Annotated in this window: 51 protein-coding genes and 3 pseudogenes (2 of these 54 only partly in view); 32 read left to right on the top strand and 22 right to left on the bottom strand. The window is 64.7% G+C overall.

The features are described from left to right. From D1F64_RS20890 to D1F64_RS24915, 5 genes and pseudogenes are all read left to right on the top strand, one after another. Positions 1–199, top strand: a pseudogene (locus D1F64_RS20890) (FAD-dependent oxidoreductase); it begins 957 nt to the left of the window's first position. 182 nt (positions 200–381) lie between these two features. After that, positions 382–1,017 (top strand): glutathione S-transferase, encoded by a 636-nt coding sequence (locus tag D1F64_RS20885; RefSeq protein ID WP_117413997.1) that lies wholly within the window; start codon positions 382–384, stop codon positions 1,015–1,017. Positions 1,018–1,137: 120 nt separating this feature from the next. Next, positions 1,138–1,758, top strand: a complete 621-nt coding sequence (locus D1F64_RS20880; protein WP_117413996.1) for a glutathione S-transferase — start codon at positions 1,138–1,140, stop codon at positions 1,756–1,758. Positions 1,759–1,796: 38 nt separating this feature from the next. Further along, positions 1,797–2,237, top strand: a complete 441-nt coding sequence (locus D1F64_RS20875) for a cupin domain-containing protein (RefSeq protein WP_248304533.1) — start codon at positions 1,797–1,799, stop codon at positions 2,235–2,237. Next, the gene (locus D1F64_RS24915; protein WP_248304532.1) at positions 2,234–2,464 is read left to right on the top strand and encodes a hypothetical protein; all 231 of its coding nucleotides are present in this window, start codon (positions 2,234–2,236) and stop codon (positions 2,462–2,464) included. The genes D1F64_RS20875 and D1F64_RS24915 overlap by 4 nt, the downstream gene beginning before the upstream one ends. A 233-nt stretch (positions 2,465–2,697) precedes the next feature. Here D1F64_RS24915 and D1F64_RS20870 read toward each other — a convergent pair whose 3' ends face one another. Both D1F64_RS20870 and D1F64_RS20865 read right to left on the bottom strand, forming a co-directional pair. Next, positions 2,698–4,911 (bottom strand): PAS domain S-box protein, encoded by a 2,214-nt coding sequence (locus D1F64_RS20870; protein ID WP_117413995.1) that lies wholly within the window; start codon positions 4,909–4,911, stop codon positions 2,698–2,700. Positions 4,912–5,074: 163 nt separating this feature from the next. Then, a complete protein-coding gene (locus tag D1F64_RS20865) occupies positions 5,075–5,818 on the bottom strand; it encodes a transporter substrate-binding domain-containing protein (RefSeq protein ID WP_162901689.1) in 744 nt (247 codons plus the stop codon). A gap of 295 nt (positions 5,819–6,113) precedes the next feature. Here D1F64_RS20865 and D1F64_RS20860 point away from each other — a divergent pair, with 295 nt between their 5' ends. Then, complete coding sequence (locus D1F64_RS20860) at positions 6,114–7,106, top strand: TAXI family TRAP transporter solute-binding subunit (protein ID WP_162901688.1); 993 nt, start codon at positions 6,114–6,116, stop codon at positions 7,104–7,106. A 37-nt stretch (positions 7,107–7,143) separates the two neighbouring features. Here D1F64_RS20860 and D1F64_RS20855 read toward each other — a convergent pair whose 3' ends face one another. The 11 genes from D1F64_RS20855 to D1F64_RS20805 all read right to left on the bottom strand — a co-directional run bounded on the left by D1F64_RS20855 (position 7,144) and on the right by D1F64_RS20805 (position 19,587). After that, positions 7,144–9,495 carry a TRAP transporter fused permease subunit gene (locus tag D1F64_RS20855; protein ID WP_117413992.1) on the bottom strand — a complete coding sequence of 784 codons (2,352 nt, stop codon included), beginning with the start codon at positions 9,493–9,495 and terminating at the stop codon, positions 7,144–7,146. A 135-nt stretch (positions 9,496–9,630) separates the two neighbouring features. Next, complete coding sequence (locus D1F64_RS20850; protein ID WP_205470563.1) at positions 9,631–10,689, bottom strand: TAXI family TRAP transporter solute-binding subunit; 1,059 nt, start codon at positions 10,687–10,689, stop codon at positions 9,631–9,633. A gap of 57 nt (positions 10,690–10,746) precedes the next feature. Next, entirely contained in the window at positions 10,747–12,435 is a 1,689-nt protein-coding gene (locus tag D1F64_RS20845; RefSeq protein ID WP_117413991.1) for a sulfatase-like hydrolase/transferase, read from the bottom strand. Positions 12,436–12,651: 216 nt separating this feature from the next. After that, positions 12,652–13,566: a LysR substrate-binding domain-containing protein gene (locus D1F64_RS20840; RefSeq protein ID WP_205470562.1), complete on the bottom strand. Its 915-nt coding sequence runs from the start codon at positions 13,564–13,566 to the stop codon at positions 12,652–12,654. Between the two features lie 67 nt (positions 13,567–13,633). Further along, positions 13,634–14,158 (bottom strand): NADPH-dependent FMN reductase, encoded by a 525-nt coding sequence (locus D1F64_RS20835; protein WP_117413990.1) that lies wholly within the window; start codon positions 14,156–14,158, stop codon positions 13,634–13,636. 36 nt (positions 14,159–14,194) lie between these two features. After that, complete coding sequence (locus tag D1F64_RS20830) at positions 14,195–15,508, bottom strand: TRAP transporter large permease (RefSeq protein WP_117413989.1); 1,314 nt, start codon at positions 15,506–15,508, stop codon at positions 14,195–14,197. Continuing rightward, positions 15,505–16,074 carry a TRAP transporter small permease gene (locus D1F64_RS20825; RefSeq protein ID WP_117413988.1) on the bottom strand — a complete coding sequence of 190 codons (570 nt, stop codon included), beginning with the start codon at positions 16,072–16,074 and terminating at the stop codon, positions 15,505–15,507. The genes D1F64_RS20830 and D1F64_RS20825 overlap by 4 nt, the downstream gene beginning before the upstream one ends. 11 nt (positions 16,075–16,085) lie before the next feature. Beyond that, complete coding sequence (locus D1F64_RS20820; RefSeq protein ID WP_117413987.1) at positions 16,086–17,159, bottom strand: C4-dicarboxylate TRAP transporter substrate-binding protein; 1,074 nt, start codon at positions 17,157–17,159, stop codon at positions 16,086–16,088. A 22-nt stretch (positions 17,160–17,181) separates the two neighbouring features. Then, a complete protein-coding gene (locus tag D1F64_RS20815; RefSeq protein ID WP_117413986.1) occupies positions 17,182–17,586 on the bottom strand; it encodes a YciI family protein in 405 nt (134 codons plus the stop codon). Positions 17,587–17,618: 32 nt separating this feature from the next. After that, complete coding sequence (locus tag D1F64_RS20810; RefSeq protein ID WP_117413985.1) at positions 17,619–18,764, bottom strand: CoA transferase; 1,146 nt, start codon at positions 18,762–18,764, stop codon at positions 17,619–17,621. A gap of 10 nt (positions 18,765–18,774) precedes the next feature. After that, on the bottom strand, positions 18,775–19,587 hold the full coding sequence (locus D1F64_RS20805) for a citryl-CoA lyase (protein WP_117413984.1): 813 nt from the start codon (positions 19,585–19,587) through the stop codon (positions 18,775–18,777). A 314-nt stretch (positions 19,588–19,901) separates the two neighbouring features. On the opposite strand from D1F64_RS20805, the gene D1F64_RS20800 reads away from it, so the two are divergent. The 4 genes from D1F64_RS20800 (at position 19,902) to D1F64_RS20785 (ending at position 23,523) form a co-directional block, all read left to right on the top strand. Beyond that, entirely contained in the window at positions 19,902–20,672 is a 771-nt protein-coding gene (locus D1F64_RS20800) for an IclR family transcriptional regulator C-terminal domain-containing protein (protein ID WP_248304531.1), read from the top strand. Positions 20,673–20,786: 114 nt separating this feature from the next. Then, positions 20,787–22,214 carry an amidohydrolase family protein gene (locus D1F64_RS20795; protein ID WP_248304530.1) on the top strand — a complete coding sequence of 476 codons (1,428 nt, stop codon included), beginning with the start codon at positions 20,787–20,789 and terminating at the stop codon, positions 22,212–22,214. A gap of 80 nt (positions 22,215–22,294) precedes the next feature. Continuing rightward, the gene (locus tag D1F64_RS20790; RefSeq protein WP_117413982.1) at positions 22,295–23,155 is read left to right on the top strand and encodes an extradiol ring-cleavage dioxygenase; all 861 of its coding nucleotides are present in this window, start codon (positions 22,295–22,297) and stop codon (positions 23,153–23,155) included. Continuing rightward, positions 23,152–23,523, top strand: a complete 372-nt coding sequence (locus D1F64_RS20785) for a hypothetical protein (RefSeq protein ID WP_117413981.1) — start codon at positions 23,152–23,154, stop codon at positions 23,521–23,523. The genes D1F64_RS20790 and D1F64_RS20785 overlap by 4 nt, the downstream gene beginning before the upstream one ends. Positions 23,524–23,712: 189 nt before the next feature. Here D1F64_RS20785 and D1F64_RS20780 read toward each other — a convergent pair whose 3' ends face one another. The 3 genes and pseudogenes from D1F64_RS20780 to D1F64_RS20770 form a co-directional block, all read right to left on the bottom strand. Further along, a complete protein-coding gene (locus tag D1F64_RS20780; RefSeq protein ID WP_117414758.1) occupies positions 23,713–24,423 on the bottom strand; it encodes a ribonuclease activity regulator RraA in 711 nt (236 codons plus the stop codon). 67 nt (positions 24,424–24,490) lie between these two features. After that, positions 24,491–26,197 (bottom strand): annotated as a pseudogene (gene araD, locus D1F64_RS20775) (L-arabinonate dehydratase); the annotation flags it as partial. Positions 26,198–26,284: 87 nt separating this feature from the next. Continuing rightward, positions 26,285–27,181 (bottom strand): SMP-30/gluconolactonase/LRE family protein, encoded by an 897-nt coding sequence (locus D1F64_RS20770; protein WP_117413980.1) that lies wholly within the window; start codon positions 27,179–27,181, stop codon positions 26,285–26,287. Positions 27,182–27,409: 228 nt separating this feature from the next. Here D1F64_RS20770 and D1F64_RS20765 point away from each other — a divergent pair, with 228 nt between their 5' ends. Genes D1F64_RS20765 through D1F64_RS20750 form a run of 4 tightly spaced genes read left to right on the top strand, consistent with a single transcriptional unit; the run spans position 27,410 to position 30,902 of the window. Next, positions 27,410–28,345 carry a C4-dicarboxylate TRAP transporter substrate-binding protein gene (locus tag D1F64_RS20765; protein ID WP_205470561.1) on the top strand — a complete coding sequence of 312 codons (936 nt, stop codon included), beginning with the start codon at positions 27,410–27,412 and terminating at the stop codon, positions 28,343–28,345. Between the two features lie 43 nt (positions 28,346–28,388). Further along, complete coding sequence (locus tag D1F64_RS20760; RefSeq protein WP_117413979.1) at positions 28,389–28,847, top strand: TRAP transporter small permease subunit; 459 nt, start codon at positions 28,389–28,391, stop codon at positions 28,845–28,847. Next, entirely contained in the window at positions 28,847–30,127 is a 1,281-nt protein-coding gene (locus D1F64_RS20755; RefSeq protein WP_117413978.1) for a TRAP transporter large permease, read from the top strand. Before D1F64_RS20760 ends, D1F64_RS20755 begins: the two co-directional genes overlap by 1 nt. A 46-nt stretch (positions 30,128–30,173) precedes the next feature. Beyond that, on the top strand, positions 30,174–30,902 hold the full coding sequence (locus D1F64_RS20750) for a GntR family transcriptional regulator (protein WP_205470560.1): 729 nt from the start codon (positions 30,174–30,176) through the stop codon (positions 30,900–30,902). Between the two features lie 54 nt (positions 30,903–30,956). Here D1F64_RS20750 and D1F64_RS24910 read toward each other — a convergent pair whose 3' ends face one another. From D1F64_RS24910 to D1F64_RS20740, 3 genes and pseudogenes are all read right to left on the bottom strand, one after another. Further along, the gene (locus D1F64_RS24910; protein WP_205470559.1) at positions 30,957–31,373 is read right to left on the bottom strand and encodes a putative nucleotidyltransferase substrate binding domain-containing protein; all 417 of its coding nucleotides are present in this window, start codon (positions 31,371–31,373) and stop codon (positions 30,957–30,959) included. Between the two features lie 195 nt (positions 31,374–31,568). Then, positions 31,569–33,004 (bottom strand): annotated as a pseudogene (locus tag D1F64_RS20745) (DUF294 nucleotidyltransferase-like domain-containing protein); the annotation flags it as partial. Between the two features lie 113 nt (positions 33,005–33,117). Beyond that, positions 33,118–33,744, bottom strand: a complete 627-nt coding sequence (locus tag D1F64_RS20740) for an esterase (RefSeq protein WP_117413977.1) — start codon at positions 33,742–33,744, stop codon at positions 33,118–33,120. Positions 33,745–34,013: 269 nt separating this feature from the next. On the opposite strand from D1F64_RS20740, the gene D1F64_RS20735 reads away from it, so the two are divergent. The 5 genes from D1F64_RS20735 (at position 34,014) to D1F64_RS20715 (ending at position 39,542) form a co-directional block, all read left to right on the top strand. Then, positions 34,014–34,280 carry a DUF4212 domain-containing protein gene (locus D1F64_RS20735; protein WP_248304529.1) on the top strand — a complete coding sequence of 89 codons (267 nt, stop codon included), beginning with the start codon at positions 34,014–34,016 and terminating at the stop codon, positions 34,278–34,280. A 12-nt stretch (positions 34,281–34,292) separates the two neighbouring features. Beyond that, positions 34,293–36,143 (top strand): sodium:solute symporter family protein, encoded by a 1,851-nt coding sequence (locus tag D1F64_RS20730; protein WP_117413975.1) that lies wholly within the window; start codon positions 34,293–34,295, stop codon positions 36,141–36,143. A gap of 67 nt (positions 36,144–36,210) precedes the next feature. Continuing rightward, positions 36,211–36,612, top strand: coding sequence for a hypothetical protein (locus D1F64_RS20725; RefSeq protein WP_117413974.1), 402 nt, complete (start codon positions 36,211–36,213; stop codon positions 36,610–36,612). Positions 36,613–36,893: 281 nt separating this feature from the next. Further along, positions 36,894–38,654: an FAD-dependent monooxygenase gene (locus tag D1F64_RS20720; RefSeq protein WP_117414755.1), complete on the top strand. Its 1,761-nt coding sequence runs from the start codon at positions 36,894–36,896 to the stop codon at positions 38,652–38,654. Between the two features lie 3 nt (positions 38,655–38,657). After that, complete coding sequence (locus tag D1F64_RS20715) at positions 38,658–39,542, top strand: intradiol ring-cleavage dioxygenase (RefSeq protein ID WP_117413973.1); 885 nt, start codon at positions 38,658–38,660, stop codon at positions 39,540–39,542. A gap of 162 nt (positions 39,543–39,704) precedes the next feature. Here D1F64_RS20715 and D1F64_RS20710 read toward each other — a convergent pair whose 3' ends face one another. Then, positions 39,705–40,463, bottom strand: coding sequence for a DeoR/GlpR family DNA-binding transcription regulator (locus tag D1F64_RS20710; RefSeq protein ID WP_117413972.1), 759 nt, complete (start codon positions 40,461–40,463; stop codon positions 39,705–39,707). Positions 40,464–40,759: 296 nt separating this feature from the next. Between D1F64_RS20710 and glpD the strand changes: the two genes are divergently transcribed. From glpD to glpK, 8 genes are all read left to right on the top strand, one after another. Continuing rightward, positions 40,760–42,313, top strand: coding sequence for a glycerol-3-phosphate dehydrogenase (gene glpD, locus D1F64_RS20705; protein WP_248304528.1), 1,554 nt, complete (start codon positions 40,760–40,762; stop codon positions 42,311–42,313). 105 nt (positions 42,314–42,418) lie between these two features. Further along, positions 42,419–43,501, top strand: coding sequence for an ABC transporter ATP-binding protein (locus D1F64_RS20700; protein ID WP_117413970.1), 1,083 nt, complete (start codon positions 42,419–42,421; stop codon positions 43,499–43,501). 7 nt (positions 43,502–43,508) lie between these two features. After that, entirely contained in the window at positions 43,509–44,606 is a 1,098-nt protein-coding gene (locus D1F64_RS20695) for an ABC transporter ATP-binding protein (RefSeq protein ID WP_117413969.1), read from the top strand. Positions 44,607–44,609: 3 nt separating this feature from the next. Continuing rightward, positions 44,610–45,479, top strand: a complete 870-nt coding sequence (locus tag D1F64_RS20690) for a sugar ABC transporter permease (RefSeq protein ID WP_117413968.1) — start codon at positions 44,610–44,612, stop codon at positions 45,477–45,479. A 59-nt stretch (positions 45,480–45,538) separates the two neighbouring features. After that, entirely contained in the window at positions 45,539–46,429 is an 891-nt protein-coding gene (locus tag D1F64_RS20685) for a carbohydrate ABC transporter permease (RefSeq protein ID WP_346432333.1), read from the top strand. 11 nt (positions 46,430–46,440) lie between these two features. Beyond that, positions 46,441–46,722 carry a DUF2160 domain-containing protein gene (locus tag D1F64_RS20680; RefSeq protein ID WP_117413967.1) on the top strand — a complete coding sequence of 94 codons (282 nt, stop codon included), beginning with the start codon at positions 46,441–46,443 and terminating at the stop codon, positions 46,720–46,722. 66 nt (positions 46,723–46,788) lie between these two features. Then, complete coding sequence (locus D1F64_RS20675; RefSeq protein ID WP_117413966.1) at positions 46,789–48,522, top strand: ABC transporter substrate-binding protein; 1,734 nt, start codon at positions 46,789–46,791, stop codon at positions 48,520–48,522. Positions 48,523–48,640: 118 nt separating this feature from the next. Then, the gene (glpK, locus tag D1F64_RS20670; RefSeq protein ID WP_117413965.1) at positions 48,641–50,140 is read left to right on the top strand and encodes a glycerol kinase GlpK; all 1,500 of its coding nucleotides are present in this window, start codon (positions 48,641–48,643) and stop codon (positions 50,138–50,140) included. Positions 50,141–50,161: 21 nt separating this feature from the next. Here the strand turns inward: glpK and D1F64_RS20665 are convergent, their stop codons facing one another. Beyond that, positions 50,162–50,779: a GntR family transcriptional regulator gene (locus D1F64_RS20665; RefSeq protein WP_117413964.1), complete on the bottom strand. Its 618-nt coding sequence runs from the start codon at positions 50,777–50,779 to the stop codon at positions 50,162–50,164. A gap of 178 nt (positions 50,780–50,957) precedes the next feature. On the opposite strand from D1F64_RS20665, the gene D1F64_RS20660 reads away from it, so the two are divergent. Further along, positions 50,958–51,908, top strand: coding sequence for a D-2-hydroxyacid dehydrogenase family protein (locus D1F64_RS20660; protein WP_117414753.1), 951 nt, complete (start codon positions 50,958–50,960; stop codon positions 51,906–51,908). Continuing rightward, a complete protein-coding gene (locus D1F64_RS20655) occupies positions 51,905–52,675 on the top strand; it encodes a sulfite exporter TauE/SafE family protein (protein ID WP_117413963.1) in 771 nt (256 codons plus the stop codon). The genes D1F64_RS20660 and D1F64_RS20655 overlap by 4 nt, the downstream gene beginning before the upstream one ends. A gap of 15 nt (positions 52,676–52,690) precedes the next feature. Here the strand turns inward: D1F64_RS20655 and D1F64_RS20650 are convergent, their stop codons facing one another. Next, the gene (locus D1F64_RS20650; protein WP_117413962.1) at positions 52,691–53,608 is read right to left on the bottom strand and encodes a LysR family transcriptional regulator; all 918 of its coding nucleotides are present in this window, start codon (positions 53,606–53,608) and stop codon (positions 52,691–52,693) included. 364 nt (positions 53,609–53,972) lie between these two features. On the opposite strand from D1F64_RS20650, the gene D1F64_RS20645 reads away from it, so the two are divergent. The 3 genes from D1F64_RS20645 to tkt all read left to right on the top strand — a co-directional run. Beyond that, positions 53,973–54,968, top strand: a complete 996-nt coding sequence (locus D1F64_RS20645) for a class 1 fructose-bisphosphatase (protein WP_248304814.1) — start codon at positions 53,973–53,975, stop codon at positions 54,966–54,968. A gap of 26 nt (positions 54,969–54,994) precedes the next feature. Next, positions 54,995–55,918, top strand: a complete 924-nt coding sequence (locus D1F64_RS20640) for a phosphoribulokinase (protein ID WP_117413960.1) — start codon at positions 54,995–54,997, stop codon at positions 55,916–55,918. An 86-nt stretch (positions 55,919–56,004) separates the two neighbouring features. Continuing rightward, positions 56,005–57,438: the 5' portion of a transketolase gene (tkt, locus tag D1F64_RS20635; protein ID WP_117414752.1), read on the top strand. The gene runs 531 nt beyond the window's last position; only the first 1,434 of its 1,965 coding nucleotides appear in the window; it begins with the start codon at positions 56,005–56,007; its stop codon lies off the right edge, out of view.

The following is a 57,438-nucleotide window of genomic DNA, read 5'->3' as shown; positions in this document are numbered from 1 at the left end:
ACGATCGGCTGGCCGACGTCCATCGGGTTGCGACGAAACAGCCGTGGGTCGGGGCGAGTGGCGAGGGCGCATCTCGCTGGCCGGCAGCGAAACCAGCGAGACCGAACCGGGCTACCTCGCCGGCGCGATTGACGCCGCGCGCCGCGCCGCGAGCGAGACGACAGCAAGAATCAAATCCGCCGAATCCAGGAGACAATGAGGTGTTGAACGGAATGACCGCATTAGTGACCGGCGGTAATACCGGGATTGAACTTGCCACCGCCACGCGCCTGCACGCCGACGGATCGCGCATCGCTCGCGGCATCAAGTGAACTGCAGCGCAGGGGTACTGAACCATAAACCGCTGCCACACACCCAGAATCAGGTCGCGAAAGCTAACTCATGCTAACATTCTACGATTCCAAAGGTTTACCCAACCCAGACCGCGTGCGCATTGCGCTCGAAGAAAAGCGCGTGATGGATCAGGTGATCGTGAAACAGGTCGACCTGTGGAAGGGCGAACACCGCACCGAGGCGTTCAAGGCGCTCAACCCCAGCGTGACCATCCCGCTGATCGTCCTGGATGACGGCACCGCGATCTCCGAGACGACCGCGATTACCGAATATATTGATCACACCTATCCCGGCATCAGCCTGACTGGGCGGACACCGAAAGAGCGCGCGGTCATCCACATGATGCAACGTCGCGGCGAGCAACAGATCGTCGATGCCATCGGCGCCTATTTCCACCACGCGACACCCGGTTTTGGTCCGGAGATCGAGCTGAACCAGAACAAGGCCTGGGGTGAAGCCCATCTGGCGAAGACGCTGGAGGGGATGCGCTATTTCAACGACGTTCTGGAACAGCAACCCTTCATAGCCGGTGACGGCTTTTCCATGGCCGACATAACGGTCTTCACCGGCCTCGAATTCTCCGAGACTTATCCGAAGGTCATGGTCCCGGTGGAGTGCACAGCGCTTCTCGCCTGGCGTGCCCGCATCGGCGCGCGTCAGTCCTGTCAGGGCCTGACCCGCTGACAGTCTGCCCTACGGCAGCGGGCCTCACGGGATTGTGACCATGCTTGCGGGAAATGCCATGGACGATAAATCTATCTACTGATAGATAGTTTGTATCAAGATCAACGAAAGTGCACTGCCATGAAGATTTACGATGCCGAAGGTTTCCCAAATCCCGCTCGCGTCCGCATTGCGCTGGCCGAGAAAGGCGCGACGGACAAGGTGCAATTCATTCCCGTCGACGTGATGGGGGGCGAGCATCGCACGGATGCATTCAGGGCCAAGAACCCCGATGCTGTCGTGCCTTGCCTCGAACTCGACGATGGTATGCATATCTCGCAGTGCGATGCGATCATCGAATATATCGACGGTTCCTTTGACGGTCCCTCCCTGACCGGCAAGGCGCCAAAGGACCGCGCGCGCATCGCGATGATGAACCTGCGGGCCGAAAACGGTCTGCTGAACGCCGTGGGCGCTTACTTCCACCACGCGACGCCCGGCCTGGGGCCGGATCTGGAAACCGACCAATGCGTCGAATGGGGCAACCGTCAAAAGAGGGTCGCGGGCGACACGATGGCCTATCTGGACAAGGTTCTGGAGAAGGACGAGTTTCTGGCCGGCGAAGCGTTTTCCGTCGCGGACATCACCGCCTTTGCAGGCTTGGCCTTTGCCGATTTTGCCAAGGTCGATATTCCCGAAAGCCTGACACATCTCAGAGCCTGGCGAGATCGGATCGCTGAGCGTCCCTCGGTTGCGGACTGAGCCCTTCCCCTCAATCGAACAAGAAGCGGAGCAAAATCATGGATCTCAATTCCGACTTTTCGCAGCGCGTCGTTGTCCACACGGACCAGCTGGACTGGCAGCCTTCGCCGATAAAGGGCGTCGATCGGCGCATGCTCGACCGCATCGGCGACGAGGTGGCGCGCGCCACTACGATTGTGCGCTATGCGCCCGGCAGCCGGTTTTCGGCTCACACACACACAGGCGGAGAGGAATTCATCGTGTTGGACGGTGTGTTTCAGGATGAGTATGGCGACTTTCCTGCTGGCACCTACGTGCGCAACCCGCCCACCACTAGCCACACTCCTGGTTCCGATGAGGGCTGCACGATCTTTGTGAAGCTCTGGCAATTTGACCTTGAGGATCGCACACAGTTCCACAAATCCATGGCCGATGAGCTGCCTGCCCCGTCGACGGGGTCGCCACTGCGACCCTGCATCGGGATAGTCGCGAGCATGTGACCTACAGCCACCTCGAAGCGCGAGCGATCCTGACATCTCAGGATCCGGGCGGAATCGAGCTTCTTGTTATCGGGGGGAGCGTGAGGGAGAGCGGCGTCACGATCGAAAAGAACGGCTGGCTGCGCCTGCCGGAAGGCGAAACGCTGTCGCTCACGGCGGGGCCCGAGGGTGCCAAGATCTGGATGAAGACGGGTCACCTTCCCTCCGCCGCGGCCCCCAAGGTCTAGAGCGTTTCCTCGCGGATCGAACCGGTTTGGACCAACAGAATTGATTCAATCTAACAAGGAAACGCTCCAGTTTATGGACAAGCCATGGGCGCTGGATGTTTAGTCCCGGAGTGTGACGGATTATCAGTGTGCCGCCACACGCAGGAGAGATTATGGGCCAGCTGCTTCATGGATGCGCGCAACCGGTGTCGCAGTCCGCCCATTCCCGGGCTGGTGGTGACATGCTCCTCGTGTCAGTCAAGCGCGAGGCGCAGCGAGCGCGATAAATGATCGAGGCTGAAGGGTTTGTTCAGCAAGGTCATTTTCGTCAGAGGCGCGATCTCCAGGTTGATGTGCTCGGCGCTGTAGCCGGACATCAGGACCACCTTCAGCTCTGGATGGCTGTGTGCCAGATCGGCGGCGAACGCGGCGCCGCTGACGCCACCGGGCAGCATGACGTCGGAAAGCACGAGGTCGATCTGGGAGCCGCGTGACAGCACGCGGCCGGCCTCGGCCACGTCGCCGACGCTGATGACGCGATAGTGCAGACGTTCCAGCATGACGCGCACCATGGTGCGCACGTCCGGATCGTCCTCGATCAGCAGGATATGCTCATTTCTGCCAATCTCACGATGCATGGTGCCAAGGGCCGCGGCCGGCACGGCGGCGGCTTCGGCGCGTGGCAGGTAGATGCTGACTGTGGTTCCCACGCCCAGCGCGCTTTCGATGGTCATGCCGCCGCCGGATTGGTTGGCGAAGCCATAGACCATCGAGAGTCCCAGGCCACTGCCCTCGCCAACGCTCTTGGTGGTGAAAAACGGCTCCATGGCGTGTTCCATGACGTAGGGCGGCATGCCATTGCCGGTATCGCTCACGGACAGGACCGCATAGTCGCCCGCCGGCATATTCGGATGCTGGGGCGCGTTGTCCGTGTCCAGATGCAGATTGCGGCAGGCAATGGTCAGCAACCCGCCCGTGGGCATGGCATCGCGGGAGTTGATCGCCAGGTTCAGCAGGGTGTTTTCAACCTGTCCCGGATCCGCCTTCGCCGTCCACAGCGCGTCCTCGCTCATCACCTTGATACTGATGGTCTCCCCAAGGCTTCGTTGCAGCAGGTCAAGCAGTCCGTCGGCCAGGTGAGCGAGGTTCACCGCCTGGGGGTGGAGGGACTGCCGGCGGGAGAACGCCAGCAGCCGCTGGGTCAGTTCCGCGCCGCGGCGCGCGGCGCGCTGTATCGCCTGGGCCAGCGCGTTGTCGTCTCCCACGTCCTCGCACAACAGCTCGATATTGCCCTGAATGATGGCCAGGAGATTGTTGAAGTCATGGGCGATGCCACCGGTCAGCTGGCCCGTGGCCTCCATTTTCTGGGCCTGCAGCAATTGCTCCTGGGCGAGTTTCTGCTCCGAGATGTCGATGGCGACCGCCTGGACCGCCGGCGCGCCCTCCCACTCGATCCGCCGGTTTGCGTTCTGGAGCCAGACTTCCGAGCCGTCCCGCCGGATGCCCTTGAATTCGAATATGGGCAAGGGGCGCTCACGTGCGATTTCCTGATCGTAAAGAGTTTGCAGCCTCTGGCGGTCTTCGGTGGCGATCATGCTGTGGATCGACTCCAGTGCGAGGATCTCCGCGGGGCCCGTGTAGCCGAACATGTCGCACCAGGCCTGATTGACGTAGAGAGGCCGGAAATCGCGATGGATCAGCACGCCCTGGATCGAGCCTTCGATCAGGTCTCGGAAATGCTTCTCGCTGCGCACCACGGCCGCCTGGGCGCTGAAGCGCGCCTGTTCCTCGCGAACGATGGTTCTGCGCATCGTCTCGTAGGCTTGGATGACCTCACCGATCTCGTCGCGGGCGGACCAGGTGACCGGCGTCAGAGCATCGAGACCTCTGGAACTTCGAATCGCGAGAAGCAGATGCGTCAGCGGCCTGAATATGATGAAGCGGAAGGTGATCAGGGAGCCGAGAGACAGGCAGCCCACGAGAACGAGCACGAGCACGAATTCGATGAGAATCTCGGTCTCGAGCACACTCTGGATCTTCAGGTTGCTGAAACGGACCGTCAGGGTCCCGATGGTCTCGGTCGCTCCGTTGTTCTTGTACTCGACGGGCCTGGTGGCGTGGAACAGGATCTGCTCCGCGCCGAGATCGCTGTCGCCCACTTGCGCGAGGGTCTCCCCGTTCATGTTCGAGAGAACCGCCTGGCCGACATCGGGATCCAAGGTGAGCGTCCTCAATGTCCGCTCGACGCTTTCCAGATCATAGTTCCAAAGCGGTGACGACAGGGCCGTGGCGTAGAACCGGGTCAGCCGGTCGCCGCGCAGGGTCAGATCGGCGCGCAGTTTTTCGACGGTCAGCCAGCCAAAGACGCTTACCGTGGCAAGCGTCGCCAACAGGACGATCGGCAGGAGGATCAGAAGGAACTTGCTCGTGATGTTGGCGTGCCAGCGCCGGCCGCCGGCCTGATTCAATGGAGCGCTGTTCTCGTCAGTTGAGTCAGGAATTTCCACCCGTCGGTACCCTCAATAGGCCGGAAACGAGGTGACGTCGGCGTTTCGATACGTCTGATGTTGCATCCGGATGGCCGCCGCTTCGAGCGGCGCGGACAGAAATGGTTTGCGGATCACACCGGGTCTACTCCAGATAGGTAACCAGCAAACGTGCAAAAAACCCTTCCTGGTTCAATTGTTCCATGACGTCTTCGATCTTGGCCTTCTTCTTGATCAAATTCGATTTTCTGGAAATCGTTATAAATGACGGCGTTCCGGGAACCCGGAAGGAGGAGGCCGTGAAAGACCAGCCGAACTGGCGCAGCAGATACTTGCCCTGCCTTTCGGGAATAATCACCACATCGACCCTGCCTTGCCGTGCCGCGACAAAGGCGGAGCGGTAGGTGTCGAAGGTGATCTTCTGGATCGTGTCGTCGGAGTCGAATGGCTCGAAATAGCGTGCCGCCCGAAGGACGCCGACGCGCAAGCTCTTCAGGTCCTGATAGGACTCGACATCGCTGCCTCCATCGGGCGCAAAGAAGACCTTGGTCTCCGCGGGAAACGACGCGTCGAGATAGACCATGTACGCGGCGCGTTCAACGCTCCAGTTCGGCCCCAGCATGATGTCCGCGGCGCCGTTTTCCATCATCGCCAACGCCCTGGCGAAAGGAACATGGCGAAACTCAAGCGGAATGCCGGTACGCCGCTGGATCTCGAAAATCGTGTCGATATAGGCGCCCGCGTAGCCGGAATCGCCGCCCCAGTTCTCGATGATCCGGAACGGGGGCGCATCGTTCACCACGACCAGATAGGGCTCATCCGCGCGGGCTGGCGCAAGACCCGCCGGCAGCGCGGTCACGATCGCCGCCGCCAGAGCAAGTGTTGCCAACCCGCTGCGGCGCCTGGCACAGCGAGCGCCGGCCCGGAAAAAATTCCGCACGTTCTTAGCTCCTGCCGTCCAGCCCTTGAACCTGGTCCGGTCGCCGCGGCCGCCGGACAAGATCGTGTTTCAGAATCGTAACATAGAAATTTGAAAATATTGAATTATTCTGGTCTTGTTTTATTCGGGACGGTTTCGGTGCCAGACAGCATCCTGACCCGCAAGACCCAAGGAAATCAGCCGCGTATTTCTGAACAGTGCAATCAAAAAGGGCGATGGTCAAATGCACCTGCGTGACAGATTGATGCGTTGTTTCCCGGCGTGGCGGCGCATCTCCAGACGTCTTTATCCGGTTGTCCTGGCGCTGATGATCGGGCCGCTTCCGGCCGGCCCGCTCAAGGCCGATGACGCGATCCTGGTGCGCGGCGGATCGATCAGCGGTCTGTACTACCGTCTCGCAGGCGAGATTTGCGCGGTTTGGAATGACGCCGCGAGCACTGCCAGTTGCACGGCCCGGCCGGGGCTTGGCTCGGTCTTCAACATCAATGCCATTGGCCGCGGCCTGCAGATGTTCGCCTTCGCCCAGTCCGACCGGAGCTGGCAGGCCTGGTACGGCGAGGATGAGTGGCGCAATCTCGGCCCGGTCGGCAATCTGCGCAGTCTCTTTGGGGCGCATGACGAAACCGTGCTGCTGGTCGTGCGCAAGGACGCGGGCATCCGCCAGCCATCCGATCTGGTCGGCAAGCGGGTCAACATCGGCAATCCGGCGTCCGGCCAGCGCGGCAATGCCGAACTTGTCCTGAGCACATTCGGCATCGATGCCGACACCGATATCATGGCCGAGGCCCTGCAGCAAAGCGCTGCGGCGAAAGCCCTGATTGCGGGGGACATAGACGCGCTTTTCTACACGGTCGGAAACCCGTCGGAGGCGATTTCCGCTCCGGCCGATTCTGCCGATATCGATATTCTCGATCTCGATTCCGATGCGATCAGGGCAATGGTTGACACGCACCCCTACCTGTCCCTGCAGTCGGTTCCCGCCGGCACCTATCATGGCGTCGATCACAAGGTCACGACCTTTGGCCTGAAGGCGATGATGCTGACCAGCACGGAGGTTCCCGACGACCTGGCCTATCGGATGGTGAAGACCGTGTTTGACAATCTCGACCGCGTCAAAGCCGCGCATCCGGCCTTTCGGACGCTCAACGCTCCGGACATGGTGCGCGATCTCACGCCGCCCCTGCATGAGGGCGCGAAGCGCTACTACCGTGAACGGGGCTGGATCGGAGCGGAGTGAGCCAGGACCGTGTCGCGGTCCGTTGCACCGCGGAGGGTCAGGCTGCCGCGGATACCCTCGTGGCGCGCGCTGAAGACCAGTGCCAGCCCAGATAGGCTACGGTGAATGCCAGCGCCGGCAGGGCGAGCAGCGGATCGCGCATCAGGATCATCACGGCGAGGCCGAGGCGCAGAAGCGTTTCCCATTTGCTCATCGCGCGCATGTCGAAGCGCGCCAGCGCGCCGGTGATGAGGTAGAGCGCCACCACCAGCCGCGCAACGATGTACCCGAGCGCCGCCCAGTCGATGCCCGCGCCATAGCCTTCGATGAAGATCGCGGCGCCGCTCGCTGTGGGGTCCAGCTTCGCCGCGTCGATCAGCAGCAGCTCGGGATAGAATGCGAAGACAAACGGCAGGATGAACATCACCACGCCCGAGCGCACGGCGGAGAAGCCCGTCGCCATCGGATCCGCCCGGGTGAGCGAGGCGGCCGCAAACGCCGCGATCGCCACCGGCGGCGTGATCGCCGAGGCCACGGCGAAGAAGAAGATGAACATATGCGCGGTGAAGGTCGCGATCCCCAGCCCGACGATCATCGGCCCCATCAGCAGCGCGACATTGATGTAGGCCGGCACGGTGGGCATGCCCATGCCCAGCAGGATGGCCAGGATCATGGTCACCATCAGCGCCAGGAACAGAAACACGCCGCCGGATTGCAATTCGGGCGCGAAGCTGCGCAGCACGTTGAGCATGTCGCGGGCGATGAAGCCCGACAGGCCTGTGAAATTGAGGCTGAAGTCGATCACCGAGACGGCGAGGAACATCAGATAAAGCGTGCTGATCAGGATGCCGGCGGTGGCGAAGGCCCCGAGCAGCTTGCGCGGATTGGACCGGATGTCCTTGTCCAGGAAGAACAGGGCCGCGAGCAGCGCGGTCGCCCACCAGCCGGCGGATCCCGCGTCTCCGGCGGAATTCTGAACGAGCTGGAACAGCCACGGCAGGGTCTCGGTCCGGCAGGCGCCGTTCTGGATGATCGTCTCCACGCCGAGAAGCGCCGCGATCGGGCCGCAGCCGATGGCCTCCTTCGGCGTCACCAGCAGGAACAGGATCAGCAGGATTGGCGCGACGATCATGACCAGATGCAGCCAGTCCGCGCCGGTCAGCCGCATGTCGTCGGACACGTCGCCGACCGCCTGGATGCCCTGTTTGCGTGCCTGGAACACCACCGAGAGGAACAGGCAGCCGAAATAGGCGAGCGCCGGGATGACGGCGGCGATGATTACCTCGCGATAGGGCACCACGGTCATGGCCGAGAGCACGAAGGCGGCGACGCCCATCACCGGCGGCATGATCTGCCCGCCGCTCGACGCCGCGGCTTCCACGCCGCCGGCGAAAACCCGCGAGAATCCGCGCTTGAGCATCATCGGGATGGTCAGTACGCCGGTGGAGAGCACGTTGACGACCGGGCCGCCGGAGATCGTGCCGAACAGGGCCGAGGAGACGATGGCCGCATGCGCCGGCCCGCCGCGCAGGCGGCGGGTCCACAGGAAGGCGATCTTGATCAGCGAGCGGCCGCCGGCGGATATGCCGAACAGCGAGCCCAGCACGATATAGGGGAACACGGTGTTGAGCAGGATGCCCATGAAACGGCCGAGCAGGCCTTGCGCGTTGTTGACGAGGATGTCCTCGACGTTGGGGCGCCCGTCCAGCAGCAGCCTCGGTTCGCCGCCGAGCTTGGTGATCAGGTATTTGTTCATGCTCTCGTCGGCGCCGAAGACGTACCACACCAGCACGGTGAGCATGGCGTAGGCGGCGATCAGGATGGCGACGGCGACGAGCGGAAAGCCCCAGACCTTCACGTTGTAGCCGAGGAAAACCGCGATCGCGCCGCCGACCACCGCGAAGATCCAGACGCCGAGGGTGTTGATGCAGGCCGGGTCGTCGACGCTGGCGGGCGCGGGCAGGCCATAAAGCTCGGCGAACTCACGTTCCTCCTGCAGCGCCCGGGCGATCAGCGCCTGACGCTCGCCGGTGAACTGGTCGATCAGGCAGACGGAATCGATCTCGATCAGATAGGAGAGCGCGATGACGATGGCCATGGCCACCAGGGCGATGTCCATTCCGGCCGAGAGGATGCGGGCGCGCCGGCTCTTGCCCGCCGCATCGCGGTAAAACGAATGCTTGAGCGCCACGATCGTCATCATCAGCACGAAGGCGAGCGGATAGAGATATTCGTAGGAGAATTTTCGAACGACGAAATTGGGGTCGCCGGCCAGATCCTGGACAAAGCCGTCCAGGCCCGGGATCGACGGGATCGTGTTCAACAGGCCGATGATCACCAGAATGAGGCCGAGAAGGGTGGCCAGCCGCTCCGCCCTGTGCGGGCGCGTCGCTTCCAAAGGATCGTTCATCGTCCGGCCCGGCTCCATGCGGCGCGCCGGACCGCAGGCGCGGTCACGGGCGGCGTCGGCGTTCGAAGGTTCTGTGTTCGGTGGCGGTTTGTCTCCGCCAGCGGCCGGGCGGCCGAAGCTGCCCGGCGCAACGCGTCACTTCGCGCAGTCGGGGACCGTGTAGCCGGCCTCTTCCCAGGCAGCGACCGCGCCGGGATGGTATTTCATCGACAGCGGGCCGCAGAAACCCGACGCGTCGGGGTCGAGATTGCCGACGCCGATGTTCCTTGCATAAGGCGCCTTGGCCTTCAGGTCGTCGATATGCTTGATGTAGGCGGCGGTGATCGCCTTGGCCAATTCCGTGCTCATATCCTTGTGCACGATATCGGCAAACGCGGTGCCCATGCCGCGGAATATCCCGTCCTCGGAGATCAGGGTCACGCCCTGTCCCTCGCCGTAGCCCATGTCTTCGGCCTTGACCACGATCGGAATGTTGCCCGGGGCCTTGAGCAGCTTGCCGAACGCCTCGCCTTCGAAGATGTGCTTTGGCGTGGAGACGATGTTCACATTGCCGGCGGACAGCGCGATGATCACCCGCTCGGAGGGAAACGTCAGCGGTACCACGAAGGCGTCGGCGGAGCCGTCGACGAGGATGTTCGCGAGCTGCCCCCAGTTGGCCTGATAGCCCTTGTAGTCCTCGCCATCCTTGAAGCCCGCGGCCATCTGGATCGCCTGACGGGCGTTGACCAGCGCCGCGCCGCGCGGCGGACCGTTGAACACCGTCTTGCCCTTGATGTCCTCCCACTTGGTGATGTTGCTGCTCTCATGCGCGATGAGGCCGAAGGCGCCGGCGTTGTAGGGATAGAGCGCGCGCAGATTGGCGGCCAGTTTCGCGCCGTTCTCGCCCTGTTTGGAGAACGGCCCTCGGCCCTTTTCCAGCAGGAAGCGGAGGATCAGCGGCAGCGCCGCCACGTCCGTCTTGCCCTCGGCCACGTTGATGATCGAGTTGGTCAGCGTCTGGCCTTCCTGGACTTGCAGCGACGCGATGCCCTCCTCACTCAGCACATCGGCCATGTGGGTGATCGAAAGATGCGGCGAATTGCCCGCGCTGGATGTCTCGGCGGTCAGATTGGCCTGCGCGAAAGCGCCTGCCGAACTCAACGCCATGCCTGTGGCGCATGCGAGGGCGCCGAATACCCGTCTTGTCATAATCATCTGTTTTTCCTCCCTGCGGCGATCGCTGGATCGCCGATCCATTCTTGATGGCGGCGATTATTCGCCGGCCTTGGCGTCGTTCCCCCGACGGTCGGTGGCCTTGCGGCCGCGGTAGTGAACCGTGAGTTCCAGCGGCACGTCGTTTTCGTCGTAGACGCCGATCATGACGCCGCGCCGGCGCGTCTGTGTGCGCATTTCCTCCAGTTGGGCGGTCGAGCGGGTCGTGCGCTGTGACGGCCGCCGCGCCCAGGTGAAAAGCTTTTCGTACATCGCTGCGATGACGTCGGCATGGTCCTCGCGGTCGCCAAGATCCACGAGCTCGTCCGGATCGGCCTCCAGGTCGAACAGGATCGGGCGGAAGCCGCCCTCGCAGTGAACCAGCTTCCACTTGGTGTCCGCCACCATGAACATCACCGCCTCGCGGGCGTTCACGCCGAGCCGGTCGGCCAGCGGCGAGGCCGAGTAGTCGTATTCGCAGATCACGTAGTCGCGCAGCGGCCCGTCCTGTTTGCCGTGCAGGATCGGCATCAGCGAGCGGCCTTCGAGAATATGGTTCACCGACGCCGGATCGGTGCCTGCGACCTCCAGGAAGGTGGGCGCCAGGTCGATGCATTCCACCAGCTCATTGCAGACCGTGCCGCGGGTGGCGTCGGCCTCCGGCGAGGGATCGTAGATGATCAGCGGAACTTTGGTCGATGTGTCGTGGAAAAAGGTCTTCTCGCCCATCCAGTGGTCGCCGAGGAAATCGCCGTGATCGGATGTGACCACGATCATCGTGTCGTCCATCCGGCCGGTGTCCTCCAGCCATTGGAAGAGCACGCCCATCTGGTCGTCGCACTGTTTGATCAATCCCATGTAGGCGGGGATCACCGCGTCGCGGACCTCCTGGCGCGAGAAGGCTTCACCCACGGGATTGGTCATGAAGCCCTTCAGCACCGGATGGGCATCGGCGAACTCGGCGTCCGAGCGCACCACGGGCTTGATGTGCTGGCGGCCGTACATGTCGTGATAGGGCGCGGGCACAACATAGGGCCAGTGCGGCTTGATGTAGGACAGGTGGCAGCACCACGGCCTGTCGCCCTGCGCCGCGATGAACTCCATGCCGCGGCGGGTCATGTAGGGCGTCTCGGAATCGCTCTCCTCGATATTGGCGGGCTCGGTCGAGTTCTTGAGAAACCACCCCGAGAGCACATTGCCGGCCGCGTCGATCCCCGAGTTGGCATGGTCGTGCCAGGGGTTGTCGCTTTCGTAGCCTCGATCGCGCAGGTAGTCGTTGTATTTCAGCGCGCCGGCTGCGTCGTATACGCCGTCCGGACCCTCCGAACGCATGCCGTCGTCGCGCTCGAAAACGTCGAAGCCGCATTCGGCGACCCGCGCGCCGATGAGACTGTCGGGTTCCAGGCCCAGGCGTGCCATGCCATCCGCGTCGGCGCGCATGTGCGTCTTGCCGACCAGCCAGCAGTCCATGCCCGCTTTGCGCAGGTGGTCGCCCATGGTGATTTCGCCAACCTTGAGCGGAATGCCGTTCCACGAGGCGCCGTGGCTGTGCACATAGCGGCCGGTGTAGGTGGACATGCGCGAGGAGCCGCAGATCGGCGACTGGATGCGGGCGCGGTCGAAGCGAACGCCCTTTTGCGCCAGCTTGTCGATGTTCGGCGTATGCAGATGCGGGTGACCATAGCAACTGAGGTAGTCCCAGCGCAGTTGGTCGAACATGATGAACAGGACGTTCTTTGCCTTCCGCATGAATCCTCCAGGCCTCGGCGCGACCGGCCGGGCAGTAGCGTATGAACCATGGGAGGGTACGGACGATGCGCGCGTGCGCAGGCCCCGCGATTCCCGCGTGCGGCCGATACTGCGCAGTCTCCTCCCGGCAGGCTTTTGTCAGCCCATTGGAAAGAAGCCTAGCGCGGGCAGGGGTGTCCGGGAAATAGAGATACGGTTGGCGCTATAACAAAACTGCTATGCGTAGGCGCGGGCCTCATCACGCACCAGATCCGCCAGCTGGGCCGCCGCAGGCGACAGCTCGCGTCCGGCCACGAACGACAGGCCGACCGAGCCCATCAGCTCCTCGCCGTGGATGTCGAGCTGCACCAGTTGGCCCGACGCAAGTTCCTGCCGCACCGCGCCCATCGGAATGCAGGCGACGGCGTCATTGCTGGCGAGAAAGCTGCGGATGAACTCGAACGACACCGTCTCGATCTTGTTGGAAAACTCCACAAGCCCGCGGGCGAAGGTGAACCGGTCGAGCTCGCGCCTGATGATCGTGTCGGCCACGGGGATGATGACGAGCTGGCGGTCGATATCGTCGATGGTGAGGTTTCGCTCGCGCGTTATCGGATGGTCCCTGCGCGCGACGAACAGGAGCGGCTCCGAATAGAGCTGCTCGAAGCTGATGCCGGTCAGATGCTCCAGCGACATCAGCCTGCCGACGACGAAGTCGATCTTGCCGGTGCGCAGATGCTGTAGCATCTGGCGGGCGGTCGTCGAGTGCAGGCGCATGTCGATGCCCGGCGAGAGCGCCTTGAGCCGTGCGACCGCCGGGGGCAGGAGCGTGCGGGCGACGTTGGGCAGAATGCCGACGTTGACCGCCGGCGCGTTGGCGAAGCCACGCGCCTGCTGGATGCCGCGATCGATCTGCGACATGCCGGCGAGCGCGTGTCTGCGGAAGTTTTCCCCCGCAGGCGTCAGGATCAGGCCCTGGCCGGTGCGCTCGAACAGCGTTTGGCCGAGTTCGCTCTCCAGTTCACGCAATGTGCGCGACAGGGCCGGCTGCACCGTGTTGAGCGATGCGGCCGCCTTGGTGATCGAGCCGTGTTCGGCCACTTCGAGAAAGCAGCGGATGTGGCGCAGGCGGATGCGGGTGGTTGTCTTCATGCCCCTACATCAATCCCAACACGCCGGTTTGGTCAAACGGGATTGTCGGAAATCGCTATCCCTCCGCTCAGAAGGACGCGATGAAATTACCGATGTTCTCCTCGCAGAAGGCGAGGATGGTCTCATCCGTGAGCAGCCCGTCGGAGACTTTCGCGTTTGCCTGCGGGATGACGATTTCCGGGCCCACGAACAGTTTCGCGAGCATACCGTTGAGCACGTATTTCAGCTGCGCCTGGGCGCGGACCCCGCCCAGCGCGCCGCCGGAGACCGAGATCACCATGCACGGCTTGTGCGTCAGCGGCGCCGCAAAGGCGGGGCGCGAGGCCCAGTCGATGGCGTTCTTCAGTACGCCGGGAATGCCGAAATTGTATTCCGGCGTCACGAAGACCACGCCGTCGGCCGCAGCGATCTGGGCGTTGAGACGGGCGACGGCGGGATCATTCTCGATGTCCGCGTTGTAGTGCGGCAGGGCGCCGGGATCGGCGACGTCACATGCCACCTCCGGCGTCAGACGGTCGGCCAGCGCGCGCACGGTCGCGCGGGACGAGGATGCGGCGCGAAGGCTGCCGGGGATGAAGAGCAAGGTGGTCATGCGGTTTCAAGCTTCAGGTTTTGACCGGGCCGCGCGCTATAGGCGCGCGAGCCAGGTCGCGATGGGAGGGAAGGCGACGATGAGCGCGATACAGACGAACATCGCGAGCACGAAGGGAAACGCGCCGCGAAAGATCTCGCCGATCCGCAGGTCGGGATCGTTCATGGCTGACTTGATGATGTAGACCGACAGCCCGAAGGGCGGCGTCAGCAGGCCCACCTCGACGGCAACCACGGTCAGCACGCCGAACCAGATCAGGTCGAAACCGGCCGCACTCGCCACCGGCAGGGCGATCGGCAGCAGGATCAGCATGATCGAGATGGAATCGATCAGGCAGCCCAGGGCGATGACCAGCAGGAGGAACACCGCGAGGAAACCGTAGGATCCGATCGGGCCGGTGAGAAAGAATTCGGCCAGCGCGCGCGGCACGCCGGACAGCGCCAGCATTCGGCTGAAGAACGTCGCCGCCAGGATCAGGAAAAGCACCGAGACGGTGATCTGGCCGGCATCCACCAACAGGTTCCAGAACAGCCTCAGCGTCAGCGAGCGGCGCAGAAGCGCGATCACCAGGGCGCCGAGCGCGCCAGCGGCACCCGCTTCCGTCGGGTTGAGAAAGCCGCCGTAGAGGCCGCCGAGCACCACCAGCATCAGGCTGGCGATGGGCACGGACTTGCGCAGCATGTCCAGGCCCGAGACCTCCTGGTTTGCGCTGTGATCGGTGTCGGTCTCGAAGACGAAGTCCGGGCGCAGGCGGGCCAGCAGCAGGATCGTCACCGTGAAGGCCAGCGACAGCAGGATGCCCGGGCCGACCCCGGCGAGGAACATGCGGCCGACGGATTCCTCGGCCAGCACCGCGTAGACGATCATCAGCAGCGACGGCGGGATCAGCATGCCGAGCACCGAGGATCCGGCGACGACGCCGGTGGCGAATTTCTTGGTGTAGCCGTGCCGCGTCATCTCCGGAACGGCGACGCGGCTGAACACGGTCGCCGAGGCGATGGAAATGCCGGTGATCGACGCGAAGACCGCGTTGGCGAAGACCGTGGCGATGCCCAGACCCGCGGTAACGCGGCGCAGCAGGCGCTGGAACACGTCGAACGTATCCTTGCCCACCTGGGAGATCGTGACGAGCAGTCCCATCAGCACGAACAGCGGCACGACCGCGAAGAGATACTCGCGCAGGGAATCGTTGGCCACGGCGCCGAGCATCCGCAAGGAGACGGCCTCGCCGCGAATTCCGGCAACCGCCAGGTAGGAGACGAACAGCATGCCGATGCCGATGGGCATGCCGATGTAGATCAGCACGAGCAGCGCGACGATCGCGAGATATCCGATTTCGATCGGGCTCATGAGGAAACCTTGTGTGTCATCGCCGCCTTCAGATCCTGGAATGCGAGAACGAGAAACTGGACGGCCGCGACGCTCATGCCGAGCAGGATCAGCGCGCGGAAGGGCCATGTGGGCAGGGTGGCGATTCCAGTGACGCCGATGTATTCGCCCGCGGTCCAGTCCTTGCCGAGGATGCGAATGCTCGACCAGGCGATGCCGCCGATGATTCCGGCGCCGACCAGATTGAAGACCACAGACAACAGGGCTCCCGCGCGCGGGCGTGCCTGGCGAAAGCCGATGTAGAAGATTTCCGTGCGTGCGAGCCTGTCGGCCCGCACGGTGGTGGCGAGCTGCAGGGCGACGATCATGACCAGAAGCAGGGCGCCCAGCTCGGAGACGAGCGGCAGGGAGGATCCCAGGATGTTACGCGCGACGATGTCCGCGCAGATGATGAGCATGAGGACGCAAATGAGGCCGGTGCCGACGGCGGCCAGGCCATCGACGAGCCAGAGCCAGATGCGGTCGGCTGTGGAGGCGAGAAGCCCCCGCCTTGCGGGGGCCTCCGTCTTTTGCTGCTTCGATGGCATCGGTTCGGGGCCTACTTGTCCCAGTCACGCACCGGCTTTTCGCCGCGGGCGCGCAGGCCGTCCATGTAGGCGGAGAGGAAGGCGTTGGCCGGAGTACCCTGGCTCTCGAGTTCCGCCGCCCACTCGCCGGCGATGTTCGGCAGCTTGTTCACCCAGGCCGCGCGTTCTTCGGCGGGCATAGTGACGATCGTCACGGGCGGTTCCTGTTCCGCGCCGAGTTCGACCATCTTGTTGAGCGCGAATTCGTGCCGCTTCAGCAGATCCTCGCCATGGGCCTTGGTGTAGTATTCCCCAGCCCGGCTCATCGCGACCTGGACTTCGGCAGGCAGATCGTTCCAGACGTCGGCGTTGATGGCGACGGCACCTGAGAAGGCGACGCCGGCATCGAAGCGGTTGATGTAGGGCGCCACCTCATAGAGCTTGGTCGGCAGGGCACCGAGCGCAAGCGTCAGCACGCCGTCGGAGACGCCGGTCTGAATGTCGGTGTAGAAGGTGGTCAGCGCACCGTCGACGGCATTCGCCCCGGTGCCGCGCAGCCACGTGCCGAGTACGCCCGGCGCCGACAGCTTCATGCCGTCGATGTCGTCGATGCCCGTCAGCGGGGTCTTGGTGTAGATGTCGTACATGTCCGTGCCGGTGAGGCCGAGCACCTTGAGATTGTACTGCTCCCACTCGTCGCGGAACGCCTTGTTCTTCGCCATCAGCTCCCGCATCACCTCGAGCTGCACCGGCGGATTGGCGGTGGCGAACGGCGCGTAGCTCGACGCCTGGCTGAGCGGCAGCTTGGCGGCCTCGAGGAAGGAGAACACCCAGCCGATGTCGGTGATGCCTTCCTCGACCGACGTCAGCGTTGCGTTGGCCTTGTAGAGCTGGCCGCCGAAAGCCTCGTTCCATTCGATCTTGTAGTTGCCGGTCTCGGCAAGCAGTTCGTCCGTGCGCGCCATGAAGTGCGTCTTGATCATGCCGACCCACGGGATCACCGTCGGGTGGCTCGACGCCACGGTCAGATTGATTGTTTCCTGCGCCGAAAGCGCGGTGGGCATGGCGATCATGCCGGCGGTCAGAAGTCCGTATAGAATGCGCATTGGTTTCCTCCCTTGAAGTTTCTCAGGCAATCGAGAATGTCTGCGTCGAATAGTCGAGCTTGACCGTCACGGAGCCCTCGTTGACGAGCCAGGGCCGTACGTGAAAGCTGCGGGCGCCGGCCTTGTGCATCGGGTCCCGCTCCGCAATGGCGATGGCCGCGTCGCGCGACGCCGCACGCACGACCACCATTCCTTCTCCCTCCCAGCGCTGCTCGTCGTCGGTCCACATCGGACCTGCGGCGAACATCACACCCTCGCGCTCCAAGTCGACCTGAAACGCCAGATGCGCCTCGATGTTGGCGAAGACCGGCCCCAATCCGTTCACCGGTTTGGTGAAGATGGCGTAGAGCTGCTTTTGCAGCATCGCCCCGCTGGCGGCGAGAACGTCGGCGGCGGGAACCGCCGCAAGCGTGTCGTCTGGGTTCATTGGATTCCTCCCCAATTCCCGCCGTGCTGGTCTCAGCCGGCTTTGCGTTTCTTGAGCGCGGCGCGGATGTCCGCTCCGTGCTGGTCCAGCGTTGGCGGCGGCAGAATGTCGAAATCCGCCTCTCCATCGAAGCTGTAGGGCGCGCGCACGGTGGTGCTTTCGCCCATCTCCGGGTGCACTGTCGGCACCGCGATTCTCAGATGCTTGGCTTGCGGGTCTTCCAGAGCCTCGTTGGAATCGTAGGCCGGGGAATGCGGCACCTCGCATGCGAGGAGCTTGTCGCACCAGGCGTCGCGGGTTTCGGATTTGAAGATCGGCGTGAAAATCTCGATCAGATCGTCCTGATGCTGGATGCGCTCCAGACGCTCGGAGAACCGCGGGTCGCTGTTAAGCGCTTCCTGGCCGGTGGCCCGAAGCAGGCCTTCCCAGAATTTGGTCGGCGAGGACATGTGGATCGCGACCCACTTACCGTCGCTGCATTCGAAGGTGTAGCTCTGGGAGACGACCGGGCGTGACAGCGGGCCCATGATCTCTCCCACTGAGTAGTAGTGGGTGAAACTGTCGAGGTTGAAGTGGGTCATCGCCTCCAGCATGGAGATGTCGAGGCGTCGGCCCTTGCCGGTCTTGCCGCGCTCCAGAAGGGCGGCGAGAATTCCCATGGCCGCGTATTGGCCAGTCACCGAGTCCGCGATCGCCGGGCCTATGACGCGCGGATTGGTCGGCGGCGTGAGCAGCCGCAAATATCCGCTGGCGGCCTGGGCGACCGTGTCGAAGGCCGGCCGGTCGCGCGACGGGCCGCTTTGGCCGAAGCCGGAGATCGCGCAGTAGATCAGATCCGGCTTCACCTTGCGCAAATCGTCCTCGCCCACGCCGAGCTTCTCGGCAACGCCCGGCCGGAAGTTCTGGATGAACACGTCGGCTCCGGCGATCAGCTCATGCAGCACCGCGAGGTCGTCAGGATCCTTGGTGTCGAGCGCGATGGAGCGCTTGTTGCGGTTGTAGGTCTGATAATGCGGCGAATAGAGCCCGCCCTTGAACGCGCGGAACGGATCGCCCGTTCCCGGCCTTTCGACCTTGATCACGTCGGCGCCGAGGTCGGCGAGGTGCATGCCCGCCGCCGGCCCGGTGATGTAGGTGCCGAGTTCGATGACGCGGACGTCTTTCAGGATCTTGACCATGGCGCCGTCCTCAAGCCGGTTTGTGTTGTTTGGATGCGGCGGCCGGGCCGTCGTAGGAGATCGCGAGATCCGCCTTGTGCGACATGATGAAGCCGATGGACCGTGCGGATTCCTCGAACAGATGGGCCGACAGTCCGGCGGCGCGCGCCAGAAGCGGCACGGCCTTCATGGCCTCTGCCGGCCAGCCGGCATCAAGGATCGTCGCCGGAATGGCGCCTGAGACATTGATGGGCAGCGGGCGGTTGATGATGCCGGGTGCGTGTTTTGCGAGCAGGCGCAGGGTCTCGATGTGCTTGCCGCTGATGCCGAGCTCGTCGGCGATCTCAAGCAGACGGTCGGCGCGCGGGTCGCCGGCGCTGTGCTGCGGGTGTCCGAGACCGGGGACCTTCTTGCGCGCGGCCTTGAGCGCCTTCAGGCTTTCGATGGCCGCGGTCTCCAGGTCGGTGCCGTCGGCCTGCGCCTTGTCCAGGACCTCGACCAGATAGAGCCCCGCGGTCTCCGAGCTGCCGGCCACCACGCTGCCCATGCCGAGGAGGCCGGCGGCCATGGCGCCCTGCCAGGCGTCGGGGCCGGCGGCAAGCGTCATGCGGGCGGCCTGCACGCTGGGCACCAGGCCGTGTTCGGCGATGGCGACAAGGCAGGCATCCATCATCGCGCGCTGTTCCCGGCTCGGGCGCTCGCCCAGAACCAGAAGCCAGAAATAATCGGTGAAGTCGATCTTGCCGATCAGGTCATTGCACAGATCGTAGCCACGAACCGTGATGCTTTCGTCGTCCGATGTCGCGATGGCGGTATAGGCCTGCTCTTGCTTGCCAATTCGCATTATGATCCTCATTTTCGGTAGGCGAAAATATTTGCTCTTGCCGAAAATCTACTGGCCGCCTAATCTTCCGTCAAGTGGAATCCCCAATGGTGCCGGCGCAACCCGCGCCGTGGCGCCCAATTGCTGCTATTCGGAGGTGAGATGACTGCATTCCAACTGCGCCCGATCCATCAGATCCAGCGCGCGCCCCACGACGCTGCGGCTTGGCCGTGCGGCGCGGAATGCGGTGTTTGACGCCGGATGTGGTCGCGAGGGATGACGGACGTGCAGGACATGCAATTGGATCCGGAGGCGCCGGAGCGCCCGTTGAGTTCGTGGAGGCGCTTGCCAAGGGGCTGGCGATCCTGGAATCGTTTGATCCTTCTCACCCGGACATGACGCTCAGCGAGGTCGCCCGGCGTGTCGGCCTTTCGCCGGCCGCGGCGCGGCGCAGCCTGATCACGCTGCAGACGCTGGGATACGTCGGCCAGCGGCAGAAGCGGTTCCACCTGCGCCCCAAGATCATGACGCTGGGCTCAGCCTTCTATTTCACAGCCCGGATCGACGAGGTGCTGCAGCCCAACCTGCGGGAACTGGTCGAGCGTTTCGGCGACGCCTCCTCGGTGGGAACGCTCGACGGCGGCGATGTCATCTATATCGCGCATGTGTCATTGCAGCGCGCGCGCCGCGCGGCGGCGGTCGTCGGTGCGCGGTATCAGGCCTGCGCAACGTCGCTGGGCCGGGTGCTGCTGGCCGGGCTGAGCGACGCGGAGCTCGACCGCTATATCGCGACCGTGCAGCCCGAGCCGCTGACCTCCAAGACAATCACGGATCCGCAGGTACTTCGCCGCGAAATTCTCGCCGTTCGCGAAGCCGGATACGCGACCACGGTGGATCAGCTCGACTACGGAATCACCGCGCTCGCCGTACCCATCCGCGACCTGCAGGGACGGACCATCGCCGCGCTGAACACATCTGGATACACAGGGAAGGTTACGCCGGACTCGCTTGTCGCCGAACGTCTTCCCGAATTGCGCGAAGCCGCGTCGCATATTTCGCACGCGATCGCACGCTACCCGATCCTGAATTCGATTATCGGAACCTGACCCACCACCGTTACCGGAGGAAAAGCCATGTGCAGATTGTGCGATCCAAAGATCCATGAGGCGCCGTGCCCGAGCCGGCGCGATTTCTTCAAGGTCGGCGCCGTTGCAGGCGCCGTGGCAACAACGGGAATCGCCCTGCCAGGGGCCGCCGCCGCACAGGAGAGCGCTGCGAGCGCCCTGCCGGAGGGCCTTGGTGCGCCGGGCCGCCGGATCCTGATCAAGGGCGGTGTCGTGTTGTCGATGGATCCGGCCGTCGGCAATTTTGAGAGCGGTGACGTGCTTATCGACGGCGCGCGGATCGTCGAGGTCGGCGCCAATATCGACGCAAGCGACGCGGTGGTGGTTGACGCGTCCGGCAAGATCGTCATGCCCGGCTTCGTCGACACCCATCACCATCAATTCGAAACGGCCCTGCGGAGCCAATTGGCCGACGGTATCCTGATCAATGACGGCCGTCCGGCCAACGCACAGAACTATTACGACACGATCCTGCAGAAGTTCTCGATGGCCTACCGGCCCCAGGATGTCTACATCAACGAGCTCTTCGGATCGATCGCGCAACTCGACGCCGGCGTGACGACGGTCATGGACGTCAGCCAGATCCACCATTCACCGGAGCATTCCGACGCGGCGGTCGACGCGCTGCGCGACGCCGGGCGCCGGGCGGTGTTCGGTTACTTCGAAGGCTGGGGTGACAGGGCGAAATATCCTGGCGATGCGGCGCGGTTGAAGGAGCAATATTTCTCTTCGGATGACCAGCTTCTCACCATGGCCATGGGCGGGGAAATCTACCTGCCGGGCTATGAGGAGGCTTGGCGGATCGGCCGCGAGCTCGATCTGCCGATCGCGTTGCACGTGGTCGGCACCTTCGGCATGCAGCCGACGTTCGACGAGCTCGGCGCGGCGGGGAAGTTCGGGCCCGACAACATCTTCATTCATATGACCGGGATGTCGGAAGACGGCTGGAAATATGCCTCCGACGCCGGCGCCCACGTGTCCTTCGCGGTGCCGATAGAAATGCACATGCGTCACGGCACGCCGCCGATCCAGACGGCCCTCGACCTCGGCATGAGCATCTCGCTTTCGACCGACGTGGAATGCACCATGACGGCCGACTTCTTCACCCAGATGCGCAGCCTCGTCACGCTGCAGCGCATGTTCGTGAACGAAAAGGCGCTCGCCGGCGAGGACTATCCGGAACTCATGACAACGATGGAGGCGGTTCGCACCGCGACCATGGGCGGCGCACAGGGGTTGCGGCTTGACAGCAAGACCGGCTCGCTGACGCCGGGCAAGGAGGCGGACATCATCCTTCTGGATGCCGAGGCGATCAACGTCGCCCCGCTGAACAATGCTGCCGGCGCCGTCGTCACCCTGATGGAGCGTTCCAACGTGGATACGGTCTTTGTCGCGGGGCAGGTGAAGAAGTGGAAGGGGCGGTTGCTCGGCTTCGATATTGAGCGATTGAAGGCGGAGCTGGCAGCCAGCCGCGACTATCTGTTCGAGGCGGCGGGCATCGAACGCGACCTCTTCGCGGGGTAATCGGGATTGGGGGATGCGGGCCGGGCCCGCATCCCGGGGAGGCGCGCCTTCGCGGCGCGTCCTATCGGAAGGAGAAAAACATGGCCAAACTTGTTGCCACGCTGGCGTCGACGCATCACCCGTTCTACCTGAAGGCCACCACCGCTCCGCCCGAGCAGCAGATGCCGCAGGCGCCGGAATGGAAGCGCAAGATCGAGGCCTATCGCGAGACGCTGGCGCGCACCAAGCCGGACATCCTGGTGATGATCGGCTCGGATCATTTCCACCAGATCTTCCTGGACAATTGCCCGCAGTTCCTGATCGGCAAGGCGGAGCGCTACGACGCGACCTTCTACAACGAGGAGCGCGAATTCGGCATTCCGAAGTATGTGCTGGAGGGCGACGAGGACATGTCGCGCTTCATGCACCAGAACCTGATGGACCAGAACTTCGATTTCGCGTTTTCCAACGAGCTGAAGATCGATCACTCCATCATCTGCCCGATCATCACGGTGCGCCCCGAGAACGATCTGCCGGTGGTGCCGATCTACACCAACATCTTCGCGCCGCCGCTGCACACGCCAAAGCGTTTCTATGATCTGGGCCGGGCGATCCGCAAGGCGATCGACGCCTATCCGTCCGACAAGCGCGTGGCCGCCATCGGCACTGGCCATCTGTCGCTGGAACTGGGCGGCCCGCGCCAGTTTATGGAGACCGGACCAGATCCGGAGTTCGACCGCCAGGCGATCGAATGGCTGAAGGCGGGCGACATCGACGCGATTCTGGACAATGTCAGCCACGAGAGCATGGCAGCCAGCGGCAACGCCACGCACGGTTTCCTGAACTTCATCCTGATGCTCGGCGTCGCCGGTCCCGAGGGCGCCGACTATGTCGACAACCTCGATCTCTTCCACACCATGGAGGCCTATTTCACCTGGTATCCGAAGGAGCAGGCGGCATGAGCAAGTACTACGTCAACAAGTTCCTCTACACCGTCGACCGCGACCCGGAGTATCTGAAGCGCTACACGGAGGACCCGCGCAGCTTCGTCGCCACCTGGGAGCAGTCCATCGGGCCGAAGCTTCTGGGCAACGATGTGGAAGCCTCCACGGTGCACGGGTTTACGGACGCCGAGCGCGCGGCGCTGGTTGGGCACGATTATGTGGCGCTGTTTGAAATGGGCGCGCACTTCTTCCTCAACCTGACGATCTTCATCGGCATCTACGACGAGCCCTACATGGCCAAGAATGGACCGCTTTCCTTCCAGAGGGAGTTCGCCGCGAACCTCCAGCACTGGAAAGGCAAGGATTATCCCACGGTCGAGACCTGAGCGTTTCGCGGAGTGAGAAGGGAAAAGGCTCCGGGAACTGTCCGGGGCCGGGCTGCTCACAAAGCCGAACGATCTCTCATTCGTCATGGTCGGGCTTGTCCCGACCATCCATAAGTCATTGAAAACATGGATCCTCGGCACAAGGCCGAGGATGACGAACGAGAGACCTTCGCGTGAGACCGGATCCGGTCAGGCGCCCCGCGCCTTGAGCCAGGCGTCGAAGGCCTCGCGGTTGGCGGGATCTGTCGGCGGATACAGCCCCAGGATCGACTGGCCGTCCATCACGCGTTCGGAGACGAAGTTTTCAAACAGCGTCATGGCGGCGGCCTCGGTCGCGATCTCGTCGGCGATGCCCGCGGGGATGACCACCACGCCTTCGTCGTCACCGACGATAATGTCGCCGGGAAACACCGCCACGCCGGCGCAGCCGATCGCGCAGTTGATCTCGATCGCCTGGTGCTTGACCAGGTTCGTCGGCACGGCGGGCCGGTTGTGATAGGCGGGCATGTCGAGGCCGCCGATCTTCGGGCTGTCGCGAAAGCCGCCGTCGGAGACGATGCCGGCCGCGCCGCGCACCATCAGCCGTGTCACCAGAATGTCGCCGGCCGACGCCGCGCTCGGATCCTGGCGGCTGTCCATCACCAGCACGTGGCCCTCGGGGCAGGTCTCGATCGCCACTCGTTGCGGATGCTCGCGGCTTTCAAACACCGCGATGGTGTTGAGATCCTCGCGCGCCGGAATGTAGCGCAGGGTGAAGGCCGGGCCGACCATGTTGCGGCCTTTCGGCGTGATCGGGTGCACGTCCTGCAGGAAGACGTTGCGCAGGCCGCGCTTGAACAGCGCGGTGGTCAGCGTCGCGCAGGACACGTGGCTGAGCTTTTCGCGGGTTTCGGGAGACAGAGTCATGGAAATCGATCCTTGAATGAGCGTCAGTAGATGTCGGGTTCGGGAACGCCGGGCCGTCCGTCGTTTCGAGGAAGTCGAAGTCGCACCCGTCGTTGGCCTGGGACACGTGGCGGGCGAACATCTTGCCGTAGCCGCGCGGGTAATAGGGTTCGGGCCGCTGCCATTGCGCCGCGCGGACCGCCAGTTCCTCGTCGGAGACCAGCATGTCGATGCTCCGGGCGGGCACGTCGACGCGGACGATGTCGCCGGTTTTCAGCAAGGCCAGCGGGCCGCCGATGAAGGCTTCCGGCGCCACATGCAGGATGCAGGCGCCGTAGGATGTGCCGCTCATGCGTGCGTCCGAAATGCGGATCATGTCGCGCACGCCCGCGCGCAGCAGCTTGCGCGGCAGCGGCAGCATGCCCCATTCCGGCATGCCGGGGCCGCCTTGCGGGCCGGCGTTGCGCAGCACCAGCACGTCGGTTTCGGTGATGTCCAGCGTGTCGTCCTCCATCGCCGCCTTGAGGTCCGGGTAGCTGTCGTAGACGAAGGCGCGGCCCTCGGTCTGAAGCAGATGCGGCGCGCAGGCGGAGGGCTTGATGACGCAGCCGTCCGGCGCCAGATTGCCGGTAAGCACGGCCAGCGCGCCCTCGGGATAGACGGGATTGTCGAGGGGGCGGATGACGTCGTCGTTGATGACCGCGGCGCCTTGCAGGGTCTCGCCCAGCGTCACGCCCGTGACCGTCCGCACCGTCAGGTCGAGCTTGTCTCCGAGCTGCGCCATCAGCGCGCGCAAGCCTCCGGCGTAGAAGAAGTCTTCCATCAGGTATTCCGGCCCGTTGGGCCGGATGTTGGCGATTACCGGGGTCGTGCGCCCCAGCGCGTCGAGATCCTGCAGCGTGAAGGGAATCCCCGCGCGCCGGGCCATGGCGAGCAGATGCACCACCGCGTTGGTCGAACAACCCGAGGCCATCGCCACGGTCCCGGCGTTGATCACCGCCGCCCGCGTGATGATCTGGTCCGGCGTCAGATCCTCCCACACCATGTCGACGATGCGCCGGCCGCAAGCGGCCGACATGCGGATGTGGTTAGAATCGGCTGCCGGAATCGAGCTGGCGCCGGGCAGGGTCAGGCCCATCGCCTCGGCGATCGCCGTCATGGTGCTGGCGGTGCCCATGGTCATGCAATGGCCGTAGGAGCGCGCGATTCCGCCCTCCAGCCCGGTCCAGTCCTCGTCGCTGAGGTTGCCGGCGCGGCGCTCGTCCCAGTACTTCCAGGCGTCGGAGCCTGAGCCCAGGTGCTGTCCCTTGAAGTTGCCGCGCAGCATGGGCCCCGCCGGCAGATAGATCATCGGCAGTCCGGCGCTGATCGCGCCCATGACGAGGCCGGGCGTGGTCTTGTCGCAACCGCCCATCAAGACGGCGCCGTCGACGGGGTGCGAGCGCAGCAGCTCCTCGGTCTCCATCGCCAGCATGTTGCGGTAGAGCATGGTCGTCGGCTTGACGAAGCTCTCCGACAGCGACAGCGCCGGCAGTTCCATCGGCAGCCCGCCGGCCTGCAGGATGCCGCGCTTCACGTCTTCCGCGCGGGCGCGGAAATGCATGTGGCACGGCTGCGCCTCGGACCAGGTGTTGACGACGGCGATGACGGGACGGTCCGTCCAGTCCTCGGATGCCAGTCCCATCTGCATCATCCGGGAACGGTGTCCGAACGAGCGCAGGTCATCGGCGGCGAACCAGCGCGCGCTGCGCAAGGTTCCCGGCTGCTTCTTGCGAGTGTTCTTCGCCAAGCGTTTCTCCCCGTCTTCAGTCAGCGCTTGCCCGCGCTGTTTTGTGTGTTCCAAGGACCGTCGGCGCGCGGCCAGGCGGTCCCGATGTCACGCGATGTTCCAGTGGTGGGCAGGATGCCCGGCGCATTTTCTCTCGTCCGATGCCTGGCCGATCGCCAGGTGGCCGCCCGAAGCGGCGTCGCGCTTGGAGGTCACGAGGACCGTATCCAGATTGGCGCCGCAAAAGGCGGGCTTTGTGGGCAGGTCAAAGGGCGTTTCATGGGTGGCGAGAAGCATGCCTTGAGGCGAGAAGACGTGCAGGCAGCCGCCGCCCACGGCCGCGATCCAATAGTTGCCGTCCGCGTCGAGCGCCGCACCGTCCGGCCGTCCCGCCAGGTCGTGGAAGCGTGCGAAGGTGGTCCTTCCGCTCAGCGCGCCGGTGGCGGGGTCGCAATGAAAGCGCCACACCGTCTGCACGGACGGATGGCAGTCCGATACGTAAAGCCGCGCCCGCGTCTGGTCGGCGGCAAGCCCGTTGATCGTCAGCGGGCCCACGATCACTTCGTGCGCGCTCCGGTCCGCGCCGATGCGATAGAGCGCGCCCGGCGCCGAACCCACGTCGATCGCCATGGTGCCGGCCCACAGCCGCCCCGCGGCGTCGACGGTCGCGTCGTTGAAGCGCATGCCCGGCGCGTCGAGCGTCACGATCCGCTCCAGTCCGCCCGTCGCCGTATCGAGCAGGAAGATGCCGCTCTGCATGCCGACGGCCGGTTTCCCCGGGGCTGTCAGCACCACGAAGCCGGCCATTTCAGGCGTGCTCCACGCGGTGGTCTCGCCGCCCGGCAGCCGGGTGCGCAGCACGCGGCATCCCTCGATATCGACCCACCAGACACACTGCTCCTGCGCGCACCAGAGAGGGCTTTCGCCCAGGTCCGCGCGCATTTCGCCCAGAAGCGAGAAGGCGATGTCGTGTCGTCTTGCGTCGCCGGCAGCCACCTGCGTCATGCGTTCCTCGTGTCGGAGAGCCTCGGTTCGAGGCGTCTTGATGGGGCCATTGGGTCACGATGCGTCCGATGGCGCCAGAATCCTGTTGACATGCAATTGATGGCGCAATTAGGATTTCAACACAACTAAAATATCAATTCTAGGGAAATGGCGGCCAACCCGGCCGCATCGAGGGAGGAAAGCATGATGATCAAATCAACGACACTCGGAGTCTGTCTGGCGGTAGCCTTGACAGCAGGTCTTTCGCTGCCGGCGGCCGCGGAGACGACGCTCCGCATCGGCACGGTGCTCGCGCCCAACGACCCGATGGGCCAGGGGCTCGACAAGTTCAAGGCGGACGTGGAGAAGGCCACCAACGGGGAGGTGGTGATCGAGGTGTTCCACAACTCGCAGCTCGGCGACACCACCGAGATGCTCGATCAGGCGCGCGCCGGCGGCAATGTCGGCACGGTGACGGATGTGGCGCGGCTGTCGAGCTTCGTGCCGTCGCTGGCCATCATGTCCGCGCCGTTCCTGTTCGACACCTACGAGGAAGCCGACAAGTTCGCGCTGTCGGACGCCTATCTCGGCTGGGGCGAGGAGCTGAAGCAGAAGGCCGGCCTCGTGATGCTGGCGTCCAACTGGTACCAGGGCGCGCGGCACGCGCTGACCCAGAAGCCGATTTCCTCGCCGGCCGATCTCAAGGGCGTGCGGATGCGCACCATCGGCGCGCCCGTATGGATCGAGACCATCCGCGCCATGGGCGCCGAACCGACGCCGATCGCCTGGGGCGAGGTTTATTCCGCGCTGCAGCTCGGCACCATCGATGCCGCCGAGGCCCAGCCCACCGCGATCAAGGGCGCCAAGCTCTATGAGGTGATCAAGAACGTCACCCTGACCGGCCACATCCAGCTCGTCACCGCCCTTGTCGTGGGCGCCGATGCCTGGGATCAGATCTCGCCCGAAAACCAGAAGATCGTGCGCGATCTCGCGGTGGAAGACGGCCGCTATGCCTCGGGCCTGACGATCGAGCTTGGCGAAAAGGCGCTTGCGGATGTCGCCGCAGCGGGCGTGACTGTCAGCGAGGTCGATCTGGCGCCCTTCAAGGAAGCGGTCAAGTCCGTCTACTCCATGCTCGAGCTGAAGAGCGAAGCGGCGATCGTGAACAAGGTTCTGGGACGCTGACACTTCTGATTGCTTTGGTCATGCGCAGGCACGGAGATCCGCAATGACAACGTACAAGCGGGTCGAATTCGCCTGCGCATGTCTGCTGCTGGCAGTCATCGTCATCCTCGTCGCTCTGGCGTCGGTGTCGAGGGCTGCCGGAAGCCCGGTAATCTGGTCGATCGAAATCGCCCAGCTGCTGTTCGTCTGGCTGTGCATGCTCGCCGCCGACCTGGCCATGCAGGAACGCCGTCATTTCGGCCTGATGCTGCTGCTCGACAGTCTGCCGCCGCCGCTGCGGCGCTGGATGGACGTGGTCAATCACGCAATCCTGTCGGGCCTGCTTATATTCCTGCTGTTTTATGCGTGGCGGAACATGGTCCTGATGCACCCGCGCCTGATCGGCGCGACGCAAATGCATGGCTCGATTGTACACGCCTCGATGGTCGTGGGATTGGCGCTCATGCTGCGCACCATGATCGCACAGCTCGTCTCCAGCCTTTATTCCAAGGACGCCGTCTGATGCTTCTCCTGATTGCCGCGCTCTTCGCGGTGTTTCTGGTGATCGGTATGCCGGTGGCCTTCGCCCTGGCGCTGGCCGCCATTCCGGTCTTCGTGCTCACCGGCACCATGCCGCCCACCGTCGCGGTGCAGAAGATGGTCACCGCCACGCAGAATTTCCCGATCCTGGCGGTGCCCTTCTTCATCTTTGCCGGCAACCTGATGAACGTGACCGGCATCACCGTGCGGCTGGTGAAGTTCGCCCGCCTGCTCACCGGCTGGATGGCAGGGGGACTGGCCCAGGTGTCCATCGTGCTGAGCTTCATGATGGGCGGGATTTCAGGCTCCGCCGTCGCCGACGCCTCGATGGAGGCGCGGCTGCTCGGCCCCAGCATGATCGCCCAGGGTTATTCCAAGGCGACGACCGCGGCCATTCTGGCTTTCGGGTCGATCATCACCGCGACCATCCCGCCGAGCATCGGGTTGATCCTCTTCGGCTTCATCAACGAGGTCTCCATCGGCCGGCTGTTTCTCGCGGGCATCGTGCCCGGCATGGTGCTGACCGTCATTCTCATGGCTGCGACATGGGCGGTGGCCAAATGGCGCGGCTATGCGCCCGACATGCCGCGTCCGCCCAGCGCGCGCGAATTGCGCGACAGCTTCTTCGAGAGCGTCTGGGCTTTGGCCTTTCCGGTGATCCTGATCGTCGGCTTCCGTTTCGGCCTGTTCACGGCGACGGAGGCGGGCGCGTTTCTCGTCTTCTACGCGCTGTTCATCGGCGTGTTCATCTATGGCGAGCTGACGCTTGCGAAACTATACGAGGCGGCGCGCGATTCCGTGTCCGATCTCGGCATGATCATGCTGCTGATCATGATGGCCGCCGTCCTCGGCTACGCCGTGACGATTGAGCGCGGGCCGCAGCAGATCACCGAATTCGTCACCTCGCTGACCAGCGATCCCCTGTGGGTGCTGTGCCTGATCATGGCGGTGCTGGTGATCAGCGGCATGTTCCTGGAAGGCGCGGCCAACATCCTGCTGATCACGCCCATCGTCATGCCCGTGCTCATCGCCGCCGGCTACGACCCGGTGCATATGGGCATTCTGATTGTCATTCTGATCAATTTCGGCGGGCTGACGCCGCCCGTCGGCGTGATCATGTTCACGGTCTGCGGCGTGCTCGATTGCCGCACCGGCGCCTTCACGCGCGCGGCCCTGCCGTTCTTCGTCGCCATGGTGCTTTTCTTCCTCGTCATCGCGGGCTTTCCCGGCCTCACCCTGTTCCTGCCGGGAGCGTTGATGTAATGGGAGCACTGGCGATGGTTCGCTTCTTACCTCCTAGGCGCATGGTATGCCGATGAACAAGAACCTCTTTTCGGGAACGAGCGGCGGAAGCGCTGACGAGATGCTGCGCGCCGGGCCGCACGTGCCGGCGTCCATGCGGCCGTATGAGGAAATCCGCAACCGCATCATCTCGCTGGAGCTGCCGCCCGAGACCACGCTGGCGCGCGCGGAACTGGCCGAGCGCTTTAACGTCAGCCAGTCGCCGGTGCGCGAGGCGATCCTGCGGCTCGAGCAGGACGGGCTTGTGGTCTCCTATCCGCAGTCACGCACCGTGGTCACGAAGATCGACGTGGCGCGCATTCGCGAGGAACATTTCCTGCGTACGGCGGTGGAGTGCGACGTGGCGCGGGCGCTGGCGGAAAGCACCGACGCGGCTGTGCTGCGCAAGGTCAAGGGCCTGGTGAAGATGCAGGAGGCGCTTGTCGGCGATATCGAGCAGGTTGAGCTGTTTAAGCAGCTCGACGAGGCCTTCCACGAGGCGCTCTTCGCCTCCGTCAACCAGTCGAACCTGCATCTGCACATCACCGCGCGCTGCGGCAATCTCGCCCGGCTGCGCTCGCTCGATCTTCCGCGCGAGGTCAAGATGCTCTCCGTGCTCGAGGGCCACCGCGCGGTCGTCGACGCGATCGCCGAGGGCAACGGCGAAAAGGCCTCCGCCGCCATGCGCCGCCACCTGTCGGGCACCATGGAGCGTATGCCCGAAATCGTGCGCGAGAACGAAGCGCTTTTTTCCTGACCAATTGCCGTGCCAGGGACGGACGGGCGCTGCCGCGTGTCCCGCGGGCCTGATTCACAGGCCTTGCAGCAGATCGCGCAGCATGTCGCGTATCAGGTCGATGCGGCCGAGCGCCTCGCGCAACTGGTCGCGGTCCTGGCGGCCGAGCCGGCCGATCTCGACCCGGTTCGTCGGCTTGATCCCCGCCTCTATGTCAATGATCTGCTGCGCCAGAATGAGGCGGATCACGAAGCCATGAATGTCGGCGAGCAGTTCGGCGTCTGCCTGCGACCGTCCCGCCCTGTCCGCGGCCTGGAGCAGGCGCTCCGGGGTCGACAGCGCCGTCACCCCGTGGCGCAGCGCGATGGCGCGCGCGCCCGCGACGATGGGCAGCAGCCCGCCGGTCTTCAGATCCACACGCCCCGCGTCGTCCTTGCGGATGCCGCCGAACATGCCGAGCGGCGCGCTGTGGCCGCCGGCCATCTCGCCCATGAAGCGCAGCATGGAAAGCGAGTCACGCGCGATGCCGGCCGCGTCCGCGCGCAAGGTCTCGGCCAGATGCGCGCCCGCTTTGGACGAGACGTGCGCCGGGGCGAAGTCATAGAAGATGTCGACATTGAGCAGGGCCTTCGGCGTCGGGTGTTTCGCCCAGACGCCAATTTGCTCGCGCCATTCCGCGAGGTTGCGGCGCCATTGGCGGTTCCGCGCCATGACGCCCCCCTGCAATAGGGAATTCCGGCCCTGTCGAGAATCTCGTTGATCCGGGTGGCGAAACGCGTGAACCAGTCGTCGGGTGCGTTGAGGTCGCCGCGATAGTCGTCGGCGATGACCAGCGCGTTGTCCTGGTCCGGCGCCAGCAGGCTTTCGCCGCGTCCGCCCGAACCGAGCACGAGCAGAGCGTAGGCTGCGGGTGCTGGACCGTGGCCGGCGGCGATGAGTTCGACCTCGGCGATCTCGGCGGCGCGCGCGGTCATGGCGCGGGCTTCCGCCGCGATGATGGCGGCGACGGCGCGCGCCTCCAGGCCGTCGGCGAGAAGCCCGGCGGCCAGCGAGGGCAGGGCGGCCTGCACCCGCGCCAGTTCGCGCGGGCGGCTCGCCGCCGCGATCTCGTCGCCCACTGTCAGCGTCGCCAGCGCACGTTCGCGCAGCAGCGTGCGCAGCGTGAATATCCCGACGAGACGCCCGCCGGCATCGGTGACGCCGAGATAGCGCAGGTTGCGGCGCGCCATCAGGCCGAGCGCGCGGTACAGGAAGGTTTCGGCCGGCGCGGCAATCACCGGCGCGCTCATCACGGCGCCGACCTCGATCGCGCTGGCGCCGGGGCCCGTCTCGGCCATGACCCGCAGCAGGTCGCGCTCGGTCAGGATGCCGCTGCCGCCGTCCGTGAGATCGACGATGACACAGCCGATGCCGTGCGCGTCCATCAGGCGCGCCGCCTCGTGCAGGCTGGCCTTGACGTCGATCGAGATCAGCGGGCTACTCATGACATCGGCGAGGCGCTGGCGGTAGAGGAAGCTGTCGATGGCGCGCTGGCTGCCGGTGCGCAGCACGGCCAGGGCGAAATCCGGGCGGTCGGAAGGCCGCTCGAACCAGCCGGCATTCTCTTGCTGGGCGATCAGGCCGGTCGCCCGGCGGCACAGGGTCTCCAACTCGCCCAGCGTGCGCACGCCGGAGGTGAGCAGATCGGGCTGCAGCGCCGCGTAGACCCTGGCGGTTGCCAGCGCGTCGCCAAGCGCCGTGTGCCGGCCCGTGACGCCGACGCCGAGGCCGAGCGCCAGACTGTCGAGCGAGGTGTCGACCCGCTCACGATCGAGCCCGGCCGCCATCAGGGCGACGTCGAGCACCCTGGGCTCCTTCCAGGCGATGCCCAGCCGATCGGCTTCGTGGCGCAGCACAGCCATGTCGAAATGGATCGAATGACCCACCACGATCGCATCGCCGATGAAGGCGGCGAGATCAGACGCGATCTCCGCGAATCCGGGCTTGCCGGCGACGTCGGCGTCCGACAGGCCATGCACGCGGGTGGCGATTTGCGGAATCGGCCGGCCGGGGTCGACGATCACATCGAAGACCCGGGCCTCGTCGATCTCGGCGCCATGCATGCGCACCGCGCCGATCTGCACGATCCGGTCCTGGCGCACGTCGAGGCCGGTGGTCTCGGTGTCCAGAACGACGACGTCCAGCGCGATCAGCGGAGCGGCGGCATGTGTGCCGCCATGGCCTGCGGATCCTGGAATCACCCCTCGCTCTCCATGCGCCGGGCGAGTTCCGCCGCGAAGGCGTCGAGATCGAGCGTCTTGCGCAAGGTTGCTTGGTGGTCGATGAAGCGGAAGGCGACGTTGTTGACCACCATCATCGTGTCGGCCTCGCGCACGGCGTCCTCGATCGGCGCATGCTTGAGGATGCGCAACGCCGTGGCGATGGAGATGGCGTCCGGTCTGAGCGGCGGCTCGCGCATATAGACCGCGAGACGCGCGTCGAATTCGTTGAACAGCTCGCCCCAGCCGGTGTCGGCGCGATGGTCCGGCACGGATTCGCTTTCAAGCACTTCGCGGTAAAGTGCGGCCAGCCCGCGCGCCCGCGCCTCGGCGCTGGCGGGCAGGACCGAGCGCAATTCCGCCTCCAGCATCAGGATCAGGTCCTGGGCCGCCACGGCGAAGGCCTCCCACTTGCAGATCTGCAGCGCGAAGCCGAAGTCCTCGTTCTGGAACAGGCGCGGCCCGGCCAGCAGCGTGCGCGCGCGCAAATAGGAGTAGCTCGCGCCCTGCGCCAGATAGGCAGCACCCGCGCGGATCGCCTCGACGGTCGAGGGCCAGTCCGATTTGCGTCGTTTCGGAACCAGGGTTCCAATCAAGTCGAGCACCAATGCCACTCCCTTCCGCCGGGCGCGGGCCCGGCAAAGTAATGAGTCTTTTTGATAGCTTCCCTTACCTACATTTGACAGAATATTCTTGCTGCGCAAGTATCCGTCCGTCGTAGTATTGTATCATCTCGCAGTTGCGAGATGACGGGAAAGGCACGTCGAAGAATAGGCGTTCGGAGACCTGGCTGTGTTGTACGCTCGGGGGACCGGGGGGACGACTTGCTGAACGCGGGTCCGCCTCCTGCGAATTGATGTTGGGAGGATCGACATTGACAGACAAAGTATCAACGGAGATCGGGCTGGCTCATTGGACGAAGACGCGAAACCTGATGTGGGTGACGCTCGCGATCTGGGCCTTCTTCAGCTTCTTCATCCACATGTTCGTCACGGCGCTGAACACCATTGTCATCGCCGGCTTTCCGCTCGGTTTCTACATGGCCGCGCAGGGATCGCTCATCATCTTCGTCATTCTGATCTTCTGGTTCGCGCATCGCCAGAATGCCATAGACGAGGAATTCGGCGTGGCTGAGGATTGAGGGGGAATAGCTATGGCACTGACTATGAAGGGTGATTTTACCGACAACCTCGGCAAGATCTACGGTATCTACGTCGGCGGCTTCCTGGGCTTCGTCGCCTTGATGGCGATTCTGGCGACGCTCGGCGTGCCGGATCGGTTCATCCTGTGGTTCTATATGGCCATGACGATCGGCATCTATGCCTTCATCGGTATCATGTCGCGCACCGCTCAGGTGTCGGAATATTACGTCGCCGGGCGCGCCGTGCCCGCGATCTACAACGGAATGGCGACGGGCGCCGACTGGATGTCGGGAGCGAGCTTCGTCGGCATGGCCGGCACGCTGTTCGTGCTCGGCTACGACGGTCTGGCCTTCGTGCTCGGCTGGACCGGCGGCTATGTGCTGGTGGCCGTGCTGCTGGCGCCCTACCTGCGCAAGTTCGGCGCCTACACGGTGCCCGACTTCCTGGGCACCCGCTACGGCGGCAACGGCGCGCGGCTGGTCGGCATCGTCGTGCTGTTCTGCTGCTCCTTCACCTACATCACCGCGCAGGTCTACGCCTCGGGAATCATCGCCTCGCAGTTTCTGCGGATCGATTTCGAGTATGCGGTCTTCGCGGGACTGGCGGGCATTCTTGTGTGCTCGATGCTGGGCGGCATGAAGGCGGTGACCTGGACCCAGGTGGCCCAGTACATCGTCCTGATCGTGGCCTATCTCCTGCCCGCGGTCTGGATGTCGACGGTTCAGTTCGGCATCCCGATTCCGCAACTGACATACGGCGGGGCCCTGGCCCAGATCGCCGAATACGAGCAGTTGCTGAACGTGGCGAAGAGCCACGTGGCGCCGTTCCAGACCTACAGCCCGATGGACTACTTCTTCCTGATTTTCTGCCTGATGGTCGGCACCGCGTCGCTGCCGCACATCCTGATGCGTTTCTTCACCACCCCCACGGTGCGTGAGGCGCGCAAGTCGGTCGGCTGGTCGCTGTTCTTCATCTTCCTGCTGTACTTCACCGCGCCCGCCTACGCCGCGTTCTCGAAGTTCAACCTGATGGGTCTGTTCGCCAACGCGGAAGGTCTGCAACTGGCGTTTAGTGCGATCCCGCGGTGGATGCTGCAGTGGGGCTCGATCGAGGGGCACCAGCTGGTGACGATCTGCGGCGTCAAGGCGGAAACGGTCGCGGCCATCCAGGCCGCCTGTGAGGCCAAGGGCCTCGTCGGCGGCTTCCCCTACACGGAACTGCGCCTCAACAACGACATGATCGTGCTGTCGACGCCGTCGATCGCCGGCATGCCGATCTGGGTCGTCGGTCTGGTCGGGGCGGGCGGCTTCGCCGCGGCGCTGTCAACGGCGGACGGGCTGCTGCTCGCCATCGCCAACGCGCTGTCGCACGACGTCTACTACAAGATGATCGATCCCAAGGCCGACTCCAGACGCCGGTTGACGGTGGCGAAGATCCTGCTCGTGGTCGTGGCGCTCGCCGCCGCCTTCCTCGCGCAGACCAAGCCGTCGGACATCCTGTCGATGGTGGCCTGGGCCTTCTCGATCGCCGCGGCAGGCCTGTTCGCGCCGCTGGTGATGGGCGTGTGGTGGAAACGGACGACCAACATGGGAGGCATCCTCGGCATGGCGGCCGGCTTCGTCACGACGATGTACTACCTGATCGGCAACGTCTACGGCTTCGACTTCGTCAAGGGCTCCGGCGACGAGATCTCGTGGTTCGGCGTCGCGGCGATCTCCTCGGGCGTCTTCGGCGTGCCGGTGGCCTTCATCGTCACCTATGTGGTGTCGCTGGTCACACCGGAGCCGAGCCAGGAGATGCAGAACTTCGTCGATCGTCTGCGCCTGCCCAGTGGCGGCAACATCATGGTTCAGACGCACTGACGAAGCGGATCGTGATACAACGCAGGGCCTCCGGGCCCTGCGTTTTCATTTCAACATCGGACATCACATGCAGGCTTCCGCCCTCAACGGCCTTCTCATCCTGGCCGCGACCTATCTGCTGGCCTTCGGCACCTTCCTGCTCGGCGGCGCGCCGGCCAATGTCGCCGTCTATCTCGGCGGAACCTACGCGCTCACTGCTCTGGCGGCGTTCCTGTTTTCCCGCGGCATCCTGGAACTGGTCGTCGGCGCCGACCGCGACATCACCTTCTTCGTCGTGCTGAAGAAGGTGACGGATCCGCTGCTGGCGCTGACCGCGCCGCTGACGCCCGCCTTCCTGCTGCCCTTCGCGGTGTCGCTCTACGCGGCGTTCCTGTACTTCTTCCTGAAGCTGTTCCTGTTCGGCGACGCCTATCTCGGTGTGCCTCCGCTGTTCATCCTGCTCTATCTGGCGATCGTGTCGGCGCGTTGAGCGGATGCCGCGGCGCGGGAAACGGCCGCTTTTCCCTGCAATTTTTCTCGGTGCGTCGCGTGGGGACTATCGACGCGGGCGGCTGCGCTGCTATCGTCGCCTGTCGGCCGCAAAGAGCCGCGGCACGCGGAATGCCGCGAATGGGGGAAATGACCGTCTGACCGCAACACTGTTTCAGCATGGCAATGCCGGAACCGGCGCCGCTGCCGTTTGCGGCGGGCCATGCCGTGGGCGCCTGGCGCGGGGGTTGTGTCGGTCACGGCGAGGAAGGGGAGAGCCGCATGGCCGATATTGAAACCGATATTCTCATCATCGGCACGGGCCCCGCGGGCTCGGCCGCCGCCGCGCTGCTGTCGAGCGCCGGCGTCGACACCATGATGATCAACCGTTACCGCTGGCTGGCGAACACGCCGCGCGCCCACATCACCAACCAGCGCGCGCTGGAGGTGCTGCGCGATCTCGGCCCGGAGGTGGAGGCGGAGGCCTATCTGCACGGCACGCATCAGGACCTGATGGGCGAGAACGTTTTCTGCACCTCGCTGGCGGGCGAGGAGATCGGCCGCATGAAGAGCTGGGGCAAGCATCCGCTCAAGCGCGCCGAACACCAGCTTGCCTCGCCCTCACACATGATCGATCTGCCGCAAACCTTCATGGAGCCGATCCTCTACAAGACCGCGTGTTCGCGCGGCACCCAGGCGCGCATGTCGACGCAGTACCTGTCTCACACGCAGGATTCCGACGGCGTCACATCGACGTGCCTGGACCGGCTGACGGGCAAGGAATTCACGATTCGATCGCGCTATCTGATCGGCGCGGACGGCGGCAATTCCAAGGTCGCGGAGGACGCGGGCCTGCCGTTCGAGGGTCAGATGGGCGTCGCGGGTTCGATGAACATCCTGTTCCGCGCCGATCTCTCCAGATACGTCGCCCACCGCCCCTCGGTGCTCTACTGGGTGCTGCAACCCGGTGCGGATGTGGGCGGCATCGGCATGGGGCTGGTGCGCATGGTGCGCCCCTGGAACGAATGGCTGATCGTCTGGGGCTATGACATCAACGAGCCCGCGCCGGAGGTGGACGCGGAATTCGCCACCAGGGTGGCGCGCGATCTCGTCGGCGATCCGGAGCTCGAGATCGAGCTTCTCTCGGCCTCGGTCTGGACCGTCAACAACATGTACGCCACGCACATGCAGAACGGCCGCGTCTTCTGCATGGGCGACGCCACCCACCGGCATCCGCCGTCCAACGGGCTCGGCTCCAACACCTCGATCCAGGATGCCTTCAATCTGGCGTGGAAACTGGCAATGGTGATCAAGGGTCAGGCTGGGCCGGCGCTGCTCGACAGCTACAGTCTCGAGCGCGCCCCCGTTGCCAAACAGGTCGTCACCCGCGCCAACAAGTCGATCGAGGAGTTCGGTCCGATCTTCCAGGCGCTCGGGCTTCTGGACTCCGTCGATCCGGTGAAGATGCAGGCCAACATGGATGCCCGTTGCGACGACACGCCGGAGGCGGAGGAGCAGCGCGCCGCCATTCGCAAGGCGATCGCGGCGAAGGTCTACGAGTTCGACGCGCACGGTGTGGAGATGAACCAGCGCTACGCCTCGGGTGCCGTGGTTACCGACGGCCAGCCGGAACCGGCGTTCGAGCGGGACGCGGAGCTGCATTATCAGCCCACCACATGGCCCGGCGCGCGGCTGCCGCACGTCTGGCTCGACAGCGACCGGCACGGCAAGGCCTCCTCGTTGGATCTTGCCGGCAAGGGCCGCTTCACGGTGCTCACCGGAATCGGCGGTGAGCCCTGGGTCGTGGCGGCACAGGAGGTCGGCGCGGAACTGGGGCTTGAGATCGCCGCGCATGTGATCGGTCCGCGCCAGGAATGGCAGGATCTGACCGGCGACTGGGCGGCCGCGCGCGAGGTGCGCGACAGCGGCGTTGTGCTGGTGCGCCCCGATCATCACGTATGCTGGCGGCGAGATTCGGTGGCCGATGATCCCGCGGCCGAGCTGCGCCGCGTGCTGAGACAGATTCTGGACAGGGGGGAGTAGAGTATGGATGCGCATGAACGCGGCTATTTCACGGAAGAGGATTCGGTGGCTGTGGTCACCGGCCGCAATGCGAATGCCAAGGACGAGCGCCTGCGCGAGGTGATGGAGGTCATCACCCGCAAGCTGCACGAGGCGGTGAAGGAAATCGAGCCGACGGAAGCGGAATGGTTCGAGGCGATCCAGTTCCTCACCAAGACCGGCCATCTGTGCAACGACTGGCGCCAGGAGTTCATCCTGCTGTCCGACGTGCTCGGCGTCTCCATGCTGGTCGACGCCATCAACAACCGCAAGCCCTCGGGCGCCTCGGAGAGCACCGTGCTGGGGCCGTTTCATGTGGCGGACGCGCCGGTCCGCGAGATGGGCGCCAACATCTGCCTCGATGCCAAGGGCGAGAACATGGTGGTGCACGGCCGGATTCTGGATACGGACGGAAAGCCCATCGAGGGCGCGGTCATCGACGTCTGGCAGGCCAATGACGAAGGCTTCTACGACGTTCAGCAGAAGGGCATCCAGCCCGACTTCAATCTGCGCGGCGTCTTCCGCACGGGGGCGGACGGCTCGTACTGGTTCAAGGCGGTGAAGCCGAAATTCTATCCGATTCCGGATGACGGCACGGTGGGCAAGCTGCTCGGCGCGCTGGGCCGGCATCCGTATCGTCCGGCGCATCTGCACTACATCATCAAGGCGGACGGCTTCGAGACGCTGACCACCCACATCTTCGATCCCGACGATCCCTACATCAATTCCGACGCGGTCTTCGGCGTGAAGCAGAGCCTGCTGGCGGAATTCAAGCGCACCTCGGATCCCGAGCGCGCCCGCGAACTGGAGTTCGCCGGCGACTTCTGGGACGTGGAGCACGACTTCGTGCTGGCGCCGGCGAAGGGTTAGTGGAGCGGTTCTGTCCCCTCTCCCATGGGGAGAGGGTCAGGGTGAGGGGAACAATTCCCGCCGGAAATCGCTGAATTTCAACCCCTCACCCGGACCTGCGGTCCGACCTCTCCCCATGGGAGAGGTGATTTCAGCACTCTATTCACTCCAGGAAACGACGGCTTACATCGCTTCGATGATCTCCACCTCGCTGTCCGCGCAGATCCGGCGGATGGCGGGGTGGTCGCAGCGGTCGGTGACAAAGGTGTCGACCTGGCTCAGGTGGCCGATGCGCACGGGTGCCGTGCGTTCGAACTTGGTCGCGTCCGCCACCAGGATCACATGCCGCGCGTTCTCCATGATGGCCTGGGCCACCTTCACCTCGCGATAGTCGAAATCCAAAAGCGCCCCGTCCTCGTCGATCGCCGACGTGCCGATGATCGCGTAGTCCACCTTGAACTGGCGGATGAAGTCCACCGCCGCCTCGCCGACGATGCCGCCGTCGGAATGACGCACCACGCCGCCGGCGATCACCACCTCGATCGGCGGGTAGGCGCGCATCATGTTGGCGACATTGATGTTGTTGGTGATGACCATCAGCGCGGAATGCTGCAGCAGCGCGCGCGCCACCGCCTCCGTCGTGGTGCCGATGTTGATGAACAGCGACGAGGACGGCGGCACCAGTTGCGCCGTGCGGCGGCCGATCGCCGTTTTCTCCTGGCTCGCCAGCACCTGGCGGGCGTCATAGCCCACGTTCTCCATCGCCGAGGTCAGCATGGCGCCGCCATGCACACGGGTCATCAGGCGGCTGTCGCACAGCTCGTTGAGGTCCTTGCGAATGGTCTGCGGAGAGACGTCGAACCGTCCGGCGAGTTCCTCCACCATCACGCGGCCGTGCAGGCGCGCGAGCTCCAGAATCGTATTCTTGCGGGCGATGGGCATGAACGGCGGCTTTCGGTTCTCGCTACGGTGTCTGGGAAACGAAACTATCCATTTCGCATCGGTTTGTCAGCGAATTCCGCTCATTTTCTATAAGCTATTGAAATTATTTCATAATATTGAATTCTTTCTTTCCGTTTGCGCAATGCTGATATGCTCGCCGCCTCTATTTTCGGACATTTGTGGCTTTCGTTTTGTTTCGTAAAAACTCGATTGACGCGCGTTTGTTTTCGTTTAGGTTAAAAGTAACGATGAAAAGACACGGGGCCACGAGCTCCGGGCAACGCGGGGGGAGCCGGGTGGCGAGCACCTACGACATTTTCGTCGTCGGAGGCGGGGTGAACGGTTGCGGCATCGCCCGCGATGCGGCCGGGCGCGGCTATTCGGTGTTTCTCGCGGAAATGAACGATCTCGCCTCGGGCACCTCGTCGTGGTCGACGAAGCTCGTGCACGGCGGCCTGCGCTATCTGGAGCACTATGAGTTCCGGCTGGTGCGCGAGGCGCTGATGGAGCGCGAGGTGCTCTGGGCCAACGCGCCGCATATCATCCGCCCGCTGCGCTTCCTGCTGCCGCATCACAAGGGCCTGCGTCCGGCGTGGCTGCTGCGTCTGGGGCTGTTTCTCTACGATCACCTGGGCGGCCGCAAGCTGCTGCCCGCGACGCGCACCGTGGATCTGAAGACCGACCCCGCGGGCGCGCCGTTGATCGATGCGTTCTCCACGGCGTTCGAATATTCCGACTGTTTCGTCGACGACGCCCGGCTGGTGGTGCTCAACGCCCGCGATGCGGCGGACCGCGGCGCGGTCATCCACACCCGCACCAAATGCATCGCCGCCACCCGCGTCGGCGATCTGTGGCATGTCACCATCGAGGACGGGTTGAGCGGTGAGCGTGAGACTGTGCTGGCGCGCAGCCTGGTCAACGCCAGCGGGCCATGGGTCGATCAGGTTCTGCGCGCGCCGCTCGGCGAGGTTGAGGCGCACAACGTGCGGCTGGTGCAGGGCAGCCACATCGTGGTGCCGAAACTCTTCGATCACGACCGCTGCTACATCTTCCAGAACGCGGACGGGCGCATCATCTTCGCCATTCCCTATGAGGGCGACTTCACGCTCATCGGCACCACGGACCGCGAGTACGAGGGAGATCCCGCCGATGCGGCGATCGCGCACGACGAGATCGCCTATCTGTGCACCGCGGCGAGCGAGTATTTCAAGGCGCCGGTGCGCGAGAGCGATGTGGTGTGGCGGTTCTCGGGCGTGCGTCCGCTTTACGACGATGGCGCGTCCAAGGCCCAGGAAGCCACCCGCGACTATGTGCTCAAGCTTGAGCGCGGGGACGGGGCTCCGCTGATCAATATTTTCGGCGGCAAGATCACCACCTACCGGCGCCTCGCGGAGGCCGTCGTCGGCAAGCTTGCATCGGTGATCGGCGCGCGCAAGCAGGCCTGGACGCGCACTGCGCCGCTGCCCGGAGGGGATTTCCCGACGCTCGGGTTTGACGATCTGTGCACCGAGCTTCGCGCGCGCTGGCCCTTTCTCGGCGTGCAGACGGCCGAGCGGCTGGCGCGGCTCTATGGCACGCGGGTTTCCATCATGCTCAACGATGTGCCCGACGCGGCGGGGCTTGGAGAGATTTTCGGTGGGGACTTGAGCGCCTGTGAAGTTGCCTATTTGATGGACCATGAGTGGGCGCGCACGGCGGAGGACGTGCTGTGGCGCCGCACCAAGCTGGGGCTTCGGCTGAGTGAATCCGAGGCGGCGGCGCTGGAGACGTGGATGGCCGCGCGCAATGCAAGCGGCGCCACCGGCGCGCGCGGTGACGACGGCGATATCAAGACCGCGAACGCGGTCTGAGGTGAATGGCTGCTGCGCGGGATACGCGCGGCGGCGGGAATGAAGCGGTCGGGGCCGAGAGCTGCGTTCAGCAGCCGGGATGTCCGCCGCGATGGGGAGGAAGGCATGCTGGAACTGGTGGATGTCACCAAGACCGTCGGACGGGAGACGCATATCGACGGCGTCTCGCTGCGGCTGGAAAGCGGCGCGCTCAACGTGCTGCTCGGCCCGACGCTGTCGGGCAAGACATCCCTGATGCGGCTGATGGCCGGGCTCGACCGGCCGACCTCGGGCCGCATCATCGCGGGCGGCGAGGACGTCACCGGCCTGCCGGTGCAGCGGCGCAACGTGGCGATGGTCTACCAGCAATTCATCAACTACCCCGCGATGACCGTCTACGAGAACATCGCATCGCCGCTGCGGGTCGCCCGCATGGGCAAGGCGACGATCGAGGCCAAGGTGCGCGAGGCGGCGGAGCTGATGAAGCTCGGTCCCTATCTCGACCGCACGCCGCTGACGCTTTCGGGCGGCCAGCAGCAGCGCACGGCGCTGGCGCGCGCGCTGGTCAAGGGCGCGGACCTGGTGCTGCTCGACGAGCCGCTGGCCAATCTCGACTACAAGCTGCGCGAGGAGTTGCGGGCCGAACTGCCGCGCATCTTCGCGGAAACCGGCGCCGTCTTCGTCTACGCGACGACGGAGCCTGCGGAAGCGTTGCTCCTGGGCGGCAATACGGTGACCCTGAGCGAGGGCCGCGTGACGCAGTTCGGCCCGACCATCGACGTCTACAAGCGTCCCGCCGACCTGATCACGGCGCGGACATTCTCCGACCCGCCGCTCAACACCCTTCGGCTTTCCAAGCGCGGTGCGCGCTTCGTGCTCGACGGGTCGGTGTCCATGCCCGTGCCGCTGCATTCGGTCGATCTGGCGGATGGCGACTATCTGGTCGGCTTCCGGCCGCATCACCTGCGCCTGACACGGCCGCACAAGGGCTGTGTGGCGTTCTCCGCCACCGTCGCGGTCAGCGAGATCACCGGATCGGAAAGCTACATTCACGTCGATTTTGCCGACGAGCGCTGGGTGGCGCTGGCGCATGGCATCCACATTCTCGACGTCGACGACACCATCGAGCTGTTCGTCGATCCCGAGCGGTTCTTCGTCTTCAACCTCGATGGCACGCTGGCCATCGGCAACGCCAGGGCGGCCGCGTGAGGAAACCATGGCGAAAATAGATCTCAACAACATCCGCCACGCCTATATGCCCAACCCGAAGGGGCCGGAGGACTATGCGCTGAAGGATGTGCATCTCACCTGGGACGACGGCGGCGCCTATGCGCTTCTGGGACCATCGGGCTGCGGCAAGACCACGCTGCTGAACATCATCTCAGGCCTGCTGACGCCGAGCGAGGGCGCGCTTCTGTTCGACGGCGAGGATGTCACCGATCTGCCGACCGAGGAGCGCAACATCGCCCAGGTGTTCCAGTTCCCGGTCGTCTACGACACGATGAGCGTGTTCGACAATCTGGCGTTTCCGCTGCGCAATCGCGGTGTTGCGGAAGCGGACGTGAAGCGCCGGGTGTTGGAAATTCTCGAGATCACGGGTCTGGCGGCCAAGGCGAACAGGAAGGCGGCGGGTCTGACGGCGGACGAGAAGCAGAAAATCTCGCTCGGGCGCGGGCTGGTGCGCTCGGACGTGAATGCGATCCTCTTCGACGAGCCGCTGACCGTCATCGATCCGCACATGAAATGGGTGCTGCGCTCCCAGCTCAAGCATCTGCACAAGCGCTTCGGCTTCACCATGGTCTATGTGACGCACGACCAGACCGAGGCGCTGACCTTCGCCGACAAGGTGGTGGTCATGTATGAGGGCGAGATCGTGCAGGTGGGCACGCCGGACGATCTGTTCCAAAGGCCGCAGCACACGTTCGTGGGTTATTTCATCGGCTCTCCCGGCATGAACGTGCTGCCCTGCGCGCTCGAGGGCGGCCGGGCGCGCATCGGCGGGCACGTGGTGACCCTGCCGGCGGGCATCGACACGAGCGCGGTCACCGGCAAGGTGGAAATCGGGGTGCGCCCTGAATTCGTGACGCTGAGCGATGAGGCGGGCGGTCTGCCGCTGCACGTCGACAAGGTCGAGGATATCGGCCGCTACCGCGTTGTGCGCGCCACCATGGACGGGCACGCGCTCAACGCCGTGGTGCCCGAAGGCGTGCCGATCCCTGAAAGCCCGCGCGCGCGTTTCGACGATCGTGCGGTCAATCTCTACGCGGATTCGTGGCTTGTCGGATCGCGCGCCCATCCGGCGACAGGAGGCTGAGCCATGAACAAGACATGGAACAACAAGGCGTGGTTCATGGTGCTGCCGGTGTTGCTGCTGGTGGCCTTTTCCGCCGTCATTCCGCTGATGACGGTGGTCAACTACTCCGTGCAGGACACATTCGGCGGCAACCAGTTCTTCTGGGCCGGCACCGAGTGGTTCGAGGAGTTGCTGCATTCCGAGCGCTTCCATGACGCGCTGCTGCGCAACCTCATCTATTCCGCCGTGATCCTGATCATCGAGATCCCGCTGGGCATCGCCATCGCGCTGACCATGCCGCGCAAGGGGCTGGGCGTGCCGGTGTGCCTCGTGCTGATGGCGTTGCCGCTGCTGATCCCGTGGAACGTGGTCGGCACCATCTGGCAGGTTTTCGGCCGCGTCGACATAGGTCTCTTGGGCCACACGCTGGCGGCACTCGGCATCGATTACAACTACACTCAGGAGCCCGTCGCGGCCTGGATCACCATCGTGGTGATGGACGTGTGGCACTGGACCAGCCTCGTGGTGCTGCTGTGCTACGCCGGTCTGGTGTCCATCCCCGAAGCCTATTACCAGGCGGCAAAGATCGATGGCGCCTCGCGCTGGTCGGTGTTCCGCTACATCCAGTTGCCGAAGATGCACAGGGTTCTGCTGATCGCCGTGCTGCTGCGCTTCATGGACAGCTTCATGATCTACACCGAGCCCTTCGTGGTGACCGGCGGCGGACCGGGCAATTCGACGACGCTGCTGTCCATCGATCTGGTGAAGATGGCCATCGGCCAGTTCGATCTGGGCCCGGCGGCGGCCATGTCGATCGTCTACTTCCTGATCGTGCTGCTGCTCTCATGGGTGTTCTACACGATCATGACCAACTACGGGCAGGAGGGCACATGACGTCTTCCAATCAAGACGCGGCCCTGAAGACCACGGGCACTGTGAAGGGCTCGGGAACGATGACGCGCACCACGCATGGCACGAATGCTTCTTCGGGCGCGCGGTCGCAGACGTCCGGCCGCCAGGGCGCGCGCCGGCGGTCCCGGCGCGGCCGCAGCTGGGCGTGGCTGGCGCCGACGCTCTACATCATCTTCCTGCTGCTGCCGATCTACTGGCTGTTCAACATGAGCCTGAAGACCAATCAGGAGATCCTGTCGGTCTTCTCGCTGTGGCCGCAGGAGCCGACGCTGGACAACTACCGCACGATCTTCACCGATCCGTCGTGGTACAACGGCTACATCAATTCCATCATCTACGTGGTGATGAACACGGTGATCTCGGTCTCCGTGGCGCTGCCCGCGGCCTACGCCTTCTCGCGCTACCGGTTCCTTGGCGACAAGCACCTTTTCTTCTGGCTGCTGACCAACCGCATGGCGCCGCCGGCGGTCTTCGCGCTGCCGTTCTTCCAGCTCTATTCGTCCTTCGGCCTCATCGACACCCACATCGCGGTGGCGCTGGCCCACTGCCTGTTCAACGTGCCGCTGGCGGTGTGGATCCTGGAAGGCTTCATGTCGGGCGTGCCCAAGGAGATCGACGAGACGGCCTATATCGACGGCTATTCGTTCCCGCGCTTCTTCGTGAAGATCTTCATGCCGCTGATCGCCTCCGGCATCGGCGTCGCCGCCTTCTTCTGCTTCATGTTCTCGTGGGTGGAGCTGCTGATCGCGCGCACGCTGACGACGACGGACGCCAAGCCCATCGCCGCCACCATGACGCGCACGGTCTCGGCGTCCGGTCTCGACTGGGGCGTGCTGGCGGCCGCCGGCATTCTCACCATCATTCCCGGCGCGCTGGTGATCTGGTTCGTGCGCAACTACATCGCCAAGGGCTTTGCCCTGGGGCGCGTCTAGAGGAGAGGCACATGGACTATTCCTGGATGGCCTGGACGGCCCCGACAACGATCTTCTTCTTGACCATCTTCGCGCTGCTCATCGGCATGGGCGTCTGGGAATACGCCGTGCCGGGCGGCGCGCCCCGGGTCGGCGTGCTGCGCATCGAGACGACGCGCGGCGACCGCCTGTTCATTTCGCTGCTTGGCAGCGCATTCATTTGTCTTGCATGGCTCGGGCTGGTTGGTCCGAGCCTGTGGTGGGCTCTTGCTGTCTGCGTGGTCTACGCCGTGTGCGTGTTCCGCTGGGTGTGAGGGTCAATGGGAGGAAGCGGAGCGCGTGCTCCGGATATCACGCATAAAAACCTGGGAGGATTTCAAATGCGACGCGGAATATTGGCATCATCAACGGCTCTGGCCCTTTTGGTCGCGGCATCGCCGGCATTTGCCGACATGGAGGCGGCCGAGCGCTGGGTCAACGACGAGTTCCAGCCCTCGACCCTGTCCAAGGCCGACCAGTTGGCCGAGATGGAATGGTTCGTGAAGGCGGCCGAGCCCTTTGCCGGCATGGAGATCAAGGTGGTTTCGGAGACCATCACCACCCATGAATACGAGGCCAAGACACTGGCCCAGGCCTTCACCGAGATCACCGGCATCAAGGTGACGCACGATCTCATCGGCGAAGGCGACGTGGTGGAGAAGCTGCAGACGCAGATGCAGTCGGGCGAGAACATCTACGACGCCTACATCAACGACTCGGACCTGATCGGCACCCACTGGCGCTACCAGCAGGCCCGCAATCTCTCCGACTGGATGACCGGCGAGGGGCAGGACGTCACCAACCCCGGCCTGGACGTCGACGACTTCATCGGCAAGTCGTTCACCACGGCGCCGGACGGCAAGCTCTACCAGCTGCCCGACCAGCAGTTCGCGAACCTCTACTGGTTCCGGTACGACTGGTTCAACGACGCCAAGAACAAGGAAGATTTCAAGGCCAAATACGGCTACGAGCTGGGCGTTCCGGTCAACTGGTCGGCCTATGAGGACATCGCCGAGTTCTTCACCGGACGCGAGATCGACGGCGCCAAGGTCTATGGCCACATGGACTACGGCAAGAAGGATCCCTCGCTCGGCTGGCGGTTCACCGACGCATGGCTGTCGATGGCCGGCAACGGCGACAAGGGTATCCCCAACGGCCTTCCCGTGGACGAATGGGGCATCCGGGTGGACGAGAACTCCCGTCCCGTCGGTTCCTGCGTCGCGCGCGGCGGCGACACCAACGGGCCCGCGGCCGTCTATTCCATCGAGAAATACCTCGACTGGATGAAGGCCTACGCGCCGCCGGAAGCTCCGGGCATGACCTTCTCCGAATCCGGTCCTGTGCCGGCGCAGGGCGCGATTGCGCAGCAGATCTTCTGGTACACGGCGTTCACCGCCGACATGGTCAAGGAAGGCCTGCCGGTGATGAACGACGACGGCACGCCGAAGTGGCGCATGGCGCCGAGCCCGCATGGGTCCTACTGGAAGGACGGCATGAAGCTCGGTTATCAGGACGCCGGTTCCTGGACCCTTATGAAGTCGACTCCGGTCGACCGCGCCAAGGCGGCCTGGCTCTACGCCCAGTTCGTCACCTCCAAGACCGTGGACGTGAAGAAGAGCCATGTTGGCCTGACCTTCATCCGCGAGAGCACGATCCGGCACGACAGCTTCACCGAGCGCGCTCCGCAGCTCGGCGGTCTGATCGAGTTCTACCGCTCTCCGGCGCGCGTGCAGTGGTCGCCCACGGGCACCAACGTGCCGGATTATCCGAAGCTCGCGCAGCTTTGGTGGCAGGCGATCGGCGATGCGTCCTCGGGCGCCAAGACCGCGCAGGCGGCCATGGATTCGCTGTGCGCCGAGCAGGAGAAGGTGCTGGCGCGTCTGGAACGCGCGGGCGTGCAGGGCGACATCGGGCCGAAGCTCAACGAGGAGCACCCGATGGAGTACTGGGTCGAGAAGGCCAAGGCCGACGGCAATCTCGCGCCGCAGGCCAAGCTCGCCAACGAGAAGGAACAGCCGATCACCGTCAACTATGACGAGCTGATCAAGAGCTGGGCCGACGCGATGAACAAGTAGTTCCTCCCGGACCGGCGACGGTCTGGAAACACCTGGGCGGCCGGACAAGTTCCGGCCGTCTCTTTATGCGGTCCGGCTGCCGCGATACAGTCGGGAAAAATTTCCCTCGGGAGGGCGCATGCCGGACTTCATTCTCGCGATCGATCAGGGAACCACCTCGAGCCGCGCCATCGTTTTCGATGGCGACTTTGCGCCAAAAGGCGTTGGCCAGGCGGAGTTCGCCCAGCATTTTCCGCATTCCGGCTGGGTCGAGCATGATCCGCGCGACCTCTGGACGACGACGCTCGATGTCTGCCGCGAGGCGATCGAGCGTGCGGGCATCACCGCCAAAGACATCGCGGCTGTGGGCATCACCAATCAGCGCGAGACGACGGTCGTCTGGGACAAGGCGACCGGCGAACCGGTGTACAACGCCATTGTCTGGCAGGACCGGCGGACGGCGGACTTCTGCGCACGCCTGAAGGCCGAGGGTTTTGAGGCGGTTGTGCAGGAAAAGACCGGCCTGCTGCTCGATCCCTATTTTTCCGGCACCAAGCTCGCCTGGATCCTTGAGAACGTCGAGGGCGCGCGGGCGCGCGCGGAAGCCGGCGGGCTTCTGTTCGGCACGGTCGACAGTTGGCTGATCTGGAAGCTCACCGGCGGGGCGGTGCACGCAACCGATGCCACCAATGCGGCGCGCACGCTGCTCTACAACATCGCCGGGCATCACTGGGACGCGGATCTGTGCCGGCTGCTCAACGTGCCGATGGAGATGCTGCCCGAGGTCAGGGATTCGGCGGATGATTTCGGCGCGACGTTGCCGGAGTTCCTGGGCGCGCGCCTGCCGATCCTCGGTGTCGCCGGCGACCAGCAGGCCGCGGTCGTCGGCCAGGCGTGCTTTGCGCCGGGCATGGTCAAGTCCACCTACGGCACGGGCTGTTTCGCGCTGCTCAACACGGGCACCCAGCCGGTGGCTTCGAAGAATCGCTTGCTCACCACCGTGGCCTACCGGATCGGCGGCGTGTCCACCTATGCGCTGGAAGGCTCGATCTTCGTCGCGGGTGCGGCGGTGCAATGGCTGCGCGACGGGCTGAAGCTCATCGGCACGGCGCAGGAAACCCAGGCCATGGCGGAGCGCTCGGACCCCGAGGCGCGTATCTACATGGTCCCCGCCTTCGTCGGGCTTGGCGCGCCGCACTGGGATCCGGACGCGCGCGGCGCGATCTTCGGCATCACCCGGGCGACGACCGCGGAGGATTTCGCCCGGGCGGCGCTTGAATCCGTCGGCTACCAGACCTGCGATCTGATCGACGCCATGCATGCCGACTGGAATGTATCGCATGCCGGCGATGACGCCCAGACGGTGCTGCGGGTGGACGGCGGCATGACCGCGTCCGACTGGACCATGCAGTTTCTCGCCGACGTTCTCGGCGCGCCCGTCGACCGGCCGAAGACGCTGGAGACGACCGCGCTGGGCGCCGCTTGGCTGGCCGGCAGCAGGGCCGGCGTCTGGCCGGGGATGGCGGAGTTTTCCAGCCGCTGGCGGCTTGAGCGGCGGTTCGAGCCGCTGATGCCCGACGCCGAGCGGCAATCCCTGATGGAGGGGTGGCGCGACGCGGTTGCGCGCACGCGGTCTTGAAGGCCGCGGGTCCGCTGGATTTTAAAGCAGCGTCAGCCGGACCTTGTGCGCGACGATGATGTGATGGCTGGCGGCCTGCGCCGCGCGGTCGAAATCGCGCGCTGCGATGGCGTCGACGATGTCGGCATGCTCCTGGACTGCGGCGCGGCGGCGGTCTTCCTCGCGCATCGTCGAGCCATCGAGCAGGATCAGCGAGACCTTCAGCTGGTCCATCTGCTGGATCAGGTAGCGGTTGTGCGAGGCCAGCGCCAGACGGCGGTGGAACTTGCGGTTGTTCATCGCGACTTTCGACAGGTTGTCGATGTTGGCCCGGTCCTCCTCGACCATCTCCTTGAGAATCTCGATCTCCGCCGGCGAGGCGTGCTGCGCGGCCAGCCGCGCGGCGGTGCCTTCCAGCACCTCGCGCACCACATAGAGTTCGTTGATCTGGTCGTTGTCGAGCTTGGGGATGATCATGCCGCGGTGCGGCTCGTGCATCAGCAGCCCCTGCGCCTCAAGCCGCTTCAGCCCCTCGCGGATTGGCGTGCGGGACACGCCGAAGCGCGTCGCGAGCTCGTTTTCGCGCAAACGGCCGCCGGGCTTGAGTTCGCCGGCTTCGATTTGACCGATCAATGCCTTGCAGATATCAGAGCCGTTCATACGTCCATCCCTGCGCGCGCGCGTGTTTTCGACGAGCTTTCTCCAATGGTGCGCCGGAACGGCCATGCTTGCCAAGCGGCAAGAGAAGACCTCCCGCGCTTTGCCCGTTTTGGTGGTGGATACCGGGCATGCATTATTGTATACATATGTGCACGATTTGACAAAGCAAGAGGCCGACATGCGTATCGCCGTTCTCGATGATTATCAGGGCGTGGCCCGATCCTGCGCCGATTGGAGCGGCCTGGAAGCCGCGCATGAGGTCACGTTCTTCTCCGCGCCGCTGGGTGGCGCGGCGGATGTGATCGCGGCGCTGCAGGGATACGACATCGTCTGTCTGATGCGCGAACGCACGGCGTTTTCCAGCACCGTCATCGACGGGCTTGCGGATCTGAAACTGATCGTCACCACGGGGGCGCGCAACGCGGCGATCGATGTTGCGGCGGCGGCCGCGCGCGGCGTCACCGTCTGCGGCACCCGCTCTCCGGGACATGCGACGGGCGAGCTGACCATGGGGCTGATGCTGGCGCTGGCGCGGCGAATCGCTCCTGAGAACGCCTCGCTGATGGCGGGCGGCTGGCAGGTTGGGCTGGGCCGGGATCTGCGCGGCGCCGTCCTCGGCGTCATCGGCCTGGGTCGGCTCGGCTCGCTCGTCGCCGGCTTCGCCAAGGCCTTCGGCATGGAGGTGATCGCCTGGAGCGAGAACCTCACCGAGGACCGCTGCGCCGAGGTTGGCGTGCGCAAGGCGACGAAGCAGGAACTTCTGCAAAGCGCCGATTTCATCACCATACACCAGCGGCTGTCGCCGCGCACCCATGGCCTGATCGGAGCGGCGGAACTGGCGCTCATGAAGCCCGATGCCTGCCTGATCAACACCTCGCGCGGCCCGATCATCGATCAGGCGGCGTTGATCGCGGCGCTTGACGAGGGCCGCATCGGCGGCGCCGCGCTCGATGTCTTCGACGAGGAGCCGCTGCCGGCCGATCATCCGCTGAAGGCCGCGCGCAACCTTCTGCTGACCCCGCATCTGGGCTACGTGACGCGGGAAACCTACAAGGTCTTCTACGGGGAAACCGTGGAGGCAATCGAAGCCTTCCTGGCCGGCGCGCCGGTGCGGGAGATCGCCCCGTGATCCTCGAAATTCTGTCTGGTCTCGTTGACGAGTTCGGTGTCTGGACCTTTGTCGGCGTGGCCGTCGTGGCCATCATAACCTCGGCCATACACGGCGCGACGGGCGTTGCGGGCGGCTTTCTGCTGGCGGCAGCCCTTGCGCCGCTGATCGGCGTCAAGCCGATCATTCCGGTGATGAGCGTGGCCCTGCTGATCAGCCACAGCGCCAGGGCGGTGCTGAATTTCGGCGACATCAACCGCCGCGCCTACCTGATCGTGGCGATTCCGGCCGTGCCCTGCATCGTCGCCGGCGCGATGGTCTACGGCCATCTGCCGAGTGCCGCCATCGCGCTTTTGCTGGCCGTTGTGATTCTGGCATCCATCCCGCTGCGCCGATGGGCCAAGGCGCATAACATCAACGCCACGTGGCGGTCGTTGGGCGGCGCGGGCGGCGTCTACGGAATCCTGTCGGGCGCCTCCGTTGGTCCCGGCATGCTGCTGATCCCCTTCATGCTTGGCTACGGGCTGACCAAGGAAGCCTTCGTCGCCACGCTCGCCGTCATCGCCCTGACCACCAACATCACCCGCGTCGCGGTGTTCGGCGGCACGAACCTTCTCGACGCGCATTTCATCGCCATCGGCGTCCTCGTCGGTCTGCTGACGATTCCGGGCAATTATCTCGGCCGGGTCGCCCTGCGCCGCATGAACAACGATTCCCACGCCGGCTTCGTGGACGTGCTCACCGTGTTGGGCGCGGCCAACTTCATTTGGCTGGCGTTCAAGCCCTGAGCGGATCGGGCTGCCTCAAAGCCCCGTGTCGGGAAGGAAACTGCCGCCTTTCTCGACCATGAAGTCGCGAAACCCGCCGGCCGCGGGCAGGAGCTTGCGGTCGGCGCGCTTGACCACGAACCATTGCCGGATCACCGGCAGCCCTTCCACGTCCAGCACAACCAGACGGCCGCTTTCCAACTCGTTGGCAACGGTGTGCGCGGAAATCAGCGCGATGCCCAGGCCCGCCATCACCGCCTGCTTGATGGTCTCGTTGGAGCCGATCTGCATGCCGAATGTGGGCTTGTGCTCCGTCAGGCTGGAGAGCACGCGTTCGGTCAGCAGCCGGGTGCCCGATCCCGGTTCGCGCACCAGGAAGGTCTCGCTCGCCAGATCGGTGATGGCGATGTGGGTTGCATCCGCCAGCGGGTGATCCGGCGGGGCGATGATCACATGCGGATGGTCGCCGATGACATCCGCCTCCACATCCAGCCGGTGCGGCGGGCGGCCCATCACGGCGATGTCGATTGTGCCTTCCGACAGCGCCTCGATGGTGTCCTCGCGATTGCCGACGATGAGCTGGATCTCTACTTCCGGATGATCGCGCGCGAACGCCGCGATGGCCCGAGGCGCCACGTATTTCGCGGTGCTGACCACGCCGACCGATACCCGCCCGCGTCCGCCGCCGCGCAACGCGCTCAGTGTCGCCGAGCATTCCTCGAACACCGCCTCGATACGTTTTGTCGCACCCAGCACCAGCTGCCCCGCCTGGGTCGGCTGGAAGGCGCCGTCGACGCGCTCCACAAGCGACAGCCCGACGCTCTCCTCCAGCAGCCGGATCTGGGTGGTAACCGCCGGTGGCGTCACGTTTAATTCGTTCGCCGCCGCGGTCACAGTGCCGGTGCGCACGACGGCGGACAGCGCGCGGAGCTGCTTCAGGCTGGCGTTGCGCATGGCGGTCTTTCAATTAAATTTAATGATGAGTAATATCTTTTAAATTTATTTTAAAATCAAGCCGCCCCATCTTGCCAGAACAGCGGACCCGTACAGAAGGCCGCGCAAGACAGTCAGGCAGGACACTGCCCGCCTGCCGGTCTTCGAGACGCGGTCCGCAATGCATCGGACAATCACGACAATGAAGTGACCACGGCGCGCCAAGCGCCGGGCGAGGGAATGCTGCGTTCGCACGGAGGAGACGATGGGCGCTTATCTGGAGCTCTCGGACTGGTTGGAGGCCTGGCAAAATGAGCCTGGCCCGCCGGAAACCGCACAGGAATTCGCTGTCGGGCGCGCCGACATCGCCGCCACCGTTCTCGCGATGGCGACCGCCTGCCGCGACATCTCCCGGCTCATCGCCGCCGGTCCGTTCGCGGCGCCGGCCGCGGATCTGGCGCGGGCCGCGCACATGGATCTGGGACACGGCGACATCGTCGGCGAAAACGCCGGCGGCGATCAGCAGAAGGCGCTGGATCTGCGGGCGCATGACATTGTCGTCGACGCATTGAGAACAGCGCCCGTGGCCATGGTCGGCTCCGAGGAAGCCGACGCGCCGATCCCGCTCGCATCCGGCGCGCCGGTCTCGGTTGCGGTGGATCCGCTCGACGGTTCCTCCAACATCGACGTCAACATGTCGATCGGGACGATCTTCTCGGTGCTGCCGCATCGCTCCTGGATGCCGCATGACGCCTCCGAGGCGGCGCTGCTGCAGCCGGGCCACCGCCAGCTTGCCGCGGGCTACGCCACCTACGGTCCGATGACCGAACTGGTGCTCACCCTGGGCCGCGGCACCCATGTTTTCATCCTTGATGAAGCGGGCGCGTTCCGGCTGACCGGCGCGAATGTCACGATTGCGCCGCAGACAGGCGAATTCGCCATCAATGCTTCCAACTACCGCCACTGGGACGCGCCGGTGCGCGCCTATATCGACGATTGCCTCAGCGGCGCGGAAGGAATGCGCGGGCGCGATTTCAACATGCGCTGGATCGGTTCGCTCGTCGCCGAGGCCTCGCGCATCCTCACCCGCGGCGGCGTGTTTCTCTATCCCGGCGACCAGCGTGATGGATACGCCGAGGGCCGCCTGCGCCTGGTCTATGAGGCCAACCCCATCGCCTTTCTGGTCGAGCAGGCGGGCGGCGCGGCGTCGACCGGCACGGGCCGCATTCTCGATCTGGTGCCCGGTGAGCTGCACCAGCGCGTGCCGCTGATCTTCGGTTCGCGTGACGAGGTCGAGCGGGTCGAGAACTACACATCCGATCCGCATTCGCTCGGCGAACGCTCGCCGCTGTTTGGACGCCGCGGCCTTTTCCGCGCCTGAAACCCTTCGAATCCAGGGAGCAGACCATGTCGGCACGTCATCCGATCATCTCCGTCACCGGCTCGTCGGGCGCGGGCACCTCGTCGGTGCGCCAGACCTTCGCGCAGATCTTCCGCCGCGAATCCATCGAGGCCGCCTTCATCGAGGGCGACGCCTTCCACCGCTACGACCGCGCCGAGATGAAGAAGGTGATGGTTGAGCACGGCACGCGCGGCGACGCCAATTTCAGCCACTTCGGCCCCGAGGCCAATCTGCTTGAGAAGCTCGAGAGCGTCTTCCGCACTTACGGCGAGACCGGCGCGGGCGAGACCCGGCACTATGTGCACGACGCGGAAGAGGCCGATCTCTACGGCGCCGCTCCGGGGACGTTCACCGGCTGGGCGCCGCTGCCCGACAACACGGATCTGCTGTTCTACGAGGGCCTGCACGGCGCGGTGGTCACCGACAGCGTCAATCTCGGCCAGCACGCGGATCTGAAGGTCGGCGTCGTCCCGGTGCTCAATCTGGAGTGGATCCAGAAGATCCATCGCGATCGCGACACGCGCGGCTACTCCATGGAAGCGGTCACCGACACGATCCTGCGGCGCATGCCCGACTATGTGCACTACATCTGCCCGCAATTCACCGAGACCGACATCAACTTCCAGCGCGTGCCGACGGTGGATACCTCCAATCCCTTCATCGCCCGCTGGATCCCCACCGCCGATGAATCGATGGTCGTCATCCGCTTCCGCGACCCGCGCGGCATCGACTTCCCCTACCTGCTGTCGATGATCCCCGGCAGCTTCATGTCGCGGGCCAATTCCATTGTCATTCCCGGCGCCAAGCTGGATCTCGGCATGCAGCTCATCCTGACGCCGATGATCCTGCAGCTCGTCGAACGCAGCCGCCGCCTGGCGCGCAACGGATCGCGCCCCCGCGTCGCCATCAGCGAAGGAGCCCGATCATGAACACGCTCGACAGGCCCGAGGATTTCAAGACCCGGACCGCGCTGGACACCACGACACCCCTGGACGTGGTGCCCGACGCCCGCTCCATGGCCAACGCCTTGCGCGCGTTGGCCATGGATGCGGTGGAGACGGCCAACTCCGGTCATCCCGGCATGCCCATGGGCATGGCCGATGTGGCCACCGTGCTGTTCACGCGGTTTTTGAAGTTCGACGCGGCCGAGCCGCATTGGCCCGACCGCGACCGCTTCGTGCTCTCGGCCGGACACGGCTCGATGCTGCTTTACGGCCTGCTGCATCTCACCGGCCACGCGGATTTTCCGATCGATGAGCTGAAGCGATTCCGTCAGCTCGGCGCCAGGACGGCGGGGCATCCGGAATACGGCCATGGCGCGGGCATCGAGACCACCACCGGACCGCTCGGCCAGGGGCTGGCCAACGCGGTCGGCATGGCGCTCGCGGAGCGGCTGCTCAACGCGCGGTTCGGCGACGATCTGGTCGATCACCACACCTATGTGATCGCCGGCGATGGCTGCCTGATGGAAGGCATTTCCCAGGAAGCCATCGCGCTGGCCGGGCATCTCGGCCTGTCCAAACTGATTGTTCTGTGGGACGACAACGGCATCTCCATCGACGGCAAGGTGTCGCTGTCCGACAGCACCGACCAGCGCGCCCGTTTCGATGCGTCGGGCTGGGAAACCTTCGCCGTCGACGGCCACAACCCCAAGGCGATCGAAACCGCGATCACCGCGGCGAAGCTGTCGTCCAAGCCGGCGCTGATCGCCTGCAAGACCACCATCGGATTTGGCGCGCCGACGAAGGCGGGCACTTCCGGCGTGCACGGCGCGCCGCTCGGTTCCGAGGAACTCGCCGGCGCGCGCAAGCGGCTTGGCTGGATGGCTGAGCCTTTCGAGATCCCGGCGAAAATCGCCGATGCCTGGACCCAGGCCGGCAAGCGGGGCGCCGCCGCGCGTGCGGCCTGGCAGATGCGCCATGAGGCGGCGGATCCCGCCCGGCGGCAGGCCTTTGACGCCGCGCTCGGCGGCGATGTCGCGACGGCGGTGGATGAGGCGTTGACCGCTCTCAAGCAGGACTGGGCCGAAACCGCGCCTCGGCTTGCCACCCGCGTCGCCTCACAGCAGGCGCTTGAGGCCTTTGCACAGGCGCTGCCCTCGCTCGTCGGCGGCTCGGCCGATCTCTCGGGCTCCAACGGCACCCAGACCAAGGCCATGCAGGGGGTGACCCGGTACAAGTTCTCGGGCGGATATGTCCACTACGGCATCCGCGAGCACGGCATGGCGGCGGCAATGAACGGCATGGCGCTGCATGGCGGGGTCATTCCCTACGGCGGCACCTTCCTGGTCTTTGCTGATTATTGCCGTCCCGCGATCCGCCTCTCGGCCTTGATGAAGCAGCGCGTCGTCTACGTCATGACGCACGATTCCATCGGTCTCGGCGAGGACGGCCCGACGCATCAGCCGGTCGAGCACCTGGCGAGCCTGCGCGCCATTCCCGGCCTGCAG

This window comes from Breoghania sp. L-A4, assembly GCF_003432385.1.
Classification (GTDB): Bacteria; Pseudomonadota; Alphaproteobacteria; order Rhizobiales; family Stappiaceae; genus Breoghania.
This window is presented reverse-complemented; position numbering and strand designations above follow the sequence as displayed.

Coding starts and splice junctions, on each gene's coding strand:
- D1F64_RS20885 (WP_117413997.1), top strand. CDS start 382: ATGCTAACATTCTACGATTCCAAAGGTTTACCCAACCCAGACCGCGTG.
- D1F64_RS20880 (WP_117413996.1), top strand. CDS start 1,138: ATGAAGATTTACGATGCCGAAGGTTTCCCAAATCCCGCTCGCGTCCGC.
- D1F64_RS20875 (WP_248304533.1), top strand. CDS start 1,797: ATGGATCTCAATTCCGACTTTTCGCAGCGCGTCGTTGTCCACACGGAC.
- D1F64_RS20860 (WP_162901688.1), top strand. CDS start 6,114: ATGCGTTGTTTCCCGGCGTGGCGGCGCATCTCCAGACGTCTTTATCCG.
- D1F64_RS20855 (WP_117413992.1), bottom strand. CDS start 9,495: ATGAACGATCCTTTGGAAGCGACGCGCCCGCACAGGGCGGAGCGGCTG.
- D1F64_RS20850 (WP_205470563.1), bottom strand. CDS start 10,689: ATGATTATGACAAGACGGGTATTCGGCGCCCTCGCATGCGCCACAGGC.
- D1F64_RS20845 (WP_117413991.1), bottom strand. CDS start 12,435: ATGCGGAAGGCAAAGAACGTCCTGTTCATCATGTTCGACCAACTGCGC.
- D1F64_RS20840 (WP_205470562.1), bottom strand. CDS start 13,566: ATGAAGACAACCACCCGCATCCGCCTGCGCCACATCCGCTGCTTTCTC.
- D1F64_RS20835 (WP_117413990.1), bottom strand. CDS start 14,158: ATGACCACCTTGCTCTTCATCCCCGGCAGCCTTCGCGCCGCATCCTCG.
- D1F64_RS20830 (WP_117413989.1), bottom strand. CDS start 15,508: ATGAGCCCGATCGAAATCGGATATCTCGCGATCGTCGCGCTGCTCGTG.
- D1F64_RS20825 (WP_117413988.1), bottom strand. CDS start 16,074: ATGCCATCGAAGCAGCAAAAGACGGAGGCCCCCGCAAGGCGGGGGCTT.
- D1F64_RS20820 (WP_117413987.1), bottom strand. CDS start 17,159: ATGCGCATTCTATACGGACTTCTGACCGCCGGCATGATCGCCATGCCC.
- D1F64_RS20815 (WP_117413986.1), bottom strand. CDS start 17,586: ATGAACCCAGACGACACGCTTGCGGCGGTTCCCGCCGCCGACGTTCTC.
- D1F64_RS20810 (WP_117413985.1), bottom strand. CDS start 18,764: ATGGTCAAGATCCTGAAAGACGTCCGCGTCATCGAACTCGGCACCTAC.
- D1F64_RS20805 (WP_117413984.1), bottom strand. CDS start 19,587: ATGCGAATTGGCAAGCAAGAGCAGGCCTATACCGCCATCGCGACATCG.
- D1F64_RS20790 (WP_117413982.1), top strand. CDS start 22,295: ATGGCCAAACTTGTTGCCACGCTGGCGTCGACGCATCACCCGTTCTAC.
- D1F64_RS20785 (WP_117413981.1), top strand. CDS start 23,152: ATGAGCAAGTACTACGTCAACAAGTTCCTCTACACCGTCGACCGCGAC.
- D1F64_RS20770 (WP_117413980.1), bottom strand. CDS start 27,181: ATGACGCAGGTGGCTGCCGGCGACGCAAGACGACACGACATCGCCTTC.
- D1F64_RS20760 (WP_117413979.1), top strand. CDS start 28,389: ATGACAACGTACAAGCGGGTCGAATTCGCCTGCGCATGTCTGCTGCTG.
- D1F64_RS20755 (WP_117413978.1), top strand. CDS start 28,847: ATGCTTCTCCTGATTGCCGCGCTCTTCGCGGTGTTTCTGGTGATCGGT.
- D1F64_RS20750 (WP_205470560.1), top strand. CDS start 30,174: ATGCCGATGAACAAGAACCTCTTTTCGGGAACGAGCGGCGGAAGCGCT.
- D1F64_RS24910 (WP_205470559.1), bottom strand. CDS start 31,373: ATGGGCGAGATGGCCGGCGGCCACAGCGCGCCGCTCGGCATGTTCGGC.
- D1F64_RS20730 (WP_117413975.1), top strand. CDS start 34,293: ATGGCACTGACTATGAAGGGTGATTTTACCGACAACCTCGGCAAGATC.
- D1F64_RS20725 (WP_117413974.1), top strand. CDS start 36,211: ATGCAGGCTTCCGCCCTCAACGGCCTTCTCATCCTGGCCGCGACCTAT.
- D1F64_RS20720 (WP_117414755.1), top strand. CDS start 36,894: ATGGCCGATATTGAAACCGATATTCTCATCATCGGCACGGGCCCCGCG.
- D1F64_RS20715 (WP_117413973.1), top strand. CDS start 38,658: ATGGATGCGCATGAACGCGGCTATTTCACGGAAGAGGATTCGGTGGCT.
- D1F64_RS20710 (WP_117413972.1), bottom strand. CDS start 40,463: ATGCCCATCGCCCGCAAGAATACGATTCTGGAGCTCGCGCGCCTGCAC.
- D1F64_RS20700 (WP_117413970.1), top strand. CDS start 42,419: ATGCTGGAACTGGTGGATGTCACCAAGACCGTCGGACGGGAGACGCAT.
- D1F64_RS20695 (WP_117413969.1), top strand. CDS start 43,509: ATGGCGAAAATAGATCTCAACAACATCCGCCACGCCTATATGCCCAAC.
- D1F64_RS20690 (WP_117413968.1), top strand. CDS start 44,610: ATGAACAAGACATGGAACAACAAGGCGTGGTTCATGGTGCTGCCGGTG.
- D1F64_RS20685 (WP_346432333.1), top strand. CDS start 45,539: ATGACGCGCACCACGCATGGCACGAATGCTTCTTCGGGCGCGCGGTCG.
- D1F64_RS20680 (WP_117413967.1), top strand. CDS start 46,441: ATGGACTATTCCTGGATGGCCTGGACGGCCCCGACAACGATCTTCTTC.
- D1F64_RS20675 (WP_117413966.1), top strand. CDS start 46,789: ATGCGACGCGGAATATTGGCATCATCAACGGCTCTGGCCCTTTTGGTC.
- glpK (WP_117413965.1), top strand. CDS start 48,641: ATGCCGGACTTCATTCTCGCGATCGATCAGGGAACCACCTCGAGCCGC.
- D1F64_RS20665 (WP_117413964.1), bottom strand. CDS start 50,779: ATGAACGGCTCTGATATCTGCAAGGCATTGATCGGTCAAATCGAAGCC.
- D1F64_RS20660 (WP_117414753.1), top strand. CDS start 50,958: ATGCGTATCGCCGTTCTCGATGATTATCAGGGCGTGGCCCGATCCTGC.
- D1F64_RS20650 (WP_117413962.1), bottom strand. CDS start 53,608: ATGCGCAACGCCAGCCTGAAGCAGCTCCGCGCGCTGTCCGCCGTCGTG.
- D1F64_RS20645 (WP_248304814.1), top strand. CDS start 53,973: ATGGCGACCGCCTGCCGCGACATCTCCCGGCTCATCGCCGCCGGTCCG.
- D1F64_RS20640 (WP_117413960.1), top strand. CDS start 54,995: ATGTCGGCACGTCATCCGATCATCTCCGTCACCGGCTCGTCGGGCGCG.